General features: G+C 52.9%; 50 protein-coding genes and 1 rRNA gene (1 of these 51 running past the window's edge). 41 read left to right on the top strand and 10 right to left on the bottom strand.

Going from position 1 to position 57,671, the window contains the following annotated elements; all coding sequences use genetic code 11:
- The 7 genes from PanJK_RS12600 to PanJK_RS12570 all read left to right on the top strand — a co-directional run.
- Positions 1-825: the 3' portion of an integrase gene (locus PanJK_RS12600; protein WP_265300088.1), read on the top strand. 417 nt of this gene lie to the left of the window's left edge; 825 of the gene's 1,242 nt are visible here — the last part of the coding sequence; the start codon falls outside the window, past its left edge; the stop codon is at positions 823-825.
- Between the two features lie 772 nt (positions 826-1,597).
- Positions 1,598-1,801, top strand: coding sequence for a helix-turn-helix domain-containing protein (locus tag PanJK_RS12595; protein WP_265300086.1), 204 nt, complete (start codon positions 1,598-1,600; stop codon positions 1,799-1,801).
- The gene (locus tag PanJK_RS12590; protein ID WP_265300084.1) at positions 1,798-4,527 is read left to right on the top strand and encodes a DEAD/DEAH box helicase family protein; all 2,730 of its coding nucleotides are present in this window, start codon (positions 1,798-1,800) and stop codon (positions 4,525-4,527) included. Before PanJK_RS12595 ends, PanJK_RS12590 begins: the two co-directional genes overlap by 4 nt.
- 19 nt (positions 4,528-4,546) lie before the next feature.
- Positions 4,547-7,006, top strand: a complete 2,460-nt coding sequence (locus PanJK_RS12585; protein WP_265300082.1) for a type I restriction-modification system subunit M — start codon at positions 4,547-4,549, stop codon at positions 7,004-7,006.
- Complete coding sequence (locus tag PanJK_RS12580) at positions 7,003-8,934, top strand: restriction endonuclease subunit S (RefSeq protein ID WP_265300080.1); 1,932 nt, start codon at positions 7,003-7,005, stop codon at positions 8,932-8,934. Before PanJK_RS12585 ends, PanJK_RS12580 begins: the two co-directional genes overlap by 4 nt.
- Positions 8,934-10,697: an AAA family ATPase gene (locus PanJK_RS12575; RefSeq protein ID WP_265300078.1), complete on the top strand. Its 1,764-nt coding sequence runs from the start codon at positions 8,934-8,936 to the stop codon at positions 10,695-10,697. Before PanJK_RS12580 ends, PanJK_RS12575 begins: the two co-directional genes overlap by 1 nt.
- Positions 10,690-11,787, top strand: a complete 1,098-nt coding sequence (locus PanJK_RS12570) for an HNH endonuclease (RefSeq protein ID WP_265300076.1) — start codon at positions 10,690-10,692, stop codon at positions 11,785-11,787. The genes PanJK_RS12575 and PanJK_RS12570 overlap by 8 nt, the downstream gene beginning before the upstream one ends.
- Positions 11,788-12,316: 529 nt before the next feature.
- Here the strand turns inward: PanJK_RS12570 and PanJK_RS12565 are convergent.
- Positions 12,317-13,021 (bottom strand): hypothetical protein, encoded by a 705-nt coding sequence (locus PanJK_RS12565; protein ID WP_265300074.1) that lies wholly within the window; start codon positions 13,019-13,021, stop codon positions 12,317-12,319.
- 245 nt (positions 13,022-13,266) lie between these two features.
- Between PanJK_RS12565 and PanJK_RS12560 the strand changes: the two genes are divergently transcribed.
- From PanJK_RS12560 to PanJK_RS12520, 9 genes are all read left to right on the top strand, one after another.
- Positions 13,267-13,488 carry an AlpA family transcriptional regulator gene (locus PanJK_RS12560; RefSeq protein ID WP_265300072.1) on the top strand — a complete coding sequence of 74 codons (222 nt, stop codon included), beginning with the start codon at positions 13,267-13,269 and terminating at the stop codon, positions 13,486-13,488.
- A 176-nt stretch (positions 13,489-13,664) separates the two neighbouring features.
- Positions 13,665-14,789 carry a hypothetical protein gene (locus PanJK_RS12555; RefSeq protein WP_265300070.1) on the top strand — a complete coding sequence of 375 codons (1,125 nt, stop codon included), beginning with the start codon at positions 13,665-13,667 and terminating at the stop codon, positions 14,787-14,789.
- 720 nt (positions 14,790-15,509) lie between these two features.
- Positions 15,510-16,208 (top strand): WYL domain-containing protein, encoded by a 699-nt coding sequence (locus PanJK_RS12550; protein ID WP_265300068.1) that lies wholly within the window; start codon positions 15,510-15,512, stop codon positions 16,206-16,208.
- Positions 16,209-16,499: 291 nt separating this feature from the next.
- Positions 16,500-16,856 (top strand): hypothetical protein, encoded by a 357-nt coding sequence (locus tag PanJK_RS12545; protein ID WP_265300066.1) that lies wholly within the window; start codon positions 16,500-16,502, stop codon positions 16,854-16,856.
- 206 nt (positions 16,857-17,062) lie between these two features.
- Positions 17,063-17,530 carry a RadC family protein gene (radC, locus tag PanJK_RS12540; RefSeq protein WP_414858944.1) on the top strand — a complete coding sequence of 156 codons (468 nt, stop codon included), beginning with the start codon at positions 17,063-17,065 and terminating at the stop codon, positions 17,528-17,530.
- 12 nt (positions 17,531-17,542) lie between these two features.
- Positions 17,543-17,860, top strand: coding sequence for a type IV toxin-antitoxin system YeeU family antitoxin (locus tag PanJK_RS12535; RefSeq protein ID WP_265300061.1), 318 nt, complete (start codon positions 17,543-17,545; stop codon positions 17,858-17,860).
- A 22-nt stretch (positions 17,861-17,882) separates the two neighbouring features.
- Positions 17,883-18,212: a toxin gene (locus PanJK_RS12530; protein WP_265300058.1), complete on the top strand. Its 330-nt coding sequence runs from the start codon at positions 17,883-17,885 to the stop codon at positions 18,210-18,212.
- Between the two features lie 114 nt (positions 18,213-18,326).
- Positions 18,327-19,157 (top strand): DUF4942 domain-containing protein, encoded by an 831-nt coding sequence (locus PanJK_RS12525; RefSeq protein ID WP_265300056.1) that lies wholly within the window; start codon positions 18,327-18,329, stop codon positions 19,155-19,157.
- Positions 19,158-19,417: 260 nt separating this feature from the next.
- A complete protein-coding gene (locus PanJK_RS12520) occupies positions 19,418-20,272 on the top strand; it encodes a PA4780 family RIO1-like protein kinase (RefSeq protein WP_265300055.1) in 855 nt (284 codons plus the stop codon).
- Here PanJK_RS12520 and PanJK_RS12515 read toward each other — a convergent pair.
- The gene (locus PanJK_RS12515; protein ID WP_265300052.1) at positions 20,239-21,156 is read right to left on the bottom strand and encodes a LysR family transcriptional regulator; all 918 of its coding nucleotides are present in this window, start codon (positions 21,154-21,156) and stop codon (positions 20,239-20,241) included. The genes PanJK_RS12520 and PanJK_RS12515 overlap by 34 nt on opposite strands.
- A 106-nt stretch (positions 21,157-21,262) precedes the next feature.
- On the opposite strand from PanJK_RS12515, the gene PanJK_RS12510 reads away from it, so the two are divergent.
- The 3 genes from PanJK_RS12510 (at position 21,263) to PanJK_RS12500 (ending at position 23,904) form a co-directional block, all read left to right on the top strand.
- Positions 21,263-22,582: a serine hydrolase domain-containing protein gene (locus PanJK_RS12510; protein ID WP_265300050.1), complete on the top strand. Its 1,320-nt coding sequence runs from the start codon at positions 21,263-21,265 to the stop codon at positions 22,580-22,582.
- Between the two features lie 182 nt (positions 22,583-22,764).
- A complete protein-coding gene (locus PanJK_RS12505) occupies positions 22,765-23,121 on the top strand; it encodes a hypothetical protein (protein ID WP_265300048.1) in 357 nt (118 codons plus the stop codon).
- Positions 23,122-23,244: 123 nt separating this feature from the next.
- A complete protein-coding gene (locus PanJK_RS12500; protein WP_008101584.1) occupies positions 23,245-23,904 on the top strand; it encodes an epoxyqueuosine reductase QueH in 660 nt (219 codons plus the stop codon).
- Between the two features lie 133 nt (positions 23,905-24,037).
- On the opposite strand, the gene mgtA is transcribed toward PanJK_RS12500, so the two are convergent.
- Entirely contained in the window at positions 24,038-26,761 is a 2,724-nt protein-coding gene (gene mgtA / locus PanJK_RS12495) for a magnesium-translocating P-type ATPase (RefSeq protein ID WP_265300046.1), read from the bottom strand.
- A gap of 737 nt (positions 26,762-27,498) precedes the next feature.
- Between mgtA and PanJK_RS12490 the strand changes: the two genes are divergently transcribed.
- Genes PanJK_RS12490 through speG form a run of 6 tightly spaced genes read left to right on the top strand, consistent with a single transcriptional unit; the run spans position 27,499 to position 33,023 of the window.
- Complete coding sequence (locus PanJK_RS12490) at positions 27,499-29,067, top strand: ABC transporter substrate-binding protein (RefSeq protein ID WP_008101588.1); 1,569 nt, start codon at positions 27,499-27,501, stop codon at positions 29,065-29,067.
- Positions 29,067-30,119, top strand: coding sequence for an ABC transporter permease (locus PanJK_RS12485; protein ID WP_154181619.1), 1,053 nt, complete (start codon positions 29,067-29,069; stop codon positions 30,117-30,119). The genes PanJK_RS12490 and PanJK_RS12485 overlap by 1 nt, the downstream gene beginning before the upstream one ends.
- Positions 30,116-30,973 (top strand): ABC transporter permease, encoded by an 858-nt coding sequence (locus PanJK_RS12480; protein WP_256697175.1) that lies wholly within the window; start codon positions 30,116-30,118, stop codon positions 30,971-30,973. The genes PanJK_RS12485 and PanJK_RS12480 overlap by 4 nt, the downstream gene beginning before the upstream one ends.
- Positions 30,963-31,796: an ABC transporter ATP-binding protein gene (locus tag PanJK_RS12475; RefSeq protein WP_256697176.1), complete on the top strand. Its 834-nt coding sequence runs from the start codon at positions 30,963-30,965 to the stop codon at positions 31,794-31,796. Before PanJK_RS12480 ends, PanJK_RS12475 begins: the two co-directional genes overlap by 11 nt.
- A complete protein-coding gene (locus tag PanJK_RS12470) occupies positions 31,789-32,481 on the top strand; it encodes an ABC transporter ATP-binding protein (RefSeq protein WP_061718040.1) in 693 nt (230 codons plus the stop codon). The genes PanJK_RS12475 and PanJK_RS12470 overlap by 8 nt, the downstream gene beginning before the upstream one ends.
- A complete protein-coding gene (gene speG / locus PanJK_RS12465; RefSeq protein WP_008101618.1) occupies positions 32,478-33,023 on the top strand; it encodes a spermidine N1-acetyltransferase in 546 nt (181 codons plus the stop codon). Before PanJK_RS12470 ends, speG begins: the two co-directional genes overlap by 4 nt.
- Positions 33,024-33,056: 33 nt before the next feature.
- Here speG and PanJK_RS12460 read toward each other — a convergent pair whose 3' ends face one another.
- The 4 genes from PanJK_RS12460 to PanJK_RS12445 form a co-directional block, all read right to left on the bottom strand.
- A complete protein-coding gene (locus PanJK_RS12460) occupies positions 33,057-33,476 on the bottom strand; it encodes a hypothetical protein (RefSeq protein WP_265300039.1) in 420 nt (139 codons plus the stop codon).
- Between the two features lie 84 nt (positions 33,477-33,560).
- Positions 33,561-34,496, bottom strand: coding sequence for a homocysteine S-methyltransferase (gene mmuM, locus PanJK_RS12455; RefSeq protein WP_256697180.1), 936 nt, complete (start codon positions 34,494-34,496; stop codon positions 33,561-33,563).
- Positions 34,486-35,901 carry an S-methylmethionine permease gene (mmuP, locus tag PanJK_RS12450; protein WP_265300539.1) on the bottom strand — a complete coding sequence of 472 codons (1,416 nt, stop codon included), beginning with the start codon at positions 35,899-35,901 and terminating at the stop codon, positions 34,486-34,488. Before mmuP ends, mmuM begins: the two co-directional genes overlap by 11 nt.
- 132 nt (positions 35,902-36,033) lie before the next feature.
- Entirely contained in the window at positions 36,034-36,372 is a 339-nt protein-coding gene (locus PanJK_RS12445) for a DUF2002 family protein (protein ID WP_008101622.1), read from the bottom strand.
- Between the two features lie 150 nt (positions 36,373-36,522).
- On the opposite strand from PanJK_RS12445, the gene PanJK_RS12440 reads away from it, so the two are divergent.
- The 11 genes from PanJK_RS12440 to emrB all read left to right on the top strand — a co-directional run bounded on the left by PanJK_RS12440 (position 36,523) and on the right by emrB (position 48,953).
- On the top strand, positions 36,523-36,843 hold the full coding sequence (locus tag PanJK_RS12440; protein WP_008101623.1) for a DUF883 family protein: 321 nt from the start codon (positions 36,523-36,525) through the stop codon (positions 36,841-36,843).
- 434 nt (positions 36,844-37,277) lie between these two features.
- A complete protein-coding gene (gene nrdH / locus PanJK_RS12435) occupies positions 37,278-37,520 on the top strand; it encodes a glutaredoxin-like protein NrdH (protein WP_008101624.1) in 243 nt (80 codons plus the stop codon).
- Between the two features lie 3 nt (positions 37,521-37,523).
- Positions 37,524-37,928, top strand: coding sequence for a class Ib ribonucleoside-diphosphate reductase assembly flavoprotein NrdI (nrdI, locus tag PanJK_RS12430; RefSeq protein WP_064739628.1), 405 nt, complete (start codon positions 37,524-37,526; stop codon positions 37,926-37,928).
- Positions 37,907-40,045, top strand: coding sequence for a class 1b ribonucleoside-diphosphate reductase subunit alpha (nrdE, locus tag PanJK_RS12425; protein WP_265300033.1), 2,139 nt, complete (start codon positions 37,907-37,909; stop codon positions 40,043-40,045). Before nrdI ends, nrdE begins: the two co-directional genes overlap by 22 nt.
- A gap of 8 nt (positions 40,046-40,053) precedes the next feature.
- Complete coding sequence (gene nrdF / locus PanJK_RS12420; protein ID WP_265300031.1) at positions 40,054-41,013, top strand: class 1b ribonucleoside-diphosphate reductase subunit beta; 960 nt, start codon at positions 40,054-40,056, stop codon at positions 41,011-41,013.
- 399 nt (positions 41,014-41,412) lie between these two features.
- On the top strand, positions 41,413-42,603 hold the full coding sequence (gene proV / locus PanJK_RS12415; protein WP_061718054.1) for a glycine betaine/L-proline ABC transporter ATP-binding protein ProV: 1,191 nt from the start codon (positions 41,413-41,415) through the stop codon (positions 42,601-42,603).
- A gap of 2 nt (positions 42,604-42,605) precedes the next feature.
- On the top strand, positions 42,606-43,781 hold the full coding sequence (proW, locus tag PanJK_RS12410; RefSeq protein ID WP_154155567.1) for a glycine betaine/L-proline ABC transporter permease ProW: 1,176 nt from the start codon (positions 42,606-42,608) through the stop codon (positions 43,779-43,781).
- Between the two features lie 63 nt (positions 43,782-43,844).
- Positions 43,845-44,840: a glycine betaine/L-proline ABC transporter substrate-binding protein ProX gene (gene proX, locus PanJK_RS12405; protein ID WP_265300026.1), complete on the top strand. Its 996-nt coding sequence runs from the start codon at positions 43,845-43,847 to the stop codon at positions 44,838-44,840.
- Between the two features lie 708 nt (positions 44,841-45,548).
- Positions 45,549-46,079 carry a transcriptional repressor MprA gene (gene mprA / locus PanJK_RS12400; RefSeq protein ID WP_008101638.1) on the top strand — a complete coding sequence of 177 codons (531 nt, stop codon included), beginning with the start codon at positions 45,549-45,551 and terminating at the stop codon, positions 46,077-46,079.
- Between the two features lie 148 nt (positions 46,080-46,227).
- Complete coding sequence (gene emrA, locus PanJK_RS12395; protein WP_256697186.1) at positions 46,228-47,400, top strand: multidrug efflux MFS transporter periplasmic adaptor subunit EmrA; 1,173 nt, start codon at positions 46,228-46,230, stop codon at positions 47,398-47,400.
- Between the two features lie 17 nt (positions 47,401-47,417).
- Positions 47,418-48,953, top strand: a complete 1,536-nt coding sequence (gene emrB, locus PanJK_RS12390) for a multidrug efflux MFS transporter permease subunit EmrB (protein ID WP_256697187.1) — start codon at positions 47,418-47,420, stop codon at positions 48,951-48,953.
- 37 nt (positions 48,954-48,990) lie between these two features.
- Here the strand turns inward: emrB and PanJK_RS12385 are convergent, their stop codons facing one another.
- The gene (locus PanJK_RS12385) at positions 48,991-50,103 is read right to left on the bottom strand and encodes a tRNA/rRNA methyltransferase (protein WP_256697189.1); all 1,113 of its coding nucleotides are present in this window, start codon (positions 50,101-50,103) and stop codon (positions 48,991-48,993) included.
- 156 nt (positions 50,104-50,259) lie between these two features.
- Between PanJK_RS12385 and trxC the strand changes: the two genes are divergently transcribed.
- From trxC to PanJK_RS12355, 5 genes are all read left to right on the top strand, one after another.
- Positions 50,260-50,679, top strand: coding sequence for a thioredoxin TrxC (gene trxC / locus PanJK_RS12380; protein ID WP_008101648.1), 420 nt, complete (start codon positions 50,260-50,262; stop codon positions 50,677-50,679).
- Between the two features lie 91 nt (positions 50,680-50,770).
- Positions 50,771-51,475, top strand: a complete 705-nt coding sequence (locus PanJK_RS12375) for a tRNA-uridine aminocarboxypropyltransferase (protein WP_256697190.1) — start codon at positions 50,771-50,773, stop codon at positions 51,473-51,475.
- Positions 51,476-51,562: 87 nt separating this feature from the next.
- Positions 51,563-54,220 carry a bifunctional acetate--CoA ligase family protein/GNAT family N-acetyltransferase gene (locus tag PanJK_RS12370; protein ID WP_265300015.1) on the top strand — a complete coding sequence of 886 codons (2,658 nt, stop codon included), beginning with the start codon at positions 51,563-51,565 and terminating at the stop codon, positions 54,218-54,220.
- 116 nt (positions 54,221-54,336) lie between these two features.
- Positions 54,337-55,692 carry a CDP-diacylglycerol--serine O-phosphatidyltransferase gene (pssA, locus tag PanJK_RS12360; RefSeq protein WP_256698443.1) on the top strand — a complete coding sequence of 452 codons (1,356 nt, stop codon included), beginning with the start codon at positions 54,337-54,339 and terminating at the stop codon, positions 55,690-55,692.
- A 3-nt stretch (positions 55,693-55,695) separates the two neighbouring features.
- A complete protein-coding gene (locus PanJK_RS12355; RefSeq protein ID WP_256697193.1) occupies positions 55,696-56,016 on the top strand; it encodes a YfiM family lipoprotein in 321 nt (106 codons plus the stop codon).
- Here the strand turns inward: PanJK_RS12355 and PanJK_RS12350 are convergent, their stop codons facing one another.
- Both PanJK_RS12350 and rrf read right to left on the bottom strand, forming a co-directional pair.
- Positions 56,017-57,321 carry an MFS family transporter gene (locus tag PanJK_RS12350; protein WP_256697194.1) on the bottom strand — a complete coding sequence of 435 codons (1,305 nt, stop codon included), beginning with the start codon at positions 57,319-57,321 and terminating at the stop codon, positions 56,017-56,019. It lies immediately after the preceding gene.
- A gap of 232 nt (positions 57,322-57,553) precedes the next feature.
- Positions 57,554-57,669 (bottom strand): 5S ribosomal RNA (rrf, locus tag PanJK_RS12345).
- Positions 57,670-57,671 lie beyond the last annotated feature (2 nt).

Raw genomic sequence — 57,671 nt, 5'->3', positions numbered from 1 at the left:
CCTGCAATTGGTGACGTCAGCGTTACAGATATTAAAGCTCATACTTTGGTTCAGGCCGTGCAACCGGTTCAGGCCAGAGGAGCACTGGAAACCGTTCGTCGCCTGTGCCAACGCATTAATGAGGTCATGATCTATGCCCAAAACACAGGGCTGATTGATGCTGTTCCCAGCGTTAATATAGGTAAAGCCTTTGAGAAACCTCAGAAAAAGAACATGCCCAGCATTCGTCCCGATCAGTTGCCTCAGTTAATGCAGACAATGCGAACGGCCAGCATTAGCCTTTCAACACGATGTCTGTTCATGTGGCAACTTCTTACTATTACCCGCCCTGCCGAAGCTGCTGAAGCTCGCTGGGAAGAGGTAGACATAGAAGCGCAAGAGTGGAAGATTCCCGCATCACGAATGAAAATGAACCGTGACCATACTGTTCCATTGTCAGATGAAGCAATAGCGATACTGGAGATGATGAAGCCGTTAAGTGGAAATCGAGAATTTATCTTTCCCAGTCGCATCAAGCCAAACCAGCCGATGAACAGTCAGACCGTAAACGCATCGCTAAAACGCGCAGGTTTTGGTGGGGTGCTCGTTTCACACGGTTTGCGATCTATTGCCAGTACAGCCCTCAACGAGCAAGGTTTTCCGCCTGATGTTATTGAAGCTGCGCTGGCTCATGTGGACAAAAATGAAGTACGTCGCGCTTACAATCGCAGTGACTATCTCGAGCAACGTCGCCCAATGATGCAATGGTGGTCTGATTTCGTTATGGCTGCTGATCGCGGAAGTATGATTGAGGGAGGTATGAAAGGAATACGTTTAGCGGTGTGACGGATAACTAGTGACAGTTCCTACTTTAGTACTGTACTGAATGAGGCATTAAATTTCAGCCCCGTAAGTGCCAAGAGCAGGAGTTAACAGTTTTTGGAGTCAAGCTAATTAGCATAAAATCTCTCAACTGATGGGATATGGAGCAGCAGAAATAAATGACGACATGGCTGTAGGCACAAAAATCGATCTTCGATCTGGAAGTAATCTCTGAGCGGTAGTGCAACAATGCTAGTGAACTTGAACGGCAGTTAAACGAGCTATCCTTCCGCAATAATGCCAACGCCCGAGCGTTGACGACTAAAATCGAGCAAGCCTGAACAGCACTTAGCGATCACAGCGTGGTCTCAACGTCTGGTTCCAGTCCATCAGCGCGTCATCCCGTTTCGGCGTCCACGCAATCCCCCCAAGTAGCGCCCCGCAGTGCTCCTAAAACGGTACTCTCACTGTTGAGGGTGAATAGCCAAGCTTCGTAATGAGTGGCTAAAGACAGTTGTTTGTATTGCCGAGAGTAAAGGGAGTGGGCTTTTTCTGTTCAGTTGTTGCTTTACCTATGATCCACTTCTGCAAGTGGTTTTACTCACTTAACGAGGTGTCCATCAAGAATGGGTTAGATCATCATGCTGCTCGAACGACAGACCGAGAACTCGAGTTCGCACCAGTGAATTGAGAGCAGTCAAGTACCCGCTAATTTTGCATAGTCTTTTAAGGGTTGATTGAGTAGACTATTAATTACTTTAAACGACTATAGTCTTTTTTGAAGGGTGCCACTGTTATGACCACCGAACCCTGGGTCACCGCCCTCGACGTTGCCCAACACTTGGGGGTTGTCAAAGATACTGTCTACCGCTGGCGCGAACGCAAGGGACTACCCGCCCATAAAATTGGCCGACTGTGGAAGTTTCAGCTGTCTGAAGTGGACGAATGGGTGCGAGCAGGAGGGGCGGATGAGCCTACTGAGGAAGGTAGCACAGAATGACTTCAAACCGTGACGAAGCACAGACTCGCACCGAGATTATTGATTCGCAGCTCGCTCGTTCTGGCTGGTCACGAAGTCGGCGTACCCTTATAGAGGAATTTCTGCTCAAAACGGTGGAGCCCGAGAGTACCGATAACGACCACCAATTTGCGGATTACATTTTGCTCGGCTCAGACGGCACACCAATTGCTGTAGTCGAAGCTAAACGATCATCTCGCGATGAACTTGCAGGAAAGCGCCAAGCTGCAGATTACGCGGATGCGATCAAAATCCAATTTGGCAGCGAGCCGTTTATTTTCCTCACCAATGGCAAAGAAATCCAATTTTGGGATCGTGCTCGTTACGCCCCTCGCAAGATCTCCGGTTTTTATACCCGAGATGATTTGGAGCGCCTACGACACCAGCATCAATTCGCCGAGCCCGTGGACAATGTAACTATCAATGCTGACATAGCCGGACGCGACTATCAAAACGAGGCTATTCGTCGCGTCACTGAAGGCGTAGATACCGCCAAACGCAAGTTCTTATTGGTGATGGCCACTGGTACGGGAAAAACGCGAACGACGATTGCCCTGGTTGATACCTTGCTGCGCTCCAAGCGCGTGCAGCGAGTGTTGTTCCTGGCAGACAGGCGGGAATTGGTGCGTCAGGCTATGTCGGAGTTCAAATCATATCTGCCCAATGAAAGCTTGGCTCGCATCGAATCTGGCGAAACCTCTGGAGCTCGCATCCAGTTTTCCACCTACCCAAGCATGATGCAGGTGTATTCGCGCCTGTCAGTCGGTTATTACGACCTGATCGTAGCCGATGAAAGTCACCGTTCCATCTACCAGCGCTACAAGGCAATTTTTGATCATTTTGATGCGATACAGCTCGGGCTAACCGCAACCCCAACCGATTATATCGACCATAACACATTTGAACTATTCGATTGCGGCGACGGTGCACCCAGCTATTACTATAGTTACGAACAGGCCATCGCTGATCAGAATTTAGTGAATTATCGTGTGCTTGACGCACAAACCAACTTTCAGCTTCAAGGTATTCAGGGGGACGTACTACCAGAGCCCTTGAAGCAAATGGCACGTGATCAAGGCGTAGATCTTGATGAGCTAAATTTCGATGGCAGCGAAATCGAAAAAGGCATCATCAATCAAGGAACCAACGATGCCATGGTGAAAGAGTTTATGGACAAAAGTCGCAAAGATGTTCGCGGCCTGCCGCACAAATCTATCATCTTCGTCGTCAGTCACGCTCATGCCAAAAGACTTTACGAAGGCTTTAATCGCCTGTATCCAGAACTGCAACGCCAGGGCATGGCCGAAATCATTGACAGTCACATGGAACGTGCTGATGCCACGTTGGACGATTTCAAATACCGTACCATGCCGCGTGTGGTCATCTCGGTGGATATGCTTGATACCGGGGTGGACGTTCCAGCTATTCAAAACTTGGTCTTTGCCAAGCCTGTATTCAGTAAGGTCAAGTTCTGGCAAATGATCGGGCGTGGCACAAGACTACATATCGACAAGTCAACAGGTGAGGTCAAGAAGGATTTTCTTATCATTGATCATTGGAAAAACTTCGCCTACTTCAAGCTCAAACCCGATGGTGAAGTGGAGTATCCGAGTGAGCCGCTGCCAGTGCGTCTGTTCCGTCTACGTTTGGAAAAGTGGCTGCTTCTGCACTCCCAGCAGCAAGATACACAAACGGCCATAGCCGCTTTGCTGGCTATGCTGGATGCTTTACCTCGGTACAGCATCAACGTGCGGCCACATTGGGATGACCTCGACAAGCTGTTGCGACAATGGCCAGAGCCCAGTCAAAGTGCATTGGAGCATCTATCTAAGACTATCGCGCCATTGATGCGTTTTGCACTGTTGGTGAGTTTGGAAGAATTGCAGTTCCGTATCTGGTGTGAGCGTCTTACTGTGGCCTGTCTAAAGGGCGATGCTCTCGAACAAACCAAAGTGCAGGAACGCATCCAAGAGGCTGTGTTTAGCTTGGCCGACAATATCCCGGAAGTGCAGCGTGTGTCTGAACAACGAGTTTGGGTGCAATCTACTGGTTTTTGGCAGCACCTAGATACGGCACGTCTGAGCATGCTGCAATCTGTGTTCTCACCTTTGATGCGCTACCGCACTTCCATACCTAGCCGCACGGTCGAAATCAATCTACCTGATAGCATTACGCAACGTAGCTGGATAATTTATGGTCCCACCGGCGAAGGAGCTTTCGCGGAAAGTTATCGTGAACAGGTGGAAGCGTTGGTACGCCGGCTGGCGGGCCAGCTACCAGAACTAGCCAAACTCAAACAAGGCGAGCATCTGGATGACGAGGAATTGGACCAAATCAGTAAAACATTGAACCAGGCTGATCTATTCGTTACCGAAGACACCTTGCGCAAAGCTTTTGAAGCCCCAGTTGCATCGCTAGCTGATTTTTTACGCCACATACTTTGTGATGGTGCGCAACTGCCTAACCGCGAGCAGCGCATCAATGCCGCTTTTGAAGCATTCATTGCCGCTCACGGCTATTTGCGAGCCAATCAACTTAATTTCCTGCGCGCTGTAAAGGCCGCCGTGCTGCGCCACGGGAGCATTACCCATGCAGCACTCAGCGAACCACCGCTCTCACGTGTTGGCCGAGTGGAAACGCTATTTCCGCCGCAGGACATCGACGAACTAATCAACCTCGCCAACCAACTGTTGGACGACGCAGCCTGATTTATGAAGGACACCCTGAATGCTTGCACCTCATATTAAGAAAAAAGTTGATGAACTTTGGAACCGTTTTTGGGCGGCTGGCCTCACCAACCCCTTGGTGGCAGTTGAGCAAATTACCTATCTGCTTTTCCTTAAACAACTGGAAGACATCGATCTCAAGCGCCAGCAACGCGGCCTTTCCTCGATCTATGAGGGCTATAAGTCCTGCAAGTGGAGCTACATCCGCCAAGAAAAGACCAATCCTGCCCATTTGATTGACGTGGTTTTCCCGTGGTTACGGGAGCTCGATAAACACTTCAGCAGCGCCAGCACCGGCGGTACAGAGCTAGCTAGCCTCAATAACCGCATGGCTGATGCCTACTTCCAGCTAGACCCCAACAAAGGCAAAGTGCTGAGTGACGCGATTGATGCCATCGATCAACTCTTCGCCAGAGCGGGTGAAGGCTCAGCCGCCCAAGACATCATGGGCGACACCTTTGAATACCTGCTTAGCGAAGTAGCCACGGCAGGTAAGAACGGCCAGTTCCGCACACCGCGACATTTGATCCGTTTCATGGTTGAGCTACTCGACCCTGAGCCAGGCCAAAGCGTAATAGACCCCGCCGCCGGCACCGGTGGTTTTCTGTTTAGCACCCAGCAGCACTTAATGCGTAAATTCTCCGCGCAAGACAATCTCGTGTTGGAATGGGACGGCACCCCGCATCGCACAGATGGTGCCGCCGCCACACCAGAGCAATATGCCGCCATCCACAATGGTGCCTACTTCGTCGGTCTCGATAACGACCGCACCATGGCCCGCATCGGCTGGATGAACTTGGTGCTACATGACGTGACCGACCCGCACTTGCTACAGGGCGACTCCCTCAGCAGACGCGAAGGAAAAGCCAAGCTTAAAGAACTGCTTGAGCCTGGTAGCTATCAATTCGTGCTGGCTAACCCCCCCTTTACCGGAACAGTCGACAGCGGCGATCTGGAGCCTGACACCATACTGTTCCCACGCGTGGGCGGTGGTGGTAAGAAAAAGGATGAATCAATCACCAACAAGAGCGAACTGCTCTTTCTGTGGTTGATGCTCGACTTACTCGATATTGGCGGGCGCTGTGCTGTTATCATCCCCGAGGGTGTTTTATTCGGCAATACCGATGCCCACGTGCGTTTACGCCGTGAGTTGCTGGTCGAGCATATGGTAGAAGGGGTAATTTCCCTTCCCGGCGGTGTTTTTCAACCGTACACCGGAGTCAAGACCTCCATCCTGATCTTCAGAAAAGTCACTCGGCGTGACAACAAGCAAAACTTGCCCAGCAACGCCGCGCCACTTACCGAACACGTTTGGTTCTATGAAGTGGAGGAAGACGGCTACTCAAAAGATGCCAAGCGCAATCCACGGCCAGGCCAACAAAACGACCTATGGGATGCGCTCATCAAGTTTAAAGCTTGGATCGAGGATGGTCGCAGTGGCGCGCAAAGCCATGAAAAGACCTTGCTGCAACCTAGTTTTTTTACCGAACGCTGGCGCCAGGCCCTACTGCGTGACACTGCCGATAAACTCACACCCGCAGGTGAAGCTTTCTCTACCTTGCCCGACACCAGTATGTGGGACGGTCAGGTATGGGGCATACACGAGCTGTTTCCCGAACTTCCTGCTGACCCTAAAGAAGCAGAAAACCAGGTGCGCAACGAAGCCAGCCGGACACTCAACGATTTGGTGATCCAGTTCTTCGCAGCCCCCACCCAGCCTGTGTGGGCCAAGTGGAAAGACAAGGCCACTACAGCTGAACAAATGGATAGCGACAAGGCGCTGGCGGAATGGAGAAAAGCCATCAGAGTACCGCAGCAAGAATTCAACCGTGCCGCACGCTATGTGCAGCGCTTTTTTGAAGCGGAAGATGGGTCCGCGTTACAGCTGTGGAAAGGTATGGTCAAGGATGCGCTCAACGCCGGCTTGTCCTACCACCAGCAGGCAGTTATGCAAGCGCCCACGGTACAGTTCAGCACCTATGAGCCGGTGGCCGACTTAAACGCTGCACTGGAAGGCATCGCTCGCGAAATGGCTAAGCTCGACGGCTTTGACGTAACCCTACGTAGCCTAGCTATTGATCAAGCTACCGAGCTCAAAGCTGCCAAGCATTGGGTCGTCCCCGTGCGGGCTTGGGCGCGTAACGATGAGTGGCAAAGTACAGATGGCCAGCTCGTAGGCTCACACGATGCAGAAGGATTAGTGCGGCCTTCTTACGTGGAAGCGATGCTGGCCGATGGGCTCTATGCCGAAAAAGGTGTACTGAAAGGTGGATTGCTAGATTCGGACTGCATCGAGGCTCGGGACTGGAACCTCTCCGCTGGCCAGTACAAACCATTCGACTTCACCCAGCTCAAGAGCGACCAGAGCGTGGCCGAATTGATCGGCGCGCTTAAAACTACCGAACAAGAGATTATCAAAGGCTTGGATAAATTGCTGGCGATGGTGGAGGGGCGGGAATGAAGTTGCCAGAAACTTGGGTGCAAGCTCGGCTAACCGATGTTTGCGAATTGAACCCTCGTCTCCTTGCACATCAGCGGCCAGAGGACGATACAACCGTAACTTTTGTACCGATGTCTGCTGTCGATGAACATCGCGGTGTGATAGACAAAGCAGAAACTCGCATGTTCGCAGAGGTGGCAAAAGGCTACACAAGTTTTCGTGACCATGATGTGCTTTTCGCAAAGGTCACGCCTTGCATGGAAAACGGAAAGGCTGCCATAGCTCGCAACCTGAATAATGGTCTTGGTTTTGGCTCAACAGAATTCCATGTGTTGCGTTCGAACAACGTTGTTCTTCCGGAATACATTTTCAGCTTTATTCGGCAGAAGGCTTTTCGAGAGCGGGCAGCATCCGCGTTTGTAGGCACAGGAGGCTTGCAACGGGTTCCTCCTGATTTTCTTTCACGAGTAAAAATCCCACTCCCCACACTCCTCGAACAACAGCGCATTGTTGATGTGCTGCAGCAGGCCGAGGTGGTGGAGAGGTGCAGGGGGCAGTTTGATGAGCTACTTGTTAGGGTCAAGCGGCAGTTGTTCGTTGAAATGTTTGGAGATCCAAACCCGAAATTTAATTCGCGTTGGCCGATCGTCAGGCTCGGCAAATTTGTTACCGTCGCGACGGGTGGTACACCATCACGAGCACAAGCTGACAGCTATGGAAGTGCCCACGCTTGGGTGAAGTCAACGGACCTCAAAGATGGCTTAATCGACACGACGGAGGAGCGGGTATCGGAGCTTGGCATTCAGCGAAGCAACGCCAAGCTATATCCCAAACAGACAGTCATGTTAGCAATGTATGGCCAGGGACAAACTCGGGGGCGCACAGGAAAATTGTTGATCGAAGCTGCGTGCAATCAGGCATGTGCAGCACTATTGCCAAGCGAAGAATTACTTCCAGACTATCTATGGATTTGGCTGCAACTTTCCTATGAATCCGTACGAGCTCTCGGACGTGGTGGCCAGCAAGAGAACTTGAATCTAGACATCGTTCGTGGCATACAACTTTCGAAACCACCTGTACCACTGCAGCAAGAGTTTTCTAGGCGCCTAACAGGTCTGCTGGACTTGTTCAAGCAGTCGCGTGACGCCAGAGAACAGCTGACGGCAATGTTGGAAGTGTTGCGGATAGATGCACTGACGGGAGAAGCAACCGCTGTTTGGCGTGAACAGCACGCCGACGAGATCGTGGAAGGATCGCGCGCGCGCGCTACCTTGCTCCGTGAGCGAGGCGCTAAGACTACATTGAATACCAATGTAGTCGTCACTTCCTCGATACAAACCGATTCCATCACCCACCCCGAGCGCCATTGGTTGCTCAGCGAGCTCAATGAGTTCCAACGCCAGGTGTTGACTGCCTTTACAGATTATTGCCTGGAGAGTGGCCAACCCTTGTTGGTTGAAGATCCAGAGGTCTTTTCTCGATTTTGTGATCACGCGACTGTGACGGAACGTCTACAAGTATTTGGCCAGTCGCACGGTAATCGCGTCCGCCGCTCATTGAGCCAATTGGCTTCACTGGGCTTGATCGCCAAAATCACCTTGCCCAAGCAATACTTGGAAAGCGGCGAGCTGGATTATCTTAAAGCCTTCCGCCCCTTGCGCCCGGAAGAGTTCACACGCATGGCTGATTTGCAGACTCTGCGTAAAACGTTGTCGTCCAGTGTTGACCAGCATCACTACCTTTTTGAGGTCCAACTGGACTATGAGACCTCTGCACACGCTGGAGCAAGCGGGATGTTCCAAGTTATCGCTGTCAAAGATGAAGACGGAAAAGACTTCACTCACTTTGTGGACTTGGGTAAGCATTACGCCTCGCTCAATGATCTAAAAGAAGACATCGCCAGCGCGCTTAAGGTAGAGGCGCGGCAAGTTGATTTGGAGTCTGTTTAATGCGCCTTCGTTACTTACGTCTTCAAAACTACCCGCCGATCTCTGACATTAAGGTGTGTTTCGCCAGCGGCTCGCCGCTGGCGCGCGATTGCGCCATTCGTTTCGTCGTCGGTGTGAATGGCAGTGGTAAGTCCAACCTACTGCGGGCTGTCGCCGAGGTTTTCCTAGCATTAGCAGATGGACAGCGAACCCTTTTCCCTGTGCAACTGGTATATGAACTTGGGAATCGCGGCGCATCTAACGCGCGAACATTGTTCGTGGACTGGCTCGGAGACCGCCAGTCCGCGAGTCTGTGGATTGCCGACAAATTTTACTTCCCAGACAACTTGACGGCGGATCAATTCGAGCAAATGCTTGCGCATTTTTCAGTCGAATCCAGCGATATTTCTTCGGAGTTTCGACCTCTTGTGCATAAAGGTGAATGGCCCACAGGTGCGGTGACACCGCACAGCATTGCCTTACCTTCCGCAGTTCTAGCCTACACTACCGGAGACTTGCGCCCTTGGCGTTCGGTGTGGAATCGCAATCAGCGCGCAGAGGGTTTACAGGATAGCAACGATGATACCCAAAGTGACGAACGCCCCGCAGGCTGGACCGTAGCTCAGGAAAATGCCTTTCAAGCAGGGCAACAGGCGGGCGGGAATATCCAGCGGCAGTCCCAGAATGCAAATCCTGGCGAGATGGACAGCTTCCGCCGCCCAGTTTTGCTTGACGCCACATTGCTGAAATGTGCGTTGCTGGCTGTGGCTTTACCACAGGCCTTGGTTGAAGCAAAAGACCAAACAGGGCGAGCCGATAACAAAAATTCATTGCAAAAGCTGCTGGAGCGGGGTGGATGGCACCACTTGGTTTCTGTCGCATTCCGTTCGCGTTTACAAGTGGCTCAATGGGATCAGAAGCTGTGTGAAACCGCCCATGATTGGTGGTTGTGTGCCAGTGAAGTTGTCGCTGAGCCACATCCGTCGGAACCGCGTCGTATCCTGTGGTTCGATTTCAAAGGCTCCTTAAACGCGCAAGGCATCTCGTTTTTGTCACCCGCCCGCAATGAGTTACAAACCTGCACCAGCCAGGGTGAAGCGCTGTGGGCTTTACTCGGTGGCGCCAAGGATGTGAGCAGCTTTGAGCTTTTCACCCGTTTGTTGGAGCTGAATCAGGCTGGCATGTTTGATGATGTGCTGTTGCGTTTGCGCCGAACCCCTGCACCTGACGAAGGTACCGATTCCGACTCGGTTGACATTGGCATATTGCGCTACGAGGAGCTTTCAGACGGTGAGCAAATGGTGTTGGGTCGTATGGCGCTGTTCCACCTGCTGGAAGGCCAGCAGGACTCCCTACTACTTCTCGATGAGCCCGAAACCCATTTTAATGACAAATGGAAGCGTGAGATTGTTGACATCATCGACGATGCGATTGGCAAGACCAGTAACGATGTGTTGATTTCCACCCATTCCGCCATCGTGCTCTCGGATGTGTTCAACAACGAAATCGTGATGATACAAAAAACAGCGGATGGCTCCACCGTGCGCAACGTGGACGAACCGACATTCGCCACTGACCCCAGCGCGTTAATGATGACAGTGTTCGGTGCAGATGACAGTATTGGCAAGCGCGCCCAGGAGTTCATTGAAAAAAAGCTGCGCCAAACGACCGGCACACCAGCAGAAATCGCCGATCTGGAAAGCCTGATCGCCCGAATGGGTTCAGGTTTTTATCGCAGTGAATTGCGCACTTTGCTGAATATATGGCGAGGTAGCAATGCTTAAACCTATCAATCGAGTAGCCTGTTCGCCAGCGCTATTTGCCTGTCAGCAGTTGATGCAGCGTTTTGCGCTGTGGTTGTGTAATCCAGCGATCACATATGCCCACATTAACCAGCAAGGTTTGCAGCCACCGGTGTTGGCCAGCAATATTGAGGCTAATTGGGTGTGGGACTTTCTTCAGAGCATTGAAGCAGGTCAAACACTTTTAAGCCGTGCACAAACGGTTGCTGTAATGCCCGTTGCACAGAAGACGGTGTTGATGACTTGGATACAGTCAGTCTCTGCGCTTGCAACCCAGTTTCAGCCAGCACCAACCCTGTGGCCGATTAATTGTCCTGTTACTAGCGCTTCGGATTGGAAAGCATTCAAAACATTGATGGAAGCCTTTTACGAAAAAGGATTTCGTAGTGGCTTGCCATACCAGCCTGATGGCACCCCCACCGCTGTTGATGGCGTTAAATACGCTGACTATGTGGAAGCTTTCCGCAATGCGCATCGTCTGAATCCAGTTCTTGATGCTCGAGAGGTTTGCGTGCTATGCGGCGGCCCGCTTGGCGACACACCCCACGTTGATCATTGGATTATCAAGAGCAAGTTTCCGCTATTAAGCGTATGTGCTGAAAATCTCGCGCTGATTTGCAGTACTTGCAACGAAGCTCCAAACAAAGGATACAAACCTGTGCATTCCAACGGCAGCTTTGCCGATTGGTTTCACCCATACTTGCGTCCAGGTAATGGCGCGCTACACCTTGAGTACGTCCTGGCGGATCTGTCTGTGCAGTGCTCGTCCCTCACCCCTGCAGATCAGTCCAAATCAGTCAAACTCGACGAGCTGCTCAACCTGAGCACTCGGTGGACGCGGGAGTTTAAAGCGGAATATGCCAAGCATCAGGATGTACTTAGGCGTAGAGAACAGCGCCGGCTCCAAAATGCACAAGCGCGGCATAGCGTGGCCGATATTCAGTCCTACGTACAGCAATGGCAGGCAGATCTGGTGCATAGCGAACCTCATCATGAAGTGCATCAGACTTTGGCTCTTGCATTGCAGGAACCTTCTCGCCTGGCAGCGTGGCACAGCGAGTTAGGTCTCTAGTGACGGAAGCGAAGCCCAAGACAAGTTATATAGCCCCCGCTTGAGGCTGATGTGTCCCCTCGCGTTGGATAGCCAGTTTAATACTCAGCGCTTAATTGATTCTACTTATCAGCGGTGTCAAAAGTAGGGGGATTACCGGCCCGCCTAAGAATGATGTTGTACTACTGCTACGTTAACATGCGGGCAAATGAACTGAGGATGCAGAACTGGCCGTATTCGCTGAAAATGTCGGCAACTACTATATGGATGACGGGGGAAACCGTTAGAGACTGTACCATCTCGAACTTCCGTTTCACTCAACGAGTAGCTGGTTTGGTTTTGTAGTCGCGCTAATCAGAACATCGCCGAGTTTAAACACCATGCTTTGCTTCATATTGGTGTTATCCTCTACTCCTCTAACCAATTGAAGTTAAATTCCCTCTGCTAAATAAAATAGCAATTAATATTCACTCTGTTATTCCACCTAAGGGAATTAAGTTAGAACTACGAATATATAAAAACATCTATTTACTAGTCAGACCTTAATCACTCAATGCTTCACAACTGCATAAAAAAAAACCGAGTTAATAACTTCATCTTCCTTCACCCATCTATTTATGGTTTCACTGAGGTTATCCCAGAGCAAAAGTATGTTGTCAGCCTCACCGCGGGTTTTCGGATCCCTTCCCTTTCCAGCTTCAATTTCTATAAAATTAAACAATTCAACTTCAATTGTCGAAATTGCTTCACCAACGCTCCCCCACCTTTGAATCGGAACTTTTTCGAAAAGCAACCTAATGAGTTCAACCTTAACCGTCAAGAATTTTTTCGCCCGTTCTTTACCACCAACGCTACCATCCTCTCTCGACTTCAACCTTCTATTAACTTCAATCTCAACACTCTCCTCTCTATATCTTTCTTTAATTTTCACACCCAACCATAAATTTAACAAAAACAATGCATCCAACAAATGTAAAACGCTTTCATTAGGTTCATCGTAATTATCAAAATAATATTTACCAAGTTGCTCACTGATAAAAGCGCTTTTTAACAATGAATCAAAATCCCCATGAATTTTTGCCTCAACTAAAGCATGAGAACGAATACCTTGATCACCAAACGACTCATCTGAATATGGTTCGCTGTTATAAACATCAATTGAATATTCACGAGCAACTCGACGAAATTCGTGAATCGTTTCGGATTTGATAAAGGTTTTTGACTCTTTGACAATGTTCTCAAACTGATCACTCAATCTTTCGAACAATATTTCATCACATTTGCACATAGATCAAATTTCGCATCTGAAGTCGATGAAGCATTGTAATCCAATCAAGTGATTTTTCACATTCACCACCAACCACTAAAAAAACATTAAAATCATTATGTTAAGTAAAATTAGTGCTGTGTAAAAAATTACATACCCTTGATGCATAGCCTTGAGTCTGCAAAAACCTCACTTTGGATATCGAACTAAGAAGTTGAAGAGGAATAGCTAAATTGACTGTATCTAATGTGAAAGTACTACGCCTTACACAACTTATGTGCAAAATTTCCGTCAGCCGATCAACCATTTACGATTGGTTGAATCCGAAGTCACCTCGCTATGATGCAAACTTTCCTAAGCAACTACGCATGGGGAGACAAGCGGTTGGCTGGGTGGAGTCCGAAATTGATGCGTGGTTATTAAATTCCTGCATACGTGTCAACAAGCCGGAATAAACAGATTTAATCTTTACTGTATTTAACCGCGCCATTGAGTTAATCAACATCTAAACCTTTAGGTCAACCTTGGGTTTGGCTAGTTTATTTCTGCGTAATTAAGGATATGGGGTAGTAATATCAATATATTTTTGAAACGCACTGGTTTATTTCCTACCAACTGGGGAATGTGGATAATGGCTATCTGTAAAAGGGATAACTGCAACGCTGTAATGGGAAAGAGTGATGAAGAAAGGGGATATCGCTTATGCTCAAGGCATTATTCTGGGATGCTCGCTAAAATCAAAAAAAGAGAGGAAAAGGCAACGGCAACATGTGAACATTGCGGCATCAGCATTGCGCAATCAAGAAACAATAAGTTCTGCAACTTTAATTGTCGAAATAGGGCAAAGCGCATAATTGATGATAATGACATCGTGAATTTGCATAATCATTCATGGTGGATTTGCCTTGAATCAATGCTAAAGGCCAATCCAAAAGGTTTAGGCAGTATTTCGGGTTTGAATGATATTTGTGAGATGATGGGGCTGTATTTCATTAAGTCTAAGTATCAGAAACCCTACAATATGTTTAATGGCGAGTTTGTTACTGATGAAAACGGTGAGCGCATTAAACGTTTCATCCACTGGTTTCCTCTCGAGTTAAGTCATCGCTACCCGAACTCAAAAGGAGGTGCAAATACTGCAAAAAATATTTTGATTGCACCCAGCCTGATCAACCGAATGATTAAAGACTGCCTCCCTTTATGTCAGGAAGGAAACCCGTACAATGGCATTAAAGCTCATGGTAGCGCTTTTAGCATCAGCAAAACCCTGCTGAAGGCATTAGTGGAAAAATTTGGTAAAACGACGGTTAAAGAGGCCCTGTGGTGCGTGAAAAAAATGCCATTTGCTGACATAAACCGACCTAAAAACCTGACAATCAACACTACTTCACAGCCATTGATAGGGCTATTGCTAAGAGAGCTCAGTCGTCTGAATTTGGGTGAGTTACGCGCCGCCGTGAAAGCCATTTCTGAATCATCTCGTATTTGCTCTGATTTCTTGAATGCAGAATTAATTGCCGCTTCATGTTTTCATGCATTACTGAAGGGTGATGAAGACGGATTTCTGGACGAGCTGATGCAACTCGATTTAGTTTGTCGTGAGGCGAACGGAGCCACTGACATTGAAGGTCAAATTAATAGCTTTACTAAGACGCACTCGCGATATATGGAAAAATATTTCCGTGTCAACATGCGTTCTGAGCGCGATAGAAGAAATCTGTACAACCGTTTTTTCACCCACCCACCAACGTATTAACACGCTCGAAAACTTCAACTCATGGCCGCAGTAAATGCGGCCTTATTTTTAAAAAAAATGGAAAAGTCAAGACAAATACTCCTCCATAATAGGAATATGATATCCTCATTTCCCAGAATACGCAGACTTAAAAGCCCGTCCGGTTTTACCTGAGCTGCAGAAAGGAAATGGGGCATCCAGGCTGAACTAAGTTTGGGGCTGGCCTAATGCAAACCATCATTACAAAAAATTATTAGATTGAGTAAAAATCATAAAGCTTACAACACATTTGCTTGAAGAGGACTGAGCTAGTACCTGCATGCTATCATTATCGCTCCGAAATAAAGGCCACCTCTATCCCTTTGCCGCTTAACCTCAGAATTAAACAAATAAAAAAAACGCAGACATATATAACACTTATGAAGCTCGGCAGATTACTTCCGTGTAAGCATCCTTACATACGCCAGCTCAGACCGTTAATTACCCCCTCATTTTTAAATTCTTGTTTCACTATTAAAGCTCATCACAGCAGCAGATTGCTCTGTTTATTCAATCAACGGACACGGTATGGCCGCTTGTTATTAAATGACAAGACGCTTGTCTACCGGACGGCCACAACCGTGCAAAGCTGTCTGCTAGTGTATATTTCAGGAGGCATCAGCCGGAGCAATCAGCTGATATAGCCGTCATCGGGTTGCAGATATCTACTCTATGTCCTTCAGTCCAGGGAAATTAATTATCATGTCTGCGGAAGACAGAAAATACGATCGTATGGCCGCAAGGCTTGCACTCATTATCAGTCGGTTGTTTATGGGGGAGCAGCTGTCAGTGCAGGCGCTGTCGCAGGAGTTTATGGTGTCAGAACGAACGCTTAGACGGGATTTCAGGGAACGGCTGAGCTGCTTAGCACTGGATTACAGACAGGGAGCGTGGTCTTTATCGAGTGTGAATGAAGGGGTACGCACTGATAGGGATATATTGCACTTTGCCCGCGTTACCAGTACTGATCAGCTGTTTCCTGTCTTGGACAGTAAGCTCATTTCAGTACTCACGGATAAAAGCATCGAGTCCCCATTTATCGTCTGGCATGAGCCCCCGGAGCGTAAGTCTACTCATCCAGGCAGTTTCTGGCGCATTACGCAGGCCATTGTGAACAGGGTGCTGTTGGATATCACCACCGTTGGGCAACATTACCGTTGGTTTGCTCCTTACCGGCTAGTTTTCTTTGGTAGCTGCTGGTATCTGGTGGGTGAACATGATCATCAGATTCAGGTGTGCGTACTAAGCAACATCTCCAACGTGTCACTAACTCAGCAAAAGTTTCTGCGCAGGCGCTCCATCGATGAGCGGCTCACCGATACGGACTTCATTAATTCACTTCCACATTTTCAATACGTCAGGAATGTGCTGACGGGCACCCCTCCATCTCCCTCTGCTTGATCGAGATGGAGCCGCATATGACATCATCCTGAGGCACAATGTATTTATTAATTCTCGGTCTTACATGGCTAATTCCCGGAGGCGTTTTGTACCATAACGCGCGTAAAACTAACGATGACACGCGGTTTGACCGCAGCACCCGCGCAGAAGCCGCGGGACTCGCATTGCTGTGGCCGCTGGTCATTTGCATCATGTTTCTATATGGAATTGCACACAGAGTTGAGCGATTTTTAAACAATACTTTTCACTGAGCGGTTTAATACCGCATTCTCACCATGATGAGGTTATAAAATGAAATATAAAATGCTGCTTGTGCTGGCTATTCTTCTGCTTTGCGCCTGTGAGGATGAAGACCCTGAAATACGGATTGAAACCCAGAATCGGGTAAATCAGTTTATAAATCTTCCATATGCTAGCGTAAGTGTATACGCGCTGGTCGATGATATTGAAATTAAAAACATCATTGTGAATCGTGGTAACTGCAGGATGGAAAATCAGCGCTTTAAGGGGCTTAATAATGGGATGACGAAAATACCTAAGCGCCTGAAATATGGCGAAGTGGTAACACTGGATTTCTCTGGACCTTGTAAAGCCTCTATGGTCGAGGTTGTGACCAGCAGTGGGAGTTGGTCACAGTCTTATAAGTAACTTAAATCATTTCTAACGCTCACCCTGAACAAATAAATAGCGAATATTAATACTACGTATTAACAGCCGTTATAAACCTCCCATCCGTAAGGTTTCCCTCCTTAAGGGATTTTAACCATATTATTCACAACTAAAATTTTTTAATCCCCCTCCAATCGGACAGTGCAGGCTGCTATCAGCCTGCTTTTTTTAATTGAATGGAAAAAATGGAAAATATCGTATTACCGTTCTCACTTACATCTCACCGCACCATAAAACGCGCTTTAGCCTTGCTGGAAAATCATCTACGTGAACCTGGCGTGGCATTTACCTCAACCCCCTTTTCCCGCGACTGGATTCGACTCCAATTAGCCAGTCAGGAACGGGAGTTGTTTATGGTGCTGCTGCTCGATAATCAGAACCGCCTGCTTGCACATGAGACGCTTTTTCACGGCACGATAAGCAGCACGGTGGTTTATCCACGCGAAGTGGTTAAAGCGGCGCTGCGGCATAACGCGGCAGCGGTGATCCTTGCCCACAACCATCCATCTGGTTTTGCTGAACCGAGTGATGCCGACAGGAATATCACCGAACGTCTGAAGAAGGCGCTCGCGCTGGTAGAAGTGCGACTGCTGGATCATCTCGTCGTCGGTAGCAAAGAGATCGTGTCGTTTGCTGAACGCAACTGGCTATAGCGGGGGGATATGATGAATGACCGCGAATGGGGGCTGAAGTGCAACATCACTCCGCGCTTCAGTGCCCGGCTGGTGCAGGAAGGCAACCGGCTGCATTTTCTGGCTGACCGGGCTGGAATAGTCAGTGAATTCAGCGAAGAACAAATTGACCGTATCAATCAATCGTTCCCGCAAATGATCAGCATGCTCGAACATCTGCTAACCACCGGTGAACTTAATCCCCGTCAGCAGCATTGCGTCACGATTTATCACAACAACCTTACCTGTGAAGCCGACACGCTCGGTTCGCACGGCTACGTCTATATCGCAGTTTACCTGACACCTCGGTAATTCCCTCTTTAGGAAAATCAATATGCCAACCTCAGCAATACATCCAGGGCGGGCGGCATCGTGCTGCCTGTCACCCGTAGCGCACTGGCGAACATTGCTGGTCTACCTGCTGGAAAAGCACTTCGGGCTGGAATTAAACGATACGCCATTTTGCAGTGAGTCAGTCATCCTGCAACACATTGAGGCGGGTGTTACCCTGGCCGATGCCATCAATTTTCTGGTGGAAAAATATGACCTGGTGCGCATCGATACCCATGGCGATACCTATTCAGAGCCAGAAATCTTCCTGACCGCCGCCGATATACTGAAGGCAAGTCACGCTACCGGATTAACTCAGCGCAATCTCAATTAAATCCTGTATAGCGCATTCCAGATTTACCTTTCTGCTGCTTACTCCTCTATCTGACAACGCATAATGCCTCTGCCATCACCGGCAGAGGCATTTGCATATATGGAATTTTTTGCGATGCAAACAGAACCTGAAGTGATTACCGAACATACTGAGCTGATTAACTCGACCAATATTGAGCGCATAGTCACCGGACGTGATACAGCGCTGGTGCAGATTGAACAGTTGATCCAGCAACTCAGTACCATTTCACAGCTAACTGCCGGAATCGGTGGTGGCAATGCCTCTGACTGGGCGATGAAGTCAGGTCATCGCTATGACTGCTGGCTGATGGAAAAGACAGATAAAGCGATGCCAGTGATTACCCGCAACATTGATCGCAGTCTGTGGCGTGATTTGATGTTGAAATCCGGCATGCTTTCGCTGATGGACGCACAGGCGCGTACTCAGTGGTATCAGGACCTGGAAGATGGTGACCTACCTGCGATCAGTGAAGCAAACATTCTCAGCACTTTCGAGCAGTTGCATAAGAATAAAGCTGAAGTGTTTGAGCGCGGCATCATCAATGTGTTTAAAGCACTGTCATGGAATTACAAAACTAACAACCCATGCTTTTTCGGCAAGAAGATCATCATCAATAATCTGGTGACCCACAACCGCTGGGGCTTTAGCCTAACTTGGGGGTTCAAACGTGATCAACTGGCGGACCTTGAAAGAATGCTGTATTTGCTCGACGGCAAAGCGATACCTGATAATCGCGGTGATATTTCCATTAACCTGATGAATCACTTTCGCGATAACCCAGGCAAGGATTCTTACGACGACAGTTACTTCTCCATTCGCTACTTTCAAAAAGGCACCGCGCATCTCACGTTCAAGCGCTCCGAGTTAGTGGATAAGATGAACAACATTATCGCCAAGCATTATCCAAACCAGCTATCGCGTTAGACTACACAGTCGTTGTAAGATAATGGGAGACGGGCTAATAAAATGAATAAAAGTTTTAGGCACTTTTTTAGGCACCAACGAATAGTTGAATTGAAAAAGTAAGATTTTAATTCAGGTGGATAGCGGACCAATTCAGACTCCGCCAGCCCACCAAAATTCTCCATCGATGATTACCAGAGTCATTCGATGAAGTCCTAAGAGCCCGTATGGCGCAAGCCTTACGGGCTTTTTTGTATCTGGACTCTTTCAAGGCGACTCGCATGAAAATCCCAAACCGACTCCAGCCTCTCGTCGATGATGGCCTGGTAGATGAAGTACTACAGAGACTAAGAAGCGGCAAAGAAGCTGACGTTTATACCGTGTTAACGGGCGGCAAAATCCAATGTGCCAAAGTGTACAAGGACGCCACGCAACGAAGTTTTAAGCAGGCCGTGCATTATCAGGAAGGACGTAAAGTCCGTAACAGCCGCAATTCACGTGCGATGCAAAAAGGGTCGAAATTCGGGCGTAAGCAGCAAGAAGAAACCTGGCAAAGTGCCGAAGTGGATGCGTTATTCCGCCTGGCGAATGCCGGCGTACGCGTCCCACAGCCCTACATTTGCATCGACGGCGTATTGTTGATGGAGCTGGTCACAGACGCAGAAGGCCTGGTTGCGCCACGCCTGAGCGATGTGTTCCTCTCCGAAGAGAATGCCATGAAAGATTTCGACATTATGATCCGCAATATCGTGCGTATGCTGTGCGCCGGCATTGTTCATGGCGATCTGTCGGAATTCAACGTGCTGCAGGACGCCAACGGACCGGTCATTATCGACTTGCCACAAGCTGTCGATGCCGCCGCAAACAATCACGCAGAATCGATGTTTGAGCGCGATGTGAATAACATCACCGCCTATTACGGGCAATACGCTCCGCAAATTTTGCAAACGCGCTATGCGAAAGAGATCTGGCAGTTATATGAAGACGGAAAGCTAACGCCAGAAACGCCGCTTACCGGTCTCTTCGTAGAAGAGTTGCATGAAGTGGATATGAATTCGCTGATGGATGAGATCATCGCCGCCGAGGATGAGTTCTACGATCGTCAGCGCGCGGCTAAAGAACGCGACGAGGAATAAATGCGGCTCCACAGCTCGGGCAGGCTGGCAATAAACGCCTCGGCTATCGCATGTTTATTGCCCCCGGGATTCCATAACGTTACCAGCGTAACATTCAATCCCTGATTGCCGACTTCGGTGGGCAATAGCTGCACATTGCGCCACTGCTGAGCCTGAAAATGCATCGGCAGGAATCCCCAACCCGCACCACTTTCCAGCAAATGCTGCAGGATGGCGCGATCGTTAACGAACAGGCACTTGCCAGAAATTTGCAGGCGTCGGCTAATCTGTTCATCGTGGTGGGGATGCATTACCAACTGCGGAATTAGTGACAGATCGAGCATCGTCACCGGCCGCTGCTGTTCGCGAAACAGCGTGTGGGCGGCGAAAAAATTAAGTTCGATGGTGCCCAGCGCCTGCCATTCCATCTCATTTCCCAACGTACGATGCTGCGCCTGGCAGATAGCAACATGCGCCGTCCCATTTTTGAGCGCCGCTTCAGCCTCATCACGCGTACAACTCCATGCGTTAAAACGGATGTTCTTCTCAGCCATATATTCAATCACAGCGTGAAGAAAAGCGTGCGGAATAAAAGGATCGTAAACCAGCACCAGTTCCTGCTCGACGGCAACAGGCAATGCACGCGCGTAGGATTCAAATGCCTGCGCCTGACGCAGAAAAAGATGCGCCTGACGATGCAGCTGTTGGCCTTTTTCCGTTAGCAGTAACCTGCGCCCTTCCCGTAAGAACAGCGTGTAACCCAACGCATCTTCAAGATAATCCAGAAGGTCACGCACCGTGGTACGATCCTTCCCCAGCAACAGGGCAGCTTTCGAAATGCTGCCGGTTTCAGCAATCGTGGCAAAGGCTTCAATCTGCGAAAAAGAGTAGCGCAACGCGGTCATAGCAGACTCCAGAATTGAGAGGGATTTTCCCCCATTGAGTGATTTTATCAGGGGATTAACCGTTCATATACTGCTGCGTAATCACTCCTCAAGCGCAGAGAACAAAATGCAAAAACGTCTTTTACAACCGATCCTGATGGCCGCATCGCTGAGCGCGATCGCCCTTTCCTTCACCTCACACTCCTTCGCGGCGGAAACACAGAATTGCGGTGGCGTAATGCTGCAATCTTGTCCGCAGCCTTTTGATAAGAAGCTGCCGGATCCGCATCAGATGCTGAGCTGGAGCCAGGCCGAGCGTGTGGTGGGATTCCGCAATGATTATCGCAACTATGCGGGCGATGTATTTCATCATGGCGATTCAACGGCTTTGAAAGCCGCCAGTAAGCCGCTGACCGACGCCTCTTACACCTTCAACGGCAAACGCTATTCGTTGTCCGACTACCTGAAAAGGGAAAATGTCAGCGGCATGCTGGTGCTGAAGAACGGGAAAATTGCCTATAAGTATCTCGGCGCAGGCAATACCGACCAGACATTATGGACGTCTCGTTCAGTGGGTAAATCGGTGGTTTCCACGCTGGTAGGTATCGCCATCAAGCAAGGTAAAATCCATTCGCTTGACGATCGGGTAACGGATTACGAGCCGGATCTCAAAGGCACCGCCTGGGATGGCGTCACGCTGAAGCAATTGATCCAGCACACTTCCGGTGTCGCCTGGAACGAGGATTACACCAATCCTAACTCTGACTTTGCGCATCTGACGCAGTGTGAAGCGCGCCCTGGCACCTACGATTGCGTGCGCAATATCATCAGGCAACTGCATCGCGCACATCCGGCGGGAGAATCCTGGTCGTACTCATCCGGCGGTGCGTGGTTGCTCGGCGATGTACTGGAGAAAGCCACCGGCATGTCAATCGCCTCCTGGCTGGAGCAATCCATCTGGAAGCCTTACGGCATGGCCAGCGATGGCGTATGGCATGCTTATGCCAAAGGCCAGCACGACGTTGGCGCACATGGCTTTAACGCCACGCTGGAAGATTGGGGCCGCTTCGGCTTGTTCATCATGAATGAGGGTCGTTTGCCAAATGGTCAGCAGATGTTGCCCGATCACTGGCTGGATGATGCATCCAACTGGACGCAGGCGCGCAACTCGCTATCCGCCGCTCATCCTGAAGGCACTTATGGCTATCAATGGTGGAACAACGCGGTTGCCGCCAATGCGCAACATGTCGCTCCCACCGCCGATAAATCGTTGAAAAATTCACTGTGGGCGCTGGGTATTTATGGTCAGGTGATTATGGTGAACCGTGCTGAAAACCTGGTGATCGTGCAATGGTCAACCTGGCCTGAAGCTGAACCAAAGATGAATGCTCAGCCACTTGAAGCCGCGCTTATGTTCAGCGCAATTGCGCAGCAGCTGGCAGATTAACGCTGCGGGGCCACCGTTAAGGTGGCTCCCTTCACTCTCTGTAACAACCTAAAATGCTATCTGGTGTCGATTTAACCAACGAAACTAGACCTTTTTCATTCCTGGTTTATTCTTAAATCTTTCCATCCCGGCCTATGCCAGGATGAATACCTGAGACGACATATTTCATGAAAGAGGGAATTATGAAAAAGACCATTATTGCACTGTCAACCATTCTGATGGCTTCTTCGGCTTTTGCCGCGACCACACATGCAACTGATGAGACTGTCGCTAATGCGCAGGCCGGTGCTAACACCGCTAAAGAAAAACTGCATCAGGCGCAGAACGAAGGTAAAGAGCAGCAGCTCAAAGCCAAGCATGCTGCTGAAGGTAAAAGCGACAGCATGACCAGCAAAGCCAGCGAAGGGACGCAGAAGGCCTGGAACAAAACCAAAGAAGGTTCTGAGAAAGGTTGGGATGCTACCAAAGAAGGCACGCAGAAAGGCTGGAATAAAACCAAAGAAGGTGCCAGCGATCTGAAAAAGAAAGTGACTGAATAACTTTCTTTGCTGAACCAAGAGGCCGCGTTTGCGGCCTTTTTTAATGCCAGTATTTCCTCAACTTTGCATCTTCCGCGCTATCCCCTTAGACTTTACGCAACACTCCATTAACCAATAATTCTTATGTCTGACACCTTTACCCGCCAGCCGCTGCCTTTACCCAACGGTCACAACAAAGTGCTGCTGCACTCCTGCTGTGCGCCCTGTTCGGGCGAAGTGATGGAAGCGATGCTGGCTTCCGGCATCGATTACACCATCTTCTTCTACAACCCAAATATTCACCCGCTGAAAGAGTACGAGCTGCGTAAAGAGGAGAATATCCGCTTTGCCGAGCAGTTTGGTGTGCCCTTTGTTGATGCCGATTACGATAAAGACAATTGGTTTGAGCGGGCGCGCGGCATGGAGTGGGAACCGGAACGTGGCGTGCGCTGCACCATGTGTTTCGACATGCGCTTTGAACGCACCGCGCTGTATGCACATGAAAACGGCTTCCCGGTGATCACCAGTTCACTCGGTATTTCGCGCTGGAAGAATATGCAGCAGATCAACGACTGCGGCGTGCGTGCGGCGGCGCACTATCCGGATATGCTTTATTGGGAATTTAACTGGCGTAAAGGTGGCGGCTCGTCACGCATGATTGAGATCAGCAAGCGCGAACGCTTCTATCAGCAAGAGTATTGCGGCTGCATCTATTCGCTGCGCGACAGCAATCGCCATCGCGTAGCCAGCGGCCGCGAGCGCATTGAAATCGGCGTGCAGTATTACCAGCCAGACGAAGAGTAAAGAAAAGGGCAGGAAATCCTGCCCTTTTTCGTTAACGAAACACCAGCGTTAACACCACGATGACGATCATCATCAGTATCAGGTGAAACACCACCTTATTGAGATTGCGGTTACGCATTTCGCCTCCATGTGTTTAAAACCACTGACCAAAACGCTTGATGTAGAGCATTTTCATGCCCTGCGCGACCACGCAATAACCGAGCAGCGTTGCCACCAGCCATGGGAAGTAAGACCACGGCAGCGGCACCAATCCCACCATCGCACCCAGCGGTGAGAACGGCAGCAGAATACCGGCGATCATCACACACGCAGTGGTCAGCAGCACCGGCAGCGCCGCACGGCTCTGGATAAACGGAATCTTTTGCGTGCGCAGCATGTGCACCACAAGCGTCTGCGACAGCAGGCCTTCAATAAACCAGCCGGACTGGAACAGCGACTGCATTTCTGGCGTATTCGCCGCGAACACATACCACATCAGCGCGAAGGTGGTGATATCGAAAATCGATGACGTTGGCCCAATCCACAGCATAAAGCGTTTGATATTACGCGCGTCCCATTTACGCGGTTTGCGCAGGAACTCGCGGTCCATTTTGTCCCACGGCAGCGCCAGCTGGGACAGATCGTACATCAGGTTCTGAATCAGCAGATGAATCGCCAGCATCGGCAGGAACGGAATAAAGGCGCTCGCCACCAATACCGAGAACACGTTGCCGAAGTTGGAGCTGGCGGTCATGTTCAGGTACTTGATGATATTGCCGAAGGTTTCGCGTCCCTTCATGACGCCCTCTTCCAGCACCATCAAATTTTTTTCCAGCAGGATGATATCGGAGGACTCTTTGGCGATATCCGCCGCGCTATCCACGGAAATCCCAACATCGGCATCACGCAGCGCCGGGGCATCATTAATCCCGTCGCCGAGGAAGCCCACGGTATGCCCTTGCTGTTGCAGCGCGCGCAGAATGCGTGATTTTTGTAGCGGCGTGAGTTTAGCAAATACCGAACTCTGCGCGGCGGCATCGGCCAGCTGCTCGTCGCTCATCAGGGCAATCTGGTCGCCGGTGATGATGGCGCCGCTGTCGATGCCAACCTGCTGGCAAATGCGCGCGGTGACCACCGGATTATCGCCGGTCAGCACTTTGACGCTGACGCCATTGTCGCGCAGCGCGCTGATGGCTTTGGCGGCGCTCTCTTTCGGTGGATCGAGGAAAGTCAGCAGCCCTTCAACCGTTAACCCTTGCTCATCCGCCACGCTCAGCGGCTGTTGTAAACCCGGCTCCGCCAGCACGCGACTCGCCACCAGCAGCACGCGGAAACCCTGCTCATTATATTGATGTGCCAGCGCCAGCAGTTCTGCGCGACGCGTTTCGTTCAGCGGCTGCACCAGTTTGCCTTCACGCTCGGCAGTCGCGATGCTCAGCATCTCTTCCACCGCGCCTTTGCAGATCAACATCTGTTGATTGAGACGACGATCGCGCACCACCACCGAAACGCGACGGCGAATAAAATCAAACGGCAGTTCATCCACTTTAATATAGGTGTCGCCCACCGCCTCGCTGACGCGGTTTTTGCCGTACTGCAAAATGGCGCGATCCATCAGATTCAACGTGCCACTTTGATAGTGGCTGTTGAGCCAGCTCAACATCAGCACGCGAGAATTTTCGACGCCAGCACAATCCAGATGATGCTCCAGAATGATGTTGTCCTGCGTCAGCGTGCCGGTTTTATCGGTGCAGAGAATATCCATCGCGCCGAGGTTTTGAATCGCGTTCAGGCGTTTGACGATCACTTTACGCCGCGACATGGCGATGGCGCCTTTCGCCAGATTCGAGCTGACGATCATCGGCAACATTTCAGGCGTCAAACCTACCGCCACCGCCAGCGCAAACAGCGAAGCATCCAGCCAGTCGCCTTTGGTCAAACCATTAATCAGCAACACCACCGGCACCATCACCAGCATGAAGCGGATTAACAGCCAGCTCACGCTGTTGACGCCGCGGTCAAAGGCGGTTTGTGCGCGATTACCCACAATCGATTTCGCCAGGCTACCGAAGTAAGTTTCGCTGCCGGTTGCCACTACCACCGCTTTGGCGCTGCCGCTGGACACGTTGGTGCCCATCAGGCAGACGCTGCCGAGTTCCAGCAGCGATGTGCCCTGCTCGCTGGCACCGCTGCTTTTACTGGTGACGTGGCCGGTGACGTCATATTTTTCAACCGGTAACGATTCGCCGGTCAAAATCGCCTGGCTGATAAATAGGTCGCGTGAATCCAGCAGCCGCACATCGGCAGGCACCAAATCCCCCGCCGACAGATAGATGATGTCACCCGGCACCAGCGTGGCGATATCCACTTCCTGTTTGAGCGGCGCTTGCTGCGCTGACTCACGACGCAGCACTGTTGCGGTGGTGCGCACCATTGATTTCAGCGCCTGCGCCGCTTTGTTGGTGCGGAACTCCTGCCAGAAGCGCAGCAAACCGCTGAGCGTTACCATCGTCACAATGATGATGACACCGGTCAGATCGGTCTCCTCGCCGTTGCGCAGCGGCAGCCAGAAATCAGTGAAAAAGCTCACCAACGCCAGCGCCATCAGGACATAGATAAACGGATTGTTGAACGCCTGCAGCAACTGCAATAACGCCGGTGGCGCTTTGTCGTGTTCAACCTGATTGCGGCCATACACGTCTAAACGTGCCTCGGCTTCACGTTCACTCAGGCCAAGCGCATCGCTGCGCAGACGCACCAGCGTTTCGTCGGCAGTGAAGCCGGCTTCATCTTCAATCAGGTAACGCGGTGTTTTTTGACGCGGCTGGCGCGTGGTATTCCAGGCTTTTTTTTCCTGGTTGAGTTTCATGTCAGTCATGGTGACATTCCTCTTTATTACGGCAATAAAAATCCCTGCGTGCGTGGCACACAAATTAAATTAACGGCAATGCTTTTTTAAATTAAAAATAACCTGTCGGGAATTTCCATATCACCTCCCGGAAATTAAAGACGAAAAGAGTCGCTCGAAAAATAACGAGTAATAAATAAAGACGAAGGTAAACACCACGCAATCGAACAGCGAAAAGCTGTCTAATGCGCAGCGCAAATCAGCACGCTGAGGTTCAGCGCGCGTATCGAGGCGGAGGGAAAAGTGTGTTAAAAATCATGTGCATGATGATCTTCCCACGGGTTTTGGCCCGTTACAGTGTCGTTTTAAGGGAACAATCATCAGAAAAGGGAGGATTGCTGCCCGCCAGGATGGCAAGCAGCGACAAAAAAGTTCGCGCGTCAGCTTGCCTTGTGATGCCAACTAAAAGGGTGACTGTCCAACTGAACTCTCCTGCTTTGAAATTGCGGCCATTATATTCCCGGAAGGAACGAAGTAAAGTTAATTATCGGTTAATCACAGAACATTTATATTTCGTTGCAGTTGAGTTGATATATCCCATTTCGGTCGCCATAAATGGCGACCCTACGACGGCCATGCAGCCTACCTTCCTTATAACTGAACCACCCGACTTAGATCATTAATGCATATGCATAGCCTGAAATTGACTATTCTTCACTGCTGCGCTCTCGTAAACTCGCGTTACTTTTTTTAGGCAAGGAAACAACATGAAAAAAATTATTCCCTCACTGCTAGCGTTATCGCTGGTAGCCGCCTTCTCTGTTCAGGCAGCGACGCCGAAAGATACGCTGGTTATTGCCCAGTCCACCGACGATGCCGACAGCTTCGATCCCGCGCAGGGCTTTGAGCTCACAACAGTGCAAGCATTCACTAACATTTATCAGCGCCTGGTTCAGTCCGATCCCACCAATCCAACCGATTTAAAACCAACGCTGGCGACCTCCTGGCAAGCGGGCAGTGATAATCGCAGCCTGACCTTTGAACTGCGCAAAGGCGCTCAGTTCGCCAGCGGCAATCCGTTGCGTCCGGAAGATGTGATCTTCTCGCTGGGCCGCGTGGTGAAACTCAACCTCGATCCCTCCTTTATTCTTACCCAGCTCGGCTGGAATAAAGACAACGTCGATACCTTCCTGAAGAAGGTTGATGACAACCACGTACAGATCAGCTGGAGCGCCAACGTCAGCCCGGCGTATGTGCTCAGCCTGCTCTCCGCGCCGGTCTCTTCGATTGTTGATGAGAAAACCGCGCAGGCCAACGCGAAGAACGGTGACTTCGGCCACGCGTGGCTCGGCACCCACTCTGCCGGTAGCGGCCCGTATCAGATTCGTAAAGTGGTGCTGCATGAAGCGATTCTGCTGAGCGCCAACCCAACCTCTCCGGCGGGCGCACCGAAGCTGAAAAACATCCTGATCAAAAACGTTCCAGAACCGGCTGCGCGTCGTCTGCTGCTGGAACAGGGCGATGTGGATATCGCGCGTAACCTCGGCGCGGATCAGATTGCCTCGCTGAAAGGCAAAGCGGGCGTGAAGACCGAAGCGATCCCGATGGCATCGCTCTATTACATCCAGTTCAACATTGGTGAGAATCCGGTACTGAAGAACCCGGCGCTGTGGGAAGCGGCTCGTTACCTGTTCGACTATAAAGGTATCGCTAATGACCTGCTGAAAGGCCAGTTCGACGTGCATCAGACTTTCCTGCCGAAAGGTTTCCTCGGCGCAATCAACGACACGCCATACACTTACGATCCTGAGAAAGCCAAAGCGATTTTGAAGAAAGCCGGTCTGACCAACGTCAGCTTCAAGCTCTCCACCAGCAATCAGCCGCCTTACCTCGACATCGCGCAGGCGCTGCAGGGCAGCTTTGCTAAAGGCGGCGTGAAGGTTGAAGTGCAGCCTGGCTTGAGCTCTGAAGTCTCTACCCGCGTGAAGGCGCACAAATACGAAGCCACCCTGAACGCCTGGGGCGCAGACTATTTCGATCCAAACACCAACGCCGCGTCCTTCGCTTACAACCCGGAAGATGGCAGCAAAACCGTGGCTTACCGTTCTGACTGGCATATCCCAGAGCTGAACAAGCAAACGCTGGCCGCCACCGCCGAGAGCGATAACAACAAGCGCGTTGAACTTTATCAGGCGATGCAGCGTGAAGTGCTGAAAAACTCGCCGTACGTGATTGGCTTGCAGGCGAAAAACCTGATTGCGCTGCGCGACAATCTGCAAGGCTATGTGCAGGGCATCAACCCAGACATGGTCTATTACTCGCAGGTTTCTAAGTAATGGCAGTGTCAGCTTCACAGGCCGGGTTCGCCCGGCCACTCTGGCAACGCGTTAGCCACCTCGTTACCAGCCTGCTTTCGCTGCTGGTGACGTTGGTCGGTTTGTTAGCGTTCACTTTTATGCTGTCGCACCTGTCGCCTGTCGATCCGGTGCAGCAGATCGCCGGCGATCACGCCAGTGAAGCCACTTACGCGCAGGTGCGCCACGATCTCGGCCTCGATCAGCCGGTGCTGGTGCAGTTCTGGCGCTATATCAGCCATCTGGCGCGCGGCGATCTCGGCTTATCGCACCTGACCAATCAACCGGTCAGCGCCGACCTGATGCGTACCTTCCCCGCTACCATTGAGCTGGCCACCTGCGCGATGATTTTTGCCGCAGTGTTTGGCATTGCCCTGGCGCTGCTGGCGGCGTGGAAACCGGGCAGCATTATCGATAACGTGGCGCGTTTTGTGTCGCTGCTTGGCTACTCGGTGCCGGTGTTCTGGCTCGGCCTGCTGGGTTTGCTGCTGTTTTACGCCGTGCTGCACTGGTCTGCCGGACCGGGCCAGCTCGATGACATCTGGATCTACACGCTGGAGCCGAAAACCGGCTTTGTGCTGATTGATAGCTGGATGTCCGGCGATCCCGAGATGTTCCGCAATGCGATTGCCCATTTGTGGCTGCCGGTGGTGATTCTCGGCCTGCTGGCGATGGCGGGTATTACGCGCCTGCTGCGCGCGGCGCTGCTGGAAGAGAGCAGCAAAGAGTACGTGGTGCTGGCGCGCGCCAAAGGTGCCAGCCGTGGCCGCATTTTGCTGCGACATATTTTCCCCAACGTGCTGGGCACGCTGATTACCGTTATCGCCCTCTCCTACGCCACGCTGCTGGAAGGTTCGGTCTTGACCGAAACGGTATTTGCCTGGCCGGGCGTCGGTCGCTACATGACCAACGCGCTGTTTTCCTCTGATGTACCGGCGATTCTCGGCTCGACCTTGCTGATTGGCAGCTGCTTTATTCTGCTCAATGCGCTGGCCGATGCCCTGACCTGGTTAACCGATCCGAGAACCCGATGACTCAACAACTCTCTGAACTGGAAACGCTGCGTCCGCGTCGCCGCCGCGCGCGCGTGACCTCACTCACCATCGGCCTGACGCTGGTGCTGATTGTGGTGGCGATGGCGTTGTTCGCGCCGTTGCTGGCGCCTTTCGATCCCAATGCGCAGATCATCTCCCAGCGTTTGCAGGCGCCGTCGGCGCTGCACTGGTTCGGCACCGATGGCTTTGGCCGCGATCTGCTGTCACGCGTGATTTACGGCGCGCGCCCAACGCTGCTGCTGGTGTCACTGATTCTGGTGCTGACCATTCCGGTTGGCCTGCTGGTCGGCATTACCGCCGGTTACCTGGGCGGCTGGACCGAGCGCGTGTTGATGCGCATTACCGATATCTTCCTGTCGCTGCCGAATCTGGTGATTGCGCTGGCGCTGGTCGCCATGCTCGGCCCCGGTTTGATGAATGGCGCTCTGGCGTTGGCGCTTACTAGCTGGCCGCCGTTTGCCCGTCAGGCGCGTGCGGAAACGCTGGCGCTGCGCCGCAGTGATTACCTCGCCGCCGCGCGCATGCAGGGCATCACCGGCTTGCGATTGATGTTTGGTCATATTCTGCCGCTGTGTATGCCAACGGCGGTGGTACGCGCCGCGCTGAGCCTCGGCGGCATTATTCTTTCAGCCGCTGGCCTCGGCTTCCTTGGCATGGGCGTGCAACCGCCTACCGCTGAATGGGGTTCGATGGTGGCAGAAGGCAGTAAAGTGATCTTCGACCAATGGTGGGTAGCCGCCGCACCCGGCGGCGCGATTCTGTTCGCCAGCCTGGCGTTTAACCTGACAGGCGATGGCCTGCGTGACCGACTGGATACTCGCCATGCCAAATGATCTGTTAATTGATGTACAAGGCCTGACGATTCGCAGCGATGATGCGCTACTGGTCGATAACATCGGCTTTCAAATTGGCCGCGAGCGCGTGGCGTTGGTAGGGGAATCCGGTTCCGGTAAATCACTCACCGCGCGCACGCTGATGGGCTTGCTGTCGCCTTCGCTGCATTTGCAGGCTGAGCGTTTGCAGATTGTCGGCACCGATGCGCTGAGCCTGCGCGAACGCGACTGGATCCAGCTGCGCGGTAGCAAGGTGGCGATGGTGATGCAGGATCCGAAATATGCGCTCAATCCCACGCGCACTATTGGCTGGCAGGTGGAAGAACCGCTGGTGCTGCACCACAAACTGAGCCGCGCCGAGCGTAAAGAGAAAGTGTGCGAGATGCTGGATGCGGTGGGTCTGCCCAATCCGCGTCAGTTGATGAAACGCTATCCGCATCAACTCTCTGGCGGCATGGGCCAACGCGTGATGCTGGCGATCGCCTTGATCACCGATCCTGAATTGCTGATCGCCGATGAACCCACGTCGGCACTCGATCACGCGATGCGCGATCAGGTGCTGGCACTGATTCGTCGTCTGGTGGAGCAGCGCAACATGGGTTTGCTGCTGATCAGCCACGATCTGCAACAGGTTTCCGAACACTGCGAACGCGTGATGGTGATGTATCAAGGCCGCGTGCTGGATACCTTGCCGGCGTCCGAGCTCTCCAACGCCAGCCATCCTTACACCAGCACCTTGTGGGCCTGTCGTCCGAGTAAAGCCACACACGGCGAGCGCTTGCCGGTGCTGGATCGTGCCGCGCTGGAGAAAAATTATGATTGAGTTATCGAACCTCAGCGTTTCGCACAAGCAAGGTTACGAGCTGCGCACCGTGGTGCACGATGTGTCGCTGCAGGTTGCGGCCGGTGAGTGTTTTGGTCTGGTTGGCCCATCCGGCTGCGGCAAGTCGTCGCTGCTGTGGGTGCTGGCGGGATTGAATCCGCACTGGAGCGGCAGCATGTCGCTGGCGGGCACCGCCGTGCAGCCCGGCAAAGCGTTTACCGGCCAGCTGCGCCGCGATGTGCAGATGGTGTTTCAGGATCCCTACGCTTCGCTGCATCCGCGTCATCGCCTGCGTCGCACGCTGGCGGAACCGCTGAAAATGCTTAAGCGTGATAACATCGACGACCGCATTAATGCCGGGTTCCGCCATGTCGGGCTGGATCCGGCGCTGGCGGATCGCTATCCGCATCAGCTTTCGGGCGGTCAGCGTCAGCGCGTGGCGATTGTGCGCGCCTTGCTGCTGGAACCGAAGATCCTGCTGCTGGATGAGCCGACCTCGGCGCTGGACATGTCGGTGCAGGCCGAGATCCTCAACTTGCTCAACGATCTAAAGCAAAAAGATGGTTTAACCATGGTGCTGGTCAGCCACGATCCGGATGTGATCGATCACATGTGCGATCGCGCAGCGCGCATGGCGCAAGGCCGCATCGTGGAACAACATTCAACAACAAGGAACACCGTATGACGGTTAAGTTACGTCCGCTGGAGCGGGAAGATTTACGCTTTGTGCATCAACTCGATAACAACGCCAGCGTGATGCGTTACTGGTTTGAGGAGCCGTACGAAGCCTTCGTCGAGCTTTCTGACCTGTATGACAAACACATCCACGATCAAACCGAGCGTCGCTTTGTGGTGGAGCATGATGGACACAAAGCCGGTTTGGTGGAGTTGGTCGAGATTAATCACGTGCATCGCCGCGCTGAGTTTCAGATCATTATCGATCCTTCACATCAGGGCAAAGGCTTAGCCACGAAAGCGGCAAAGTTAGCGATGGATTACGGCTTTTCGGTGCTGAATCTCTACAAACTCTATCTGATTGTCGATGAAGAGAATAAGAAGGCGGTGCATATCTACACCAAGTTGGGTTTTGAGGTGGAAGGCGTACTAAAGCACGAATTTTTCATCAACGGCGAATACCGCAACACCATTCGCATGTGCATTTTCCAGCAGCAACATCTGGCGCAACATAAAAGCGCCAATGCCATGGTGAAGCCCACCGCGCAGTAAACGTTGGGTCGCCATGAATGGCGGCCCGGCACATTAACCGCGTGCGCCGACGACGTTCAGCTTCGGCTGGGGATGTTCAGGTTTGAGATCGTACATGCCGCCATAGAAGGGATCGACCAGCAGCCAGCCGGGGAAGCCCAATAGCGGAATATTGCCCAGCACATACCACAAATTGGCATTGGCCTCGATCGGCAAGGTTAGCGGCACGTAGCCCGGACTTTCCAGCATCACCTGATAGTGCTTCTTACCAAAGTAATTCCCGGTCGATTTCGCCAGCTCAACGGTTTGCGGCGTATAGCCCTGCGCCACCGCGCGGCCGGTCTCATCCTGCACGGTGAAACGCGCGCCTTGCGGCAGGGAGTCGATTTTTACCGGTTGCGTTTCAGTGCCGACAATGGTGGCACAGCCGCTCAGCAGCAGCGCACAGGCAGGAAAAAGAGGTCGCAGGTTCATAGCAGGTCCGCTTTAGCATCAGATAGGACAGTGTAAACTGCCCTTCTGTGCTTAATCGCGCTATCACTGATGATTTTCTGCGCTTTATTGCGGTTGACAACAGGCGGCAATCGCCGCGATATCCTGCGGCGTGGTGCGGCAGCAGCCGCCAATCAGACGTGCGCCCGCCTGCTGCCATTCGGCGAACTTGTCATGCAGCGTGCAACCCGATGGCGCGGAGTGCCAGGTTTTGCTGCTGGCATCGTACTGCTCGCCGGAGTTCGGATAGACCAGCAGCGGTTTGTCACACAGCGCCTGTAAGCTGCGCAGAGCGGGCGTCACGCTCTCCAGCGCCACGCAGTTGATGCCAATCGCCACCACTTGCGGTGCCGCATTCACCAGCTGCGCCACTTTGCTCAGCGGCGTGCCGTCGCTGAGGTGTTCGGCATCGCGCAGGGTAAAGGAGAACCACGCGCTGCTGTCAGGGAATTCGGCCAGTAAACTCACCAGCGCCTGCGCCTCAGCGAAGGACGGCAGCGTTTCGCAGGCCAGCAGATCGACACCCGCTTCCAGCAACGCCTTCACGCGCGGACGGTGGAACGCTTTCATCTCCTCTTCCGGCAGCGCGTAATCACCCCGATACTCCGCGCCATTGGCCAGAAACGCGCCATACGGCCCGACGGATCCGGCCACCAGCAATGGCGCGGTGCTGGCCGAAGATGCGCGATAGTCGTCACGCGCGCGCTGTGCCAGTTGTACGCTCTGGGTAATCAGTGCCAGCGCCTGCGCTTCATCTAATCCGCGCGCAGCAAAACCCTGCGGTGTGGCCTGATAGCTGGCGGTGATCGCCACATGCGCGCCAGCGGCAAAGTAATCGTGATGCACCTGATAAATCAGCTCAGGATTTTCTACCAGCACTTTGGCCGACCACAGCGCATCGGCCAGATTGCAGCCGCGCGCCTCCAGCTCGGTCGCCAGCGCGCCATCCAGAATCAGCGTGTCAGTTTGGGTTAGTGCCTGCGCGATGGGATTACGCGACATCGTTGGCCTCCTCAGCCTTAAGGGATGACTTACGTCGTTGCGTGACATGGTATGCGGCATAGCAGAACAGCACAAACGGAATGCCGCACCACAGCGCAATACGCTGCGATGGATCGAATGCCAGTCCGACGCACGCCAGCAGGCATAACAGGAAGCCGAGAATCGGCGTCAGCGGATAGAGCGGCGCGCGATACGCCAGCTGTTGTAAGCTGCCGCCCGCCTGCAGATGGCGACGACGGAACACATAGTGCGAGGCGCAGATGCTGAGCCACACCGCCACCACGGCAAAACCGGAAATTGCCGACAGCGCCACAAACACTGTGTCCGGCGCAATCACACTGGAGAACAGCGCCAGCAGGCCGCCAATCATGCTCACGGTCAGCGCCAGCACCGGAATGCCACGACGGTTGACGCGCGCAAAACAGCGCGGCAGCGTCTTCTCATTAGCCAGCGACCACAACATACGGCCAGAAGCATACAGGCCGGAGTTGGCGGCGGAGAGAATGGCGGTGAGGATTACGAAGTTGAAAATATCCGCCGCGTACGGGATGCCGATCTTTTCAAACACCAGCACAAACGGGCTTTTGACGATCCCCGCCTGATCCATTGGGATCAGCGCCGCCAGCACGAATACCGTGCCGATAAAGAAGATGATCAACCGTGCCACGGTGGTGCGGATCGCCAGTGGCAGCGCTTTTTGCGGCTGCTCGGTTTCACCGGCGGCGATACCGATCAATTCCGTGCCTGAGAACGCGAAGTTGACCGCCACCATGGTCATCAGAATCGGCAGCGTGCCGTGCGGCAGCCAGCCGGAAGCGGTGAGATTGTGCAATCCCGGCGCGGCACTGCCGTCTTTCATCGGGATAAAACCAAAGATCGCGCCTGCGCCGAGAAGGATAAAAGCGATGATGGTGATCACTTTGATGATGGAGAACCAGAATTCACCTTCGGCAAAGAAGCGCGTTGAGACGATATTCAGCAGATAGATGGCGATGCAGAACACCAGACACCACGTCCATACCGGCACGCTCGGGAACCAATACTGCATACAGAATCCGGCGGCAGTCAGGCTGGAACCCAGCGCCACCGTCCAGGTGAGCCAGTACAGCCAGGCGACGGTATAACCGGTGGCAGGGCTGAGATAGCGTGCGGCATAGACGTGGAATGCGCCAGTTTCCGGCATCGCCACGGCCAACTCGCCGAGACAGACCATCACCAGCCACACCACCAGCGCACCAATCAGATAGGCCAGCAAGGTTCCGGCTGCGCCGGTGGTTGAGATGATATAGCCGGTATTGAAGAACAGTCCGGTTCCGATCACACCGCCAAGCGACAGCATCACCAGATGCCGTACTTTCATGGTGCGCTTAAAATTTTCCTGCGGAGGCGTAGCCTGAGTTTGCATCATAATTATCCGTATGGACGTCTGAACATCTATATGGACACAAGGTTATACGCGTCAGCGTGCGGATTTGCAACGGGGCAGAAGGAGAGGATTAAGTGAGGGTTTGCGGCCCCGCGTTGACGGGGCGCAAGATCAGGCGCCGAATACGCCTTGCAGATAACGCTCAAGCGCAACGCGCGAGCTGAAGCCGTGCGGAATCCCGTAATGCTCCTGCGAATCGCCCATTAAGTAGAGTGGGAATTGCGTGTAATGATCGCAGGTTTTCATCTCTGAAGCCGGTTCAGCAAAGCTCTGGCTTTTCTCTTTCAGCGTCGGGTGAATGATTAAGGCGGTACGTCCCATACGCGCTTCGCGATTGACGTACACATAGTTTTCGCCGCGACGATAACCGTAAATTTTTGGCGTTTGGGTATCCATTTCGAAGCCCACTTTCTCAAGTACGCGCGCTACCTCATCTGGTCGTAAATACATGCTTGCTCCTCTCTTCTCACAGCCCCGCAACCTTACAGTAGCAGGATGGCATGGGCATTCGGAATTTTCCCTAAAGCCTGGCACATCCCTGCGTTTAATCACGCTTCGTCTACACTGAGTATTACGTTTTAAATCAAAGGGAGCTAAAAAATGTTTAATCGAAGCGCAAAAAACGATGACATTGATATCAATCAGGATGTAAACGAACTGGCCGATTCGCTAGAGGCGTTACTTAAATCTTATGGCAGTGAAGCTAAAGACGAAGTTGATAATGCCCGTAGCCAGGCGCAGGCGCTGTTGAAGCAGACGCGTGCCAAACTGAGCGGCGGACAGAGTCGCGTATCGCAAGCGGCACGTGACGCCGGTACGCAGGTTGATGCCTATGTCCATGACAAGCCGTGGCACGGCGTGGGCGTCGGTGCGGCAATAGGCCTGGTGCTTGGCGCGCTGCTGGTGTCTTCACGCCGATAAGCCTGAAAGTAGACTCAATAAGCCTCGCTGATGCGGGGCTTTTTTGTGGGCGCGAGATAGTGCGCGCTTTCCCTCACCCTAGCCCTCTCCCGCAAGCGGGAGAGGGAATAATTAGCTCGGTCGGCTCCTTCTCCCGCTTGCGGGAGAAGGCAGGGATGAGGGTCAAATCGCACAAAATCCAACCACCTCTCCCATCTCATTCCCTTTACAAAAAATTTTTCCGGCCTGGAAGGCGCAGGATCTCTGGGCTTAGCGATTATCCGAAGATCAAAATAACAAAACCCTATATCTGGTGGGCTTGATCCTTTTAATCACTACATCTAGTATTCAACCCATCAACCAGCACCTAAATATCGTCAAGGACGAAGTTCGATGCAAACAGGAATTTGCTTCGTATCTCGCAATCTGACCGCAATCAAAGGGAAATACGAATCATGCGCATTATTATTTACACCAAAGATAACTGTGTCCAGTGCAATGCGACAAAAAATGCCATGGACCGCAAAGGTATCGACTATCAGCTGATCAACCTTGATACCCAACCCGAAGCCATCGACAACCTCAAATCTCTCGGCTACCGTCAGGTGCCGGTGGTGATGACGCAAGACGATCACTGGAGTGGCTTCCGTCCCGACAAAATTGCCAGCCTGCGCCAGCTCGCGGCCGTCGGGGGATAAGCCATGTTTCCACTGGTCTATTTCTCTAGCCAGTCGGAAAACACGCACCGATTCATCACGCGTCTTGGGCTGCCTGCCCGCCGCATTCCGGTTGACGGCAAGCAGCGCCTGCATATCGAACAGCCCTACATTTTAGTGGTGCCGAGCTACGGCGGCGGCAGTTCGCGTGGAGCCGTGCCGAGACAAGTGATCCAATTCCTCAATGATGATGCCAACCGACGCGGGATTCGCGGGGTGATTGCTGCCGGTAACCGCAACTTCGGTGCAGGCTATTGCCTGGCGGGCGACATCATTGCGCAGAAATGTCAGGTTCCCTATCTCTACCGCTTTGAGCTGATGGGAACCCCCGACGATATCGCTAATGTAAAAGCGGGAGTGACCCAATTTTGGCAACGACAGACACCCTAAACAGCTCGCTAACGGATTACCACGCGCTTAACGCGATGCTGAACCTGTATGACGCCGACGGCCGCATCCAGTTCAGCAAAGATCACGAAGCGACGCGCCAGTTCTTCCTGCAGCATGTGCAACCCCATACCGTGCAGTTTGCCTCTGCGGGTGAACGCCTGCGCTATCTGGTGGCCGAAGGCTACTACGAAGCCGAAGTGCTGAATCAGTACGATTTCGATTTCCTGTGCCAGCTGCACGATGAAGCCGATGCGGCGGGTTTCGCTTTTCACACCTTCCTCGGTGCGTGGAAGTTTTACACCAGCTATACGCTGAAAACCTTCGACGGCAAACGCTATCTGGAAACGTTTGAACAGCGCGCCTGCATGGTGGCGCTGACGCTGGCTCGCGGCAATGAAACCTTAGCGCGCGAGCTGCTGGCGGAGATGCTAAGCGGTCGCTTCCAGCCGGCTACGCCAACCTTCCTTAACTGCGGTAAGCAGCAGCGCGGCGAACTGGTCTCCTGTTTCCTGCTGCGCATCGAAGACAACATGGAATCGATTGGTCGCGCGGTGAATTCGGCGTTGCAGCTGTCGAAACGCGGCGGCGGCGTAGCGTTCCTGCTCTCTAACCTGCGTGAATCGGGCGCGCCGATTAAGCGCATTGAGAACCAGTCGTCCGGCGTAATTCCGGTGATGAAGATGCTGGAAGATGCGTTCTCCTACGCTAACCAGCTGGGTGCACGTCAGGGCGCAGGTGCGGTGTGGCTGAATGCGCATCACCCGGATATTTTCCGCTTTCTCGATACCAAACGTGAAAACGCCGACGAGAAGATCCGCATCAAAACGCTGTCGCTCGGCGTGGTGATCCCGGATATCACCTTCCAGCTGGCGAAAGAGAATCGCGATATGGCGCTGTTCTCGCCGTACGATGTCGAGCGCATCTACGGCAAAGCCTTTGGTGATATCAGCATCAGCGAGCATTACGACGAGATGCTGGCGGACGATCGCATCACCAAAACCTACATTAAGCCGCGCGATTTCTTCCAAACGCTGGCGGAGATTCAGTTTGAGTCGGGCTATCCGTACATCATGTTTGAAGACAGCGTGAACCGCAGTAACCCGATTGCCGGTCGCATTAACATGAGTAATCTCTGTTCCGAGATTTTGCAGGTTAATAGCGCCAGCGAGTTCTATGACGATCTCAGCTATCGTCGCGTCGGCAAAGATATCTCCTGCAACCTCGGCTCGCTCAACATTGCGCATGCCATGGATTCGCGCAATCTGGCGCAAACCGTGGAAACCGCCGTGCGTGCGCTGACCGCCGTTTCCGAAATGAGTGAGATCAATTCGGTGCCGTCGGTGGCGGAAGGCAATCGCCGCTCGCACGCGATTGGTTTGGGTCAGATGAACCTGCACGGTTATCTGGCGCGCGAAGGCATGGCGTACGGTTCAGAAGAAGCGCTGGATTTCACCAATCTTTACTTCTATTGCGTCACCTATCACGCCGTGCGCACCTCGAATCTGCTGGCGCAGGAGCATCAGAAGAGTTTTGACGGTTTCGCCGACTCGAAATATGCCAGCGGGCAATATTTCGATAAGTACATCGAACAAGCGTGGCAACCGCGCACCGCGCGTGTGGCAAAACTTTTCGCTGATGCCGGACTGGCTCTGCCGACGCACGCCGACTGGCAAGCGCTACGTGCAGCGGTGATGCAGCATGGGCTGTACAACCAGAACCTGCAGGCAATTCCGCCCACCGGTTCGATCTCGTACATCAACCATGCGACCTCCAGCATTCACCCGATTGTGTCGCGCATTGAGATCCGTAAAGAGGGCAAAACTGGCCGCGTCTATTATCCGGCACCGTTTATGACCAACGACAATCTCGACCTTTATCAGGATGCGTACTCGATTGGGCCGGAGGCGATTATTGATACCTACGCCGAAGCCACGCAGCACGTCGATCAAGGCCTGTCGCTGACGCTGTTCTTCCGCGACGACGTCACCACGCGCGATATCAACAAAGCGCAGATTTACGCGTGGAAGAAAGGCATCAAAACGCTCTATTACATTCGTCTGCGCCAGATGGCGCTTCAAGGCACCGAGGTGCAGGGCTGCGTCTCCTGCTCACTGTGATGAAAACTATGCAACTAAAACAGATTCAAGCGATTAACTGGAACCGCATTCAGGACGAGAAAGACCTCGAAGTGTGGAACCGACTGACCAGCAACTTCTGGCTGCCGGAAAAAGTGCCGCTCTCCAACGATTTGCCGGCGTGGCAGTCGCTGGACCACCAGCAACAGCAGCTGACCATTCGGGTGTTTACCGGTTTGACGCTGCTCGACACCATCCAGAACGTGATCGGTGCGCCGGGCCTGATGGAGGATGCGATTACACCGCATGAAGAAGCCGTGCTGTCGAACGTCTCCTTTATGGAAGCGGTGCATGCGCGTTCATACAGTTCGATTTTCTCCACGCTGTGTAACACCGCAGATGTCGATGCGGCGTATCGCTGGAGTGAAGAGAATGACGCGCTGCAGAACAAGGCGAAGATTGTGCTGGAGCACTATCGCGCCGAGGATCCGCTGAAGAAGAAAATCGCCAGCGTGTTCCTTGAATCGTTCCTGTTCTACTCCGGTTTCTGGCTGCCGATGTATTGGTCAAGCCGTGGCAAGCTGACCAACACCGCTGACCTGATTCGTTTGATCATTCGTGACGAAGCGGTTCACGGTTACTACATCGGCTATAAGTACCAAAAAGCGCTGGAAAATGTTGATGCTGGTCGCCGTGAAGAGTTGCAACAGTTCGCGATTGATTTGCTGCTGGCACTGTACGAAAACGAAGTGGTGTATACCGAAGCGTTGTACGGCGAAGTCGGCTGGGCGGAAGAGGTGAAAACCTTCCTGCACTACAACGCCAACAAGGCGCTGATGAACCTCGGCTACGAAGCGCTGTTCCCGGCGGAATTGACCGCAGTGAACCCGGCGATCTTGTCTGCGCTGTCGCCCAACGCCGATGAAAATCACGATTTCTTCTCCGGCTCGGGCTCTTCTTATGTCATGGGTAAAGCAGTAGAGACCGAAGACGAAGACTGGAATTTTTAACATTAATACCCGGTGCGCATTAATGCGCACCCTACGTCGTAGGGTCGCCATTTATGGCGACCTGGATTCCACATTTATTCCCCTCGCCTCGTCATAATTGACATTTAAATATCCATCAATCGCCCCTTTCTATTTCCACTCACAACATCTTTTTTCACGCCATTGACACCATTTCCGCCGTGAAATAGTGATAAATCACACTATCCTTCATAAAAATTTAATCCACGCGCATCCCTTGTGAGCACTGGCGATTTTAGCCATTGACCGCTGCGCGTGCCGCCGAATATCGCCATCCAGGGTTGTCAGATAATTTCACTATGCTAGGGTATAGGGCGCTTAAATTTAATCAGGACCACAACAAGAAATAGTTAAACATTTAACCGGGAAATTAATTACTGCATGGCAATTAAACTCGAAGTAAAGAATTTATATAAGGTATTTGGGGATAATCCCGAAAAGGCATTTAAGCTGATCGATAAAGGCGAAAGCAAAGAGAGTATTCTGGCGAAAACCGGTCTCTCTGTTGGCGTCAAAAATGCCAGTCTGGCCATTGAAGAAGGCGAGATCTTCGTCATCATGGGGCTTTCAGGTTCAGGTAAGTCCACCATGGTTCGCCTTCTCAATCGTCTGATCGAGCCCACGCGTGGCCAGGTAATCATAGACGGTGTCGATATTGCCAAAATATCGGAATCGGAACTGCGTGAAGTACGCAGAAATAAGATCAGTATGGTATTCCAATCCTTCGCATTAATGCCGCACATGACGGTGCTAAATAACGCGGCTTTTGGCATGGAATTAGCCGGCATCGCTTTGGCCGAACGTCAGGAAAAAGCGCTGGAAGCATTGCGTCAGGTTGGCCTGGATAATTACGCTCACTCTTATCCCGATGAACTTTCTGGCGGCATGCGTCAACGCGTTGGATTAGCCCGCGCATTGGCGATTAATCCAGATATTTTATTAATGGATGAAGCCTTCTCAGCACTTGATCCGCTGATTCGTACCGAAATGCAGGATGAACTGGTAAAACTGCAGGCCAAACATCAGCGTACCATCGTATTTATTTCTCACGACCTCGATGAAGCGATGCGCATTGGCGACCGCATTGCCATTATGCAGGGCGGCGAAGTGGTGCAGGTCGGCACGCCGGATGAAATCCTCAATAATCCTGCCAACGATTATGTGCGCACCTTCTTCCGTGGCGTCGATATCAGTCACGTGTTTAGCGCCAAAGATATTGCGCGTCGCAGTGCGGGTTCACTGATCCGCAAAGCCGCCGGTTTTGGTCCGCGATCCGCCATCAAGCTGCTGCAGGATGAAGATCGCGAATATGGCTATGTGCTGGAGAAACAGAAGTTTGTTGGCGTGGTGTCCACCGATTCATTGAAAGCCGCGCTGGCGGCCGGTGAAGGGCTGGATAGCGCGCTGCTCGACACGCCGTTAGCGGTTCCTGCCGATACCTCCCTGAACGATCTGCTGTCGCATGTGGCACAAGCGCCCTGCGCCGTTCCGGTGGTCAGCGAGGAGAATCAGTACGTCGGTATCATTTCGAAAAGCATGTTGTTGCGTGCTTTAGACCGTGAAGGAGCCTAATCATGAGTGAACAAACAGCGAATCCGTGGGAAAGCGCCAGCCAAACCACCCAGCAACCTGCCACAACCGATACCAGCGCCGCTGCCAGCAGCAGCGATCCCTGGGCGAGCGGCGGTGCCGCGCCTGCGGATAATAATAGCGCCGATGCATGGGGCGATCCCTCCGCCGCCAGCAGCGGTGGCCACGATGCCGCCAGCAATGCTGCCAGCAGCAGCAGCGACTGGCTGAGCAGCGCGCCCGCTCCCGCGCCTGAGCATTTCAACATCATGGACCCGTTCCATAAAACCTGGATTCCCCTTGATAGCTGGGTGACTGAAGGCATCGATTGGGTGGTCAGCCATTTCCGTCCGGTGTTTCAGGGGATTCGCGTGCCGGTGGATTACATCCTCAGCGCGTTCCAGCAGTTACTGCTCGGCATGCCCGCGCCGGTGGCGATTGTGGTGTTTGCGCTGATCGCCTGGCAGATTGCCAGCCCGGCGATGGGCATTGCCACGCTGGTCTCGCTGATTGCCATCGGCGCAATTGGTGCCTGGTCGCAGGCGATGGTTACGCTGGCGCTGGTGCTGACCGCCCTGCTGTTCTGCATCATCATCGGCTTGCCACTCGGCATCTGGCTGGCGCGCAGTGAACGTGCCGCGCGCATTATTCGTCCGCTGCTGGATGCGATGCAGACCACGCCCGCCTTCGTCTATCTGGTACCGATCGTGATGCTGTTTGGTATCGGCAACGTGCCGGGCGTGGTGGTGACCATTATCTTTGCGCTGCCACCTATTGTGCGCCTCACCATTCTGGGCATTAAGCAGGTGCCGGCCGATCTGATTGAAGCGAGTGAATCCTTCGGTGCCAGCCCGCGTCAGATGCTATTCAAAGTGCAGCTGCCACTGGCGATGCCGACCATCATGGCTGGTGTAAACCAGACGCTGATGCTGGCGCTGTCGATGGTAGTCATCGCCTCGATGATCGCCGTTGGCGGTCTTGGCCAGATGGTGCTGCGCGGCATTGGTCGCCTGGATATGGGCCTCGCCACCGTCGGCGGCGTGGGCATCGTGATTCTCGCCATTATTCTTGATCGTTTGACCCAGTCGATGGGCCGCGACAGCCGCAGCCGTGGCAGCCGCCACTGGTACAGCACTGGCCCGCTGGGTCTGCTGCTGCGCCCCTTCAGTAAAAAAGCCTGATTTCCATGGGCGGTCCACTGCGGCCGCCCGTCTCCGACGTAACACGTAAAATAAGGAATGACTATGCGCAAGACAGCTCTCATCGCTGCCGTCCTGACGACGTTCGCCGCGACGCACGTGTCCGCCGCCGACCTGCCCGGTAAAGGCATCACCGTTAAACCGACTCAAAGCACCATCTCTGAAGAGACCTTCCAGACGCTGCTGGTGAGCCGCGCGCTGGAGAAACTCGGCTATACCGTTGAGAAGCCAAGCGAGATTGATTACAACGTGGCGTACACCACTATCGCAGCCGGTGATGCCACCTTTATTGCCACCAACTGGAAACCGCTGCACGACGATATGTATAAAGCAGCGGGCGGCGATGCGAAGTTTTATCGTCAAGGCACTTACGTCGGTGGCGCTGCGCAGGGTTACCTGATCGATAAGAAAACCGCCGAGCAGTATCACATCACCAATATCGAGCAGCTGAAAGATCCAAAAATCGCCAAGCTGTTTGATACCAATGGCGATGGCAAAGCGGATTTGACCGGCTGTACGCCAGGCTGGGGCTGTGAAGCGGTTATTAATCACCAGATTGAAGCCTACAAGCTAAGCAATACCGTTGAGCACAATCAGGGCAACTACTCGGCGATGATCGCCGATACCATCACGCGCTTTAAGCAGGGCAAACCGGTGTTCTATTACACCTGGACGCCGTATTGGGTCAGCGACGTGCTGAAGCCGGGTAAAGATGTGGTATGGCTGCAGGTGCCGTTCTCTTCACTGCCAGGCGAGCAGAGCAAAGTCGATACCAAGCTGGCGAACGGTGCTAACTACGGTTTCCCGGTGAACACCATGCACATTGTCGCCAACAAAGCCTGGACCGAGAAAAATCCGGCAGCGGCAAAACTGTTTGCTGAGATGAAGCTGCCAATTGGCGACATCAACGCCGAGAATGCAGCGATGCATGAGGGCCATGCGTCTGAAGCCGATATCAATGGCCACGTTGATGGCTGGATCAAAGGTCACCAGGCGGAATTCGATAAGTGGATTCAGGACGCGCTGGCGGCAGCGAAGTAACGCGATTTACATTAGCGTTGGTATTGTGGCGGCGCGATTTATCGCGCCGTTTTTCTTGCGATAAATGCACTACAACCACTCTGCACAATGAATTGCGCCGCTATGGCAAGTTTCTTCCTTACCCTCTCTCATCCCCCCGATAAGCGAAGCGTACGCTATAGCGCACTGGTACGTCCTGTTAATTAACACACCATTGAAATAATTTTTTCGGTTACTATTACCCACAAATGATTATCTCTCTTCTCCTCGCGCAATGACTGCTTCCCGCTTAGCGATCGAATTCCATCATTTTTGCTGGTATCGCATCCGCGCGGGCGTTGTTAAGAGCATGTTAATCAACGCCTTGATTTTAGTGGACAAGCTGCGTGCTAAAAGTGTTTAGAAATCGTAAAGATGAGACCAAACCGCTGAGCGATACTGTTCATTGATGATTGGCTTTGTTATGGTTAGCAGCGCAGTTATTCACCAGAGTTATTTTTTCTCGCGAAATTATTTATCAGTAAAAAGATTTCCCGGGATTAATTGATGACATCGGCTGCCTGCATGATCAGGCGGGATGTCAGGGCGAAATGCCCTGGGTTAAGGAACAACCTGGAATGTCAGATGTTGACAATGTGATAGTACTAACAATCACCTGCGGAAATTGTGACTACGCTTAATCTGTCACCATCATTACTATACCAGTTGCAACTAAGAGGTTTTTTTAAAATGGAAAGTTCGTTTACTCCCATTGAACAGATGCTAAACATCCGTGCTAACCGCCATAAAGATTTTCCGCTGCAGGAGATCATTCTGACCCGCTTGTGCATGCATATGCAGGGAAAACTGCTGGATAATCGCAACAAAATGTTGAAGGCGCAGGGAATTAACGAGACCTTATTCATGGCGCTGATTACCCTTGATGCGCAGGAAAATCAGAGCATTCAGCCTTCAGAACTGAGTTCTGCCCTCGGCTCTTCACGCACCAATGCCACGCGTATCGCCGATGAGCTGGAGAAGCGCGGCTGGATCGAACGCCGTGAAAGCGAGAACGATCGTCGCTGCCTGCATCTGCATTTGACCGAAAAAGGTAATGAGTTCCTGCGTCAGCTGCTGCCACCGCAGCATCAGAGCCTGCAATACTTGTGGTCTTCGCTCTCCACTAACGAGCAGGATCAGCTGGAATCGATTACCCGTAAGTTACTTAACCGTCTCGATAAAATGGACGAAGATCAGGTTATCGCTTCCCTGTCGCGCTAATAGCAAGAAGTGCGACACAATCACCTTCCGAAATCGCTATTTTAATCCCCTTTTGTCCGGCCAGCGCTCAAGCGCTGGCTTTTTCGACTCGGGCAACCGTGTTGAAGGATCAGCACATCCCGACCAAATGGAAAACGTGGAGAACGACATGAGTGCGACAGCGGAAGCTCAAAGCCCGCAACAGCCAGCGAATAAAAAGAAGAAGCGCAAAGGTGTGCTGATCCTGCTGGCTATCGTGTTTGTAATTATTGGTGTTTCGTATCTGGCTTACTGGTATCTGGTGCTGCGTCACTTCCAGGAAACCGATGATGCGTACGTGGCGGGCAACCAGGTGCAGGTGATGGCGCAGGTTTCCGGCAGCGTAAACAAAGTGTGGTTCGACAACACCGACATCGTGAAGAAAGGCGATGTGTTGGTGTCACTGGATAAAACCGATGCCGAGCAGGCGTTTGAGAAAGCGCAGACCGCGTTGGCCACCAGCGTGCGTCAAACCCACCAGCTGATGATCAACGGCAAGCAGTATCAAGCCACCATCAAGCTGCAGCAAACCGCGTTAGAACAGGCCGAAGCTGACCTGAAACGCCGCGAGCCGCTGGGCGCGTCAAATCTGATTGGTCGCGAAGAGCTGCAACACTCGCGTGATGCCGTGGCAACTGCCAAAGCACAGCTGGATGTGGCAGTACAGCAATACAACGCTAACCAGGCGATGATTCTGAATACCTCGCTGGAAAACCAGCCGGCGGTACAGCAAAGTGCGGCTGAATTGCGCGATGCCTGGCTGGCGCTGCAGCGTACCGAGATTCGTAGCCCGATTGATGGCTTCATTTCACGTCGTAGCGTGCAGGTGGGTTCGCAAATCTCCACCACCACGCCGCTGCTGGCGGTGGTGCCGTCAACTAACCTGTGGATCGATGCGAACTTCAAAGAGACGCAGCTTGCGGGTGTGCGTATCGGTCAATCGGCCACGGTGATCAGCGATATCTACGGCGATGACGTGGAGTATCACGGCAAAGTGGTGGGCCTGGACATGGGTACCGGCAGCGCCTTCTCGCTGCTGCCTGCGCAGAATGCCACCGGTAACTGGATCAAAGTGGTTCAGCGTCTGCCGGTGCGTATTGAGCTGGATCCGAAACAAGTGGCGGAACATCCGCTGCGTATCGGCCTCTCCACGCTGGTGAAAGTCGACACGCAGAACAAAGATGGCGCCACGCTGGCCAGCGCCGTGCGTTCGCAAGCCGCGTATGAAAGTAATGCGTTGGCAATCGACCTCGCGCCGGTTAACCAGCTGATTACTGACATCGTTCGTGCCAACGCTGACTAACGCCGCGGGAGGCTGTTATGGCACAAAAACCGCTTGAAGGTGCGCCGTTAGTCCTGATGACCATCGCCCTGTCGCTGGCGACGTTTATGCAGGTACTCGACTCCACCATCGCTAACGTGGCGATTCCGACCATCGCCGGTAACCTCGGTGCCTCGAACTCGCAGGGCACATGGGTAATCACCTCTTTCGGGGTGGCAAACGCCATCTCGATTCCGATTACCGGTTGGCTGGCGAAGCGCATCGGTGAAGTGAAGCTGTTTACCTGGTCGACCATTCTGTTTGTGCTGGCGTCCTGGGCGTGCGGCATGTCCGAAAGCCTTGAGATGCTGATCTTCTTCCGCGTCATTCAGGGCGTGGTTGCCGGTCCGCTGATTCCGCTGTCGCAGAGTTTGCTGCTGAACAACTATCCGCCGGCGAAACGCAGCGTGGCGCTCTCGCTGTGGGCGATGACGGTGATTGTCGCGCCGATCTGCGGCCCGATTTTGGGCGGCTGGATCAGCGATAACTATCACTGGGGCTGGATCTTCTTCATCAACGTACCGATTGGTTTGGTGGTGGTGTTACTGACGCTGCAAACGCTGCGCGGACGTGAAACCCAAACCGAAATCCGCCCGATCGATATGGTGGGTTTGGTACTGTTGGTGGTGGGCATTGGCTCGCTGCAGGTGATGCTGGATCGCGGTAAAGAGCTCGACTGGTTTAGCTCAACCGAGATCATTGTGCTGATGGTGGTCGCCGTGGTGGCGCTGCTGGTGTTGCTGGTGTGGGAGCTCACCGATGACCATCCGATAGTCGATTTGTCGTTGTTCAAGATGCGCAACTTCACCATCGGCTGTTTGTCGATTAGCCTGGCCTATATGCTTTACTTCGGCTCGATAGTGTTGCTGCCGCAGCTGTTACAGGAGGTATATGGCTACACCGCCACCTGGGCCGGATTAGCGTCGGCACCGGTGGGGATTCTGCCGGTGATCCTGTCGCCGATCATTGGCCGCTTCGCGCACAAGCTGGATATGCGTAAGCTGGTGACCTTCAGCTTCATCATGTATGCCGTCTGTTTCTACTGGCGCGCCTACACGTTTGAGCCGGGGATGGATTTTGGTGCATCGGCGTGGCCGCAGTTTATTCAGGGCTTTGCGGTGGCGTGCTTCTTTATGCCGCTCACCACCATTACGCTGTCAGGCTTACCGCCAGAACGCATGGCGGCGGCATCAAGCCTGTCGAACTTCGTGCGTACGCTGGCGGGTTCCATCGGTACCTCGATTACTACCACCATGTGGAGTAACCGTGAATCGATGCATCATAGTTATTTGTCGGAGTCGGTGAATCCGTACAACGTCAATTCACAGCAGATGTACGACCAGCTGCAAAGCATGGGCATGACCCAGCAACAGGCCTCGGCGTATATCGCGCAGCAAATTACCAATCAGGGTCTGATTATTTCGGCGAATGAGATCTTCTGGGCATCGGCGGGCGTGTTCTTGATCTTGCTGGTGCTGGTGTGGTTTGCGCGTCCACCATTCGGTGCGGGCAGTGGCGGCGGCGGCGCTCACTAAGCGATACAAATAAAAACGGGCCTTGCGGCCCGTTTTTTTATGCGTTCTGACGCCACCATTCGGCGAGCAGAATACCGGTCGCCACGGACACGTTGAGGCTTTCAACGTTGCCGGTGCCGCCAATCGACAGGCTGAGATCGCCCTGCTGGAAAGCGCTGTCTGACAGACCTTCGCTCTCCTGACCCAACACCAACACCATTTTGGCAGGCAGCTCGGCTTTCGCCAGCGGTGTGCCTTCATGGCTTGAGGTGGTAACGATGGTGTAACCCGCTTTACGGAACGCTTCCAGACCATCGGCAAAGCTTTCGCCGCTGATCGCCTGTACGTGCTCAGCGCCACCTTCGGCGGTACGGACTGCCGCACCCGATTCCAGCAGCGAAGCATCATTCACCAGCAAACCTTTCACACCGAAGTGCGCGCAGCTACGCATAATGCCGCCAAGGTTGTGCGGGTTACTGACATCTTCCAGCGCCAGTACGCAATCTTTGGTCGGTGCCTTTGTCAGCCACTCAGTAACCGGCATGCCCATGCGTTTTTTGATGATGAAGCACACGCCGCCGTGGTGTTCAGTACCTGAGGCTTTGGTCAGCTCAGCATCTTCTACCACATGATAGGCTTTGCGGTTGGCCGCCAGCCAGCGCAGGGTTTCACGGAAACGCGGCGTTACGCTCTGAATAAACCAGGCACGCACGATGCTTTCCGGACGGCTCAGGAACAGCGCCTGACAGGCATTTTCACCGTAGACGCGCGTCTCTTCCTGACGCTGACGGCGAATCTGCTCTGGATCGATCACCGGCTTGTTCGCGGCCTCATCCAGCTGGCTGTCATCGGCAACCGGTGGACGAGAAACGGTGCGCCACGGCGAATCACCGAAGCTGCGGTTGTCGTCACCACGATCGTCACGACGTCCAAAGCTGCGGCCACGTTCGGTATTGCTCGCACCGCGCGGTGCCGAGCTGCGTGCGCCGCTACGGCCACCTTCTTCATTATTACGTGCACTGCTGCGAGGACCAGAACGACGATTATCTTCCTGGCGCGCAGCAGGACGGCCGCCTTTGCCGGTACGGGGATTCGGCTTTTGACCACCCTCCTCATCACGTACGTACATCACTTTTACCTTGCCGCTTTTGCCTTTAAATTCGTCGTTCATCTGTTCCTCCAGCATTGAGAGCGCGAAGATTACCTGATGTGTCGGTGCTTAGCTATCAACTATTGAACCTATTGGGCAATCCAGATTGAGCATAGCACTCAACCTTTTCATAATGTCCGGCAATCATCAGATTTACAGGTCCGGGTTGAGGTAAATATGAATACAGTTTGTGCCTCCTGTCAGGCAACCAACCGCGTGCCCGAGTCGCGCATTGCCGATGGAGCAAAATGCGGTCGCTGCGGCGGCGAGCTGTTCAACGGTGAAATCGCCAACGCGACGGCCGCCACGCTGGATAAGTATCTGCAAGACGATCTGCCCGTGGTGATCGACTTCTGGGCACCGTGGTGCGGTCCGTGCGTTAACTTCGCACCGGTGTTTAAAGATGTCGCAGACGAGCGTCGCGGGAAAGTGCGCTTCGTGAAAGTGAATACCGAAGCTGAACCTGCGCTCAGCTCGCGTTTCCGCATTCGTAGCATTCCTACGATTATGCTGTTCAAGAACGGCGAGATGGTCGACATGCTGAATGGCGCAATGCCAAAAGCGCCCTTTAACGAGTGGCTCGACGAATCGCTGTAAACCGCTGATGGCCAGCCGCATGCTGGCCTTCCTTATTACCTTTCCCGGCTAATTCCATTACACTGGCGTTTTTTATCCTGCCTGCGAACCTATGTTTGAAAATGCCGTTCTGCGCTTACGTGCGCAACGTTTAGCGCGCGCCACGCGCCCGTTTCTTGCGCGCGGTAATCGTGTCATCCGTTGCCAACGCTGCCTGCTGCCGCAGAAAAACTGTCTGTGCGCCACCATCCAGCCTCAGCAAGCGCGCAGTCGCTTTTGTCTGGTGATGTTCGATACCGAGCCGATGAAGCCGAGCAATACCGGAAGATTAATCGCCGATGTGCTGCCGGACACCGAGGCGTTTGGCTGGTCACGCACTGAGCCAGATCCCGCGCTGCTGGCGGCGGTGAAGAATGAGCTTTATCAGCCGCTGGTGGTTTTCCCTGCGTCTTATGCTGATGCCGGTCGTGAAGTGCTCACCAGCCCGCCGCTTACCGGCAAACCGCCGCTGTTTATTATGCTCGACGGTACCTGGACTGAAGCGCGCAAGATGTTCCGCAAAAGCCCGTGGCTGGATGCGTTGCCGGTGATGTCGTTAAACGTTTCTGCGCCGTCGCGCTACACGCTGCGCGAAGCCCACGGCGAAGGCCAGCACTGCACCGCCGAAGTGGCTGCCGCGCTGCTGGAACAGGCGGGCGATCTCGTCGCCGCCGCCGAGTTACAGCACTATTTCGCCCGCTTCCGTCATGCTTATCTGGCGGGGAAACCGCATCATCCGATTCATGCTCTGGAAGAAGCATTGAGTAGCGGAATCTGAAGCTGGTTCTCAGCCTGCGATCGGCGAATCGGCAAGCGCGGTAAAAAGCGTTTACAATCATGCCAATCTTGATAGCAGGAGCGGATGATGAGCCAACGCGGACTGGAAGCGCTGTTACGACCTAAATCAATCGCGGTAATCGGTGCATCAATCACACCGGGCCGCGCCGGCTACTTTATGATGCGTAACTTGCTGGCCGGTGGATTTAGTGGTCCGGTATTGCCGGTAACGCCTAAGTATAAGGCGGTGAGCGGCGTGCTAGCGTGGCCCGATATCGCCAGCCTGCCCTTCGCACCCGATCTCGCCATCATCTGTACCCACGCCAAACGTAATCTCGAGCTGCTGCAACAACTGGGTGAAAAAGGCTGTAAGGCCTGCATTATTCTCTCGGCGCCGTCCAGCCAGTTGGAAGAACTGAAAGCCTGTGCGAGCCAATGGCAAATTCGCCTGCTTGGGCCCAACAGCTTAGGTTTGCTGGCACCGTGGCAAGGGTTGAATGCCAGCTTCTCGCCGGTGCCGATTGCTAAAGGTCGCATTGCTTTTATTTCGCAATCCGCTGCGGTCTCTAACACTATTCTCGATTGGGCGCAGCAGCGTAACCTCGGTTTTTCCTGGTTTATCGCCTTAGGGGATAGCCTGGATATCGACGTGGATGATCTGCTGGATTTCCTCGCGCGCGACGGCAAAACCAGCGCCATTCTGCTCTACCTCGAACACCTCAGCGATGCGCGTCGCTTTGTTTCCGCTTCGCGCAGCGCCTCACGCAACAAACCGATTCTGGTGATAAAAAGTGGTCGCAGCCATCAGGCGCAGGCGATGCTCGGCACTCACAGCGGACTGGATGCTGCCTGGGATGCGGCGATTCAGCGCGCCGGTTTGCTGCGAGTGCAGGATACGCACGAGCTATTTACGGCGGTTGAGTCGCTGAGCCATATGCGTCCACTGCGCGGCGATCGCCTGATGATCATCAGTAACGGCGCGGCCCCGGCAGCGCTGGCACTGGATGAACTGTATGCACGTAACGGTAAGCTGGCGACGCTGAGTGATGAAACGTTGCAGGCGCTGGCCGCACTGCTGCCGGAAGGCGTTGGGCGCGGCAATCCGCTGGATTTGAAAGATGACGCGACACCCGCGCGCTATGTCGCCTGCATTGAACGGCTGCTGGATAGCCATGAACTCGATGCACTGATGATCATTCATGCGCCAAGCGCCGTATCACCCTCCAGCGAAACCGCCGAGCAGATTATCGCGGCGGTTGCCAAACATCCGCGCGGCAAGCAGGTCACGCTGCTGACGAACTGGTGCGGCGAATACTCCTCGCAGGCAGCGCGGCGTGCTTTTACTCAGGCCGGCATTCCCACCTGGCGCACGCCGGAAGGCACCGTCACCGCCTTCATGCATCAGGTGGAATATCGCCGCAACCAGAAGCAACTGCGTGAAACGCCCGCGCTGCCGATCGGTCTGACGCAGAACAGCGCGCAGGCACATCAGCTGATTCAACAAGCGCTGGATAAAGGCATCACCACGCTGGATACCCATGAAGTTCAGCCGGTGTTGCAGGCTTACGGCCTGGCGACGCTGCCCACCTGGATTGCCAGCGACAGCGTCGCTGCTGCCAGCATTGCCGATCAGATTGGTTATCCGGTGGCGCTCAAGCTGCGTTCGCCGGACATTCCACATAAGTCCGAGGTACAAGGCGTAATGCTCTATCTGCGTAGCGCCGCAGAAGTTGAACAAGCGGCTGAAGCCATTTTCGATCGTGTGCGTGAAACCCATCCGCAGGCGCATATCGATGGCCTGCTGGTGCAGAGTATGGCGAACCGCGCCGGAGCCCAGGAGCTGCGCGTGGTGGTCGAACAGGATCCGCTGTTTGGCCCGATTATCCTGCTGGGTGAAGGCGGCGTGGAGTGGCAGCCCGACAAGCAAGCCGCCGTGGCTTTGCCACCGCTGAATATGACGCTGGCGCGCTATCTGGTAATTCAGGCAATGAAAAGCGGCAAAGTACGCAGCCGTAGCGCGTTACGACCGCTGGATATCACCGGGCTTAGCCAGCTGTTAGTGCAGGTTTCCAACCTGGTGGTCGATTGTCCAGAGATTCAGCGCCTGGATATTCATCCGCTGCTGGCATCGGCCGATGAATTCACGTTGCTGGATGTGACGCTGCAGCTGGCACCTTTCAACGGTGATAACGAAACGCGCCTGGCGATTCGTCCTTATCCACATCATCTTGAAGAGCGGGTGCAGCTAAAAGATGGACAATATTGCCTGTTCCGCCCCATCCTGCCGGAAGATGAACCGCAGCTGCGCGCCTTTATCGCTCAGGTAACTAAAGAAGATCTCTACTATCGTTACTTCAGTGAAATCAATGAGTTTACTCATGAGGATTTGGCAAATATGACGCAAATCGATTATGACCGCGAAATGGCGATTGTCGCTGTGCGCCAGCACAATGGCGTCGACGAGATCATTGGCGTAACGCGCGCGATCTCTGATGCCGACAATATCGATGCTGAATTCTCGGTGCTGGTGCGTTCCGACCTGAAAGGCTTGGGCATGGGCAGGCGTTTGTTGGAGAAGATGATTCGCTATACGCGCGATCATGGCCTGCAACAATTGAACGGTATCACCATGCCAAACAATAGCGGCATGATTACGCTGGCGCGAAAACTCAATTTTCGCGTGAATATTCAACTGGATGATGGCATTGTCAGCCTGAATTTGCCGCTCGGTGATGTCATCAGCTAACCTGTACAGAAAGGTAAAAGTCCTCCTCTACAGGCCGGTTGATGGTATTATTTACCGTTAGGATCATGATTTGATGGCAAAAGGCCATGCAATGAACAGAGAAGAAGTGCACTGTGATGTTGTCTAAATTCAAACGTAATAAACACCAACAACACCTCGCACAGCTGCCTAAACTGTCACAATCCGTGTCGGATCTGACGACGCTTTACTCGCCTGCCGAGTTTCGCGAAACCCTGCTGACGAAAATTGCCGCAGCAGAAAAGCGTATCTGCATCACCGCGCTGTATCTGGAGAATGATGACGGCGGACGGGGAATCATGCAGGCGCTGTACGCAGCGCGTCAGGCACGTCCGGAGTTGGATGTCTGTATTCTGGTTGACTGGCATCGTGCGCAGCGTGGTCGCATTGGTGCCGCCCGTGGCGTGACCAATGCTGACTGGTATTGCGAAATGGCGGCTCAGCATCCGGATATCGCTATTCCGGTTTACGGCATTCCGGTTAACACCCGTGAAGCGCTCGGCGTGCTGCATCTTAAAGGGTTTATCATTGATGATACGTTGCTCTATAGCGGCGCGAGCCTGAACGATGTCTATCTGCATCAGCATGATAAATACCGTTATGACCGCTATCAGCTGATCCGCAATCCACAGCTTACCGATACTATGTATGCGTGGATCTGCGAAAATCTCAAGGAATCCGATGCGGTTAATCGGCTCGATAAAACTGAGCGTCCTTCCAGTCCGGAAATTAAGAACGAAACGCGTCAGTTCCGTCAGGAACTGCGCAGCTTTAACTATCAGTTTACCGGCAATGCAGATAATGAATCCCTTGCCGTCACGCCGCTGGTTGGCCTGGGTAAACGCAGCCTGCTGAACAAGACCATTTTCCATTTGATGCCCTGCGCCGAGCGCAAGCTGACGCTGTGCACGCCCTATTTCAACCTGCCCGCTATTCTGGTACGTAACCTGATTCATTTACTGCGTCAGGGCAAAGAGGTTGAGATCATCATTGGCGACAAAACGGCCAATGACTTCTACATCCCGCCAGAACAGCCGTTTAAGATTATCGGCGCGCTGCCTTATCTTTATGAGATCAACCTGCGTCGCTTCCTTAGCCGTTTGCAGTATTACGTCAATAATGGTCAGCTGACGGTACGCTTGTGGAAAGATAGCGAGAACAGTTATCACCTGAAAGGCATTTGGGTGGATGACGAATGGATGATGATCACCGGTAACAACCTCAATCCACGCGCGTGGCGACTGGATCTTGAGAATGCGGTGCTGATTCACGATCCGCTGAATCAATTGGCCGAACAGCGTGAAAAAGAGCTGGCGCTGATTCGTGAGCATACTTCCGTGGTGCAGCATTTCCGCGAGCTGGAAAGTATCTCCGATTATCCAGCGAAGGTGCGCAAGCTGATTCGTCGCCTGCGCCGTATCCGCATCGATCGTTTGATTAGCCGTCTGCTCTAGCCGATGCGTGCGCTCATCCTCTGCGTGGTTTTGCTGTGTAGTGGATGTGCGCATGTCGCCCAGGATAAATGGACCGGCAAAGATAAAGCACAACACTACTTCTCTTCCGCTGTGCTGGCTGCCGCTGGTAGCGAAATTTCTCAGCATCAAAATCACAGCCGCGGGCAGAATTTGCGTTTCGGCTTTCTGTTTTCGTTGAGTTTTGGTGTGGGAAAAGAGTTATATGACAGCCGCTCAGCAGGGAGCGGCTGGAGTTGGAAAGATCTTAGCTGGGATGTCGCCGGTGCCGCCAGCGGTATCGTACTGTGGAATCTCAGTCAGTAACTACAGCGCAATCCCCTTCCCTTTGCGATGCAGCATCAGCGATACCAGGAATGCTAAAGCGCCCATCGCCGAAACATACCAGAAGAAGCTGGTTTCAATGCCTTCCCTTTTCAATAGTAAGGCTACGTATTCTGCCGAACCACCAAAAATAGCATTCGCCACCGCATAGGAAAGACCAACGCCCAGCGCACGAACTTCCGGCGGGAACATCTCTGCTTTTAAGATGCCACTGATCGCGGTGTAGAAACTGGTGATGATCAGCGCCAGCATGATCAGTGCGAATGCCAGCCAACTGCTCTGCACATTTTGCAACAGCATTAGAATTGGAACCGTGCAGATTGCCGCCCCGGCACCGAAAATCATCATTGAGGCGCGACGACCGATTTTATCTGACAATGCGCCAACAATTGGCTGAATCAACATAAACACCAACAAGCAGCCGGTCATTAATCCACTGGCACTGCGCGCATCCATCCCGGCGGTGTTCACCAGATATTTTTGCATGTAGGTAGTGAAGGTATAGAAGCTCAGCGAACCGCCTGCGGTGAAGCCCAGCACCATCAGAAACGCACGGGGGTGATTGCGCAATAATCCCGTAATACTGCCGGCATCACGGTGTTCGCGATGTTTTTTCTCTGAGGTTTCGTTGAGCGAACGACGCAACCACAATGCCACGATAGCCAGCGCCGCACCGAGGAAGAACGGGATACGCCAGCCCCAACTACGTAGTTCTTCATCGCTAAGAATTTGCTGCAAAACGACGACGGTCAGCACCGCCAATAGTTGGCCGCCAATGAGCGTCACATACTGGAATGAGGCATAAAATCCTTTTCGTCCTTCCAGTGCTACTTCGCTCATATAAGTGGCGCTGGTGCCGTATTCCCCACCAACCGATAATCCCTGAAACATACGTGCTAGTAGAAGAATGACAGGCGCGGCCAGGCCAATTTCTCCGTAGCCCGGTAGACAGGCGATCACTAATGATCCCAGACACATCATGCACACTGAGATTAGCATTGAGGCTTTGCGGCCATGACGATCGGCGATGTAACCAAATAGCCATCCACCGATCGGACGCATGAGAAAACCAGCGGCAAAAACGCCAGCAGTTTGCAGCAATTGAGTGGTGGTATCACCGCTTGGGAAGAAAACGTGGGCAAAATAGAGTGAGAAGAAGGAGTAGACGTAGAAATCGAACCATTCGACCAGATTGCCGGAAGAAGCGCCAACAATCGCCCAGATGCGCTTTTTACTGTCGGCTACCGTTTCAGATCGTGCCACTTTTTGTTGTTGTGAGTCAGTCATGCTTACCTCTTTTCCTTGCGAAGAATTAACGCCAAAGGATTCAGTAAAGCATCTATTAACTGGTTGCGGTAATTGTCTATACTCCTGGATTACAAAATGTGACTGACAGGGAGTTTTCAGTGCAATTTTTTGCTTTTTTCAAGCAAATTCAGTTAACTACTGGCTTTAATCCGCTATGTACAGACGTAAAAAAGCCCCGAACTTTCGTTCGGGGCTTCTTCGCTTAGTTGATGCCTGGCAGTTCCCTACTCTCGCATGGGGAGACCCCACACTACCATCGGCGCTACGGCGTTTCACTTCTGAGTTCGGCATGGGGTCAGGTGGGACCACCGCGCTAAAGCCGCCAGGCA

Source organism: Pantoea sp. JK (assembly GCF_026130245.1).
In the GTDB taxonomy this organism is placed as follows: Bacteria; Pseudomonadota; Gammaproteobacteria; order Enterobacterales; family Enterobacteriaceae; genus Pantoea; species Pantoea trifolii.
The sequence above is the reverse complement of the archived record's forward strand: the minus strand, read 5'-3'. Positions and strand labels throughout refer to the sequence as shown.

Coding starts and splice junctions, on each gene's coding strand:
- PanJK_RS12595 (WP_265300086.1), top strand. CDS start 1,598: ATGACCACCGAACCCTGGGTCACCGCCCTCGACGTTGCCCAACACTTG.
- PanJK_RS12590 (WP_265300084.1), top strand. CDS start 1,798: ATGACTTCAAACCGTGACGAAGCACAGACTCGCACCGAGATTATTGAT.
- PanJK_RS12585 (WP_265300082.1), top strand. CDS start 4,547: ATGCTTGCACCTCATATTAAGAAAAAAGTTGATGAACTTTGGAACCGT.
- PanJK_RS12580 (WP_265300080.1), top strand. CDS start 7,003: ATGAAGTTGCCAGAAACTTGGGTGCAAGCTCGGCTAACCGATGTTTGC.
- PanJK_RS12575 (WP_265300078.1), top strand. CDS start 8,934: ATGCGCCTTCGTTACTTACGTCTTCAAAACTACCCGCCGATCTCTGAC.
- PanJK_RS12570 (WP_265300076.1), top strand. CDS start 10,690: ATGCTTAAACCTATCAATCGAGTAGCCTGTTCGCCAGCGCTATTTGCC.
- PanJK_RS12555 (WP_265300070.1), top strand. CDS start 13,665: ATGGCTATCTGTAAAAGGGATAACTGCAACGCTGTAATGGGAAAGAGT.
- PanJK_RS12550 (WP_265300068.1), top strand. CDS start 15,510: ATGTCTGCGGAAGACAGAAAATACGATCGTATGGCCGCAAGGCTTGCA.
- PanJK_RS12545 (WP_265300066.1), top strand. CDS start 16,500: ATGAAATATAAAATGCTGCTTGTGCTGGCTATTCTTCTGCTTTGCGCC.
- radC (WP_414858944.1), top strand. CDS start 17,063: ATGGAAAATATCGTATTACCGTTCTCACTTACATCTCACCGCACCATA.
- PanJK_RS12535 (WP_265300061.1), top strand. CDS start 17,543: ATGAATGACCGCGAATGGGGGCTGAAGTGCAACATCACTCCGCGCTTC.
- PanJK_RS12530 (WP_265300058.1), top strand. CDS start 17,883: ATGCCAACCTCAGCAATACATCCAGGGCGGGCGGCATCGTGCTGCCTG.
- PanJK_RS12525 (WP_265300056.1), top strand. CDS start 18,327: ATGCAAACAGAACCTGAAGTGATTACCGAACATACTGAGCTGATTAAC.
- PanJK_RS12520 (WP_265300055.1), top strand. CDS start 19,418: ATGAAAATCCCAAACCGACTCCAGCCTCTCGTCGATGATGGCCTGGTA.
- PanJK_RS12515 (WP_265300052.1), bottom strand. CDS start 21,156: ATGACCGCGTTGCGCTACTCTTTTTCGCAGATTGAAGCCTTTGCCACG.
- PanJK_RS12510 (WP_265300050.1), top strand. CDS start 21,263: ATGCAAAAACGTCTTTTACAACCGATCCTGATGGCCGCATCGCTGAGC.
- PanJK_RS12505 (WP_265300048.1), top strand. CDS start 22,765: ATGAAAAAGACCATTATTGCACTGTCAACCATTCTGATGGCTTCTTCG.
- PanJK_RS12500 (WP_008101584.1), top strand. CDS start 23,245: ATGTCTGACACCTTTACCCGCCAGCCGCTGCCTTTACCCAACGGTCAC.
- mgtA (WP_265300046.1), bottom strand. CDS start 26,761: ATGACTGACATGAAACTCAACCAGGAAAAAAAAGCCTGGAATACCACG.
- PanJK_RS12490 (WP_008101588.1), top strand. CDS start 27,499: ATGAAAAAAATTATTCCCTCACTGCTAGCGTTATCGCTGGTAGCCGCC.
- PanJK_RS12485 (WP_154181619.1), top strand. CDS start 29,067: ATGGCAGTGTCAGCTTCACAGGCCGGGTTCGCCCGGCCACTCTGGCAA.
- PanJK_RS12480 (WP_256697175.1), top strand. CDS start 30,116: ATGACTCAACAACTCTCTGAACTGGAAACGCTGCGTCCGCGTCGCCGC.
- PanJK_RS12475 (WP_256697176.1), top strand. CDS start 30,963: ATGCCAAATGATCTGTTAATTGATGTACAAGGCCTGACGATTCGCAGC.
- PanJK_RS12470 (WP_061718040.1), top strand. CDS start 31,789: ATGATTGAGTTATCGAACCTCAGCGTTTCGCACAAGCAAGGTTACGAG.
- speG (WP_008101618.1), top strand. CDS start 32,478: ATGACGGTTAAGTTACGTCCGCTGGAGCGGGAAGATTTACGCTTTGTG.
- PanJK_RS12460 (WP_265300039.1), bottom strand. CDS start 33,476: ATGAACCTGCGACCTCTTTTTCCTGCCTGTGCGCTGCTGCTGAGCGGC.
- mmuM (WP_256697180.1), bottom strand. CDS start 34,496: ATGTCGCGTAATCCCATCGCGCAGGCACTAACCCAAACTGACACGCTG.
- mmuP (WP_265300539.1), bottom strand. CDS start 35,901: ATGCAAACTCAGGCTACGCCTCCGCAGGAAAATTTTAAGCGCACCATG.
- PanJK_RS12445 (WP_008101622.1), bottom strand. CDS start 36,372: ATGTATTTACGACCAGATGAGGTAGCGCGCGTACTTGAGAAAGTGGGC.
- PanJK_RS12440 (WP_008101623.1), top strand. CDS start 36,523: ATGTTTAATCGAAGCGCAAAAAACGATGACATTGATATCAATCAGGAT.
- nrdH (WP_008101624.1), top strand. CDS start 37,278: ATGCGCATTATTATTTACACCAAAGATAACTGTGTCCAGTGCAATGCG.
- nrdI (WP_064739628.1), top strand. CDS start 37,524: ATGTTTCCACTGGTCTATTTCTCTAGCCAGTCGGAAAACACGCACCGA.
- nrdF (WP_265300031.1), top strand. CDS start 40,054: ATGCAACTAAAACAGATTCAAGCGATTAACTGGAACCGCATTCAGGAC.
- proV (WP_061718054.1), top strand. CDS start 41,413: ATGGCAATTAAACTCGAAGTAAAGAATTTATATAAGGTATTTGGGGAT.
- proW (WP_154155567.1), top strand. CDS start 42,606: ATGAGTGAACAAACAGCGAATCCGTGGGAAAGCGCCAGCCAAACCACC.
- proX (WP_265300026.1), top strand. CDS start 43,845: ATGCGCAAGACAGCTCTCATCGCTGCCGTCCTGACGACGTTCGCCGCG.
- mprA (WP_008101638.1), top strand. CDS start 45,549: ATGGAAAGTTCGTTTACTCCCATTGAACAGATGCTAAACATCCGTGCT.
- emrA (WP_256697186.1), top strand. CDS start 46,228: ATGAGTGCGACAGCGGAAGCTCAAAGCCCGCAACAGCCAGCGAATAAA.
- emrB (WP_256697187.1), top strand. CDS start 47,418: ATGGCACAAAAACCGCTTGAAGGTGCGCCGTTAGTCCTGATGACCATC.
- PanJK_RS12385 (WP_256697189.1), bottom strand. CDS start 50,103: ATGAACGACGAATTTAAAGGCAAAAGCGGCAAGGTAAAAGTGATGTAC.
- trxC (WP_008101648.1), top strand. CDS start 50,260: ATGAATACAGTTTGTGCCTCCTGTCAGGCAACCAACCGCGTGCCCGAG.
- PanJK_RS12375 (WP_256697190.1), top strand. CDS start 50,771: ATGTTTGAAAATGCCGTTCTGCGCTTACGTGCGCAACGTTTAGCGCGC.
- PanJK_RS12370 (WP_265300015.1), top strand. CDS start 51,563: ATGAGCCAACGCGGACTGGAAGCGCTGTTACGACCTAAATCAATCGCG.
- pssA (WP_256698443.1), top strand. CDS start 54,337: ATGTTGTCTAAATTCAAACGTAATAAACACCAACAACACCTCGCACAG.
- PanJK_RS12355 (WP_256697193.1), top strand. CDS start 55,696: ATGCGTGCGCTCATCCTCTGCGTGGTTTTGCTGTGTAGTGGATGTGCG.
- PanJK_RS12350 (WP_256697194.1), bottom strand. CDS start 57,321: ATGACTGACTCACAACAACAAAAAGTGGCACGATCTGAAACGGTAGCC.